Annotated in this window: 55 protein-coding genes (2 of these 55 only partly in view); 42 read left to right on the top strand and 13 right to left on the bottom strand. The window is 51.2% G+C overall.

Features of this window, described 5'->3' with window-relative positions; genetic code table 11:
• The 8 genes from MKX64_RS23565 to MKX64_RS23530 form a co-directional block, all read left to right on the top strand.
• Nucleotides 1–1,192 carry the 3' portion of a hypothetical protein gene (locus MKX64_RS23565; RefSeq protein WP_341037645.1) on the top strand. 884 nt of this gene lie to the left of the window's left edge, so 1,192 of the gene's 2,076 nt are visible here — the last part of the coding sequence; its start codon lies beyond the left edge, outside the window; the stop codon is at nucleotides 1,190–1,192.
• A gap of 52 nt (nucleotides 1,193–1,244) precedes the next feature.
• Nucleotides 1,245–1,703, top strand: coding sequence for an ABC transporter permease (locus MKX64_RS23560; RefSeq protein ID WP_095263676.1), 459 nt, complete (start codon nucleotides 1,245–1,247; stop codon nucleotides 1,701–1,703).
• Between the two features lie 27 nt (nucleotides 1,704–1,730).
• Entirely contained in the window at nucleotides 1,731–2,126 is a 396-nt protein-coding gene (locus MKX64_RS23555) for a hypothetical protein (protein ID WP_155617813.1), read from the top strand.
• 4 nt (nucleotides 2,127–2,130) lie between these two features.
• Entirely contained in the window at nucleotides 2,131–2,685 is a 555-nt protein-coding gene (locus MKX64_RS23550) for a hypothetical protein (protein WP_341037642.1), read from the top strand.
• On the top strand, nucleotides 2,672–3,664 hold the full coding sequence (locus MKX64_RS23545) for a hypothetical protein (protein WP_341037641.1): 993 nt from the start codon (nucleotides 2,672–2,674) through the stop codon (nucleotides 3,662–3,664). The genes MKX64_RS23550 and MKX64_RS23545 overlap by 14 nt, the downstream gene beginning before the upstream one ends.
• 133 nt (nucleotides 3,665–3,797) lie before the next feature.
• Nucleotides 3,798–5,363: an ABC-F family ATP-binding cassette domain-containing protein gene (locus MKX64_RS23540; RefSeq protein ID WP_155617810.1), complete on the top strand. Its 1,566-nt coding sequence runs from the start codon at nucleotides 3,798–3,800 to the stop codon at nucleotides 5,361–5,363.
• 277 nt (nucleotides 5,364–5,640) lie between these two features.
• Complete coding sequence (locus MKX64_RS23535) at nucleotides 5,641–6,705, top strand: ThiF family adenylyltransferase (RefSeq protein WP_341037838.1); 1,065 nt, start codon at nucleotides 5,641–5,643, stop codon at nucleotides 6,703–6,705.
• 186 nt (nucleotides 6,706–6,891) lie between these two features.
• Nucleotides 6,892–7,602, top strand: a complete 711-nt coding sequence (locus MKX64_RS23530) for a response regulator transcription factor (protein ID WP_244908075.1) — start codon at nucleotides 6,892–6,894, stop codon at nucleotides 7,600–7,602.
• Between the two features lie 61 nt (nucleotides 7,603–7,663).
• Here the strand turns inward: MKX64_RS23530 and MKX64_RS23525 are convergent, their stop codons facing one another.
• Together MKX64_RS23525 and MKX64_RS23520 are read right to left on the bottom strand one after the other, a co-directional pair.
• Complete coding sequence (locus tag MKX64_RS23525; protein WP_095263682.1) at nucleotides 7,664–8,161, bottom strand: C40 family peptidase; 498 nt, start codon at nucleotides 8,159–8,161, stop codon at nucleotides 7,664–7,666.
• 269 nt (nucleotides 8,162–8,430) lie between these two features.
• Nucleotides 8,431–9,075 carry a thiamine diphosphokinase gene (locus tag MKX64_RS23520; protein WP_095263683.1) on the bottom strand — a complete coding sequence of 215 codons (645 nt, stop codon included), beginning with the start codon at nucleotides 9,073–9,075 and terminating at the stop codon, nucleotides 8,431–8,433.
• A 141-nt stretch (nucleotides 9,076–9,216) separates the two neighbouring features.
• On the opposite strand from MKX64_RS23520, the gene MKX64_RS23515 reads away from it, so the two are divergent.
• Nucleotides 9,217–9,864: a trimeric intracellular cation channel family protein gene (locus tag MKX64_RS23515; protein WP_095263766.1), complete on the top strand. Its 648-nt coding sequence runs from the start codon at nucleotides 9,217–9,219 to the stop codon at nucleotides 9,862–9,864.
• Nucleotides 9,865–9,884: 20 nt separating this feature from the next.
• Nucleotides 9,885–10,349: a low molecular weight protein-tyrosine-phosphatase gene (locus MKX64_RS23510; protein WP_095263684.1), complete on the top strand. Its 465-nt coding sequence runs from the start codon at nucleotides 9,885–9,887 to the stop codon at nucleotides 10,347–10,349.
• Between the two features lie 474 nt (nucleotides 10,350–10,823).
• Here the strand turns inward: MKX64_RS23510 and MKX64_RS23505 are convergent, their stop codons facing one another.
• Nucleotides 10,824–11,558 (bottom strand): alpha/beta hydrolase, encoded by a 735-nt coding sequence (locus MKX64_RS23505; protein ID WP_095398495.1) that lies wholly within the window; start codon nucleotides 11,556–11,558, stop codon nucleotides 10,824–10,826.
• Nucleotides 11,559–11,830: 272 nt separating this feature from the next.
• Here MKX64_RS23505 and pdhA point away from each other — a divergent pair, with 272 nt between their 5' ends.
• The 8 genes from pdhA to MKX64_RS23465 all read left to right on the top strand — a co-directional run bounded on the left by pdhA (nucleotide 11,831) and on the right by MKX64_RS23465 (nucleotide 22,717).
• Nucleotides 11,831–12,898: a pyruvate dehydrogenase (acetyl-transferring) E1 component subunit alpha gene (gene pdhA, locus MKX64_RS23500; protein WP_095263686.1), complete on the top strand. Its 1,068-nt coding sequence runs from the start codon at nucleotides 11,831–11,833 to the stop codon at nucleotides 12,896–12,898.
• A 140-nt stretch (nucleotides 12,899–13,038) separates the two neighbouring features.
• Complete coding sequence (locus MKX64_RS23495; protein ID WP_095263687.1) at nucleotides 13,039–14,016, top strand: alpha-ketoacid dehydrogenase subunit beta; 978 nt, start codon at nucleotides 13,039–13,041, stop codon at nucleotides 14,014–14,016.
• 29 nt (nucleotides 14,017–14,045) lie between these two features.
• Nucleotides 14,046–15,359 (top strand): dihydrolipoamide acetyltransferase family protein, encoded by a 1,314-nt coding sequence (locus MKX64_RS23490; protein WP_095263688.1) that lies wholly within the window; start codon nucleotides 14,046–14,048, stop codon nucleotides 15,357–15,359.
• 3 nt (nucleotides 15,360–15,362) lie between these two features.
• Nucleotides 15,363–16,784 carry a dihydrolipoyl dehydrogenase gene (lpdA, locus tag MKX64_RS23485; RefSeq protein ID WP_095263689.1) on the top strand — a complete coding sequence of 474 codons (1,422 nt, stop codon included), beginning with the start codon at nucleotides 15,363–15,365 and terminating at the stop codon, nucleotides 16,782–16,784.
• Nucleotides 16,785–16,950: 166 nt separating this feature from the next.
• Nucleotides 16,951–17,745 (top strand): thymidylate synthase, encoded by a 795-nt coding sequence (gene thyA, locus MKX64_RS23480; protein WP_155617808.1) that lies wholly within the window; start codon nucleotides 16,951–16,953, stop codon nucleotides 17,743–17,745.
• Nucleotides 17,746–17,833: 88 nt separating this feature from the next.
• A complete protein-coding gene (locus MKX64_RS23475; protein ID WP_155617807.1) occupies nucleotides 17,834–18,334 on the top strand; it encodes a dihydrofolate reductase in 501 nt (166 codons plus the stop codon).
• A 329-nt stretch (nucleotides 18,335–18,663) separates the two neighbouring features.
• Nucleotides 18,664–20,151, top strand: coding sequence for a glutamate synthase subunit beta (locus MKX64_RS23470; RefSeq protein WP_341037635.1), 1,488 nt, complete (start codon nucleotides 18,664–18,666; stop codon nucleotides 20,149–20,151).
• A 154-nt stretch (nucleotides 20,152–20,305) separates the two neighbouring features.
• Nucleotides 20,306–22,717 (top strand): type IA DNA topoisomerase, encoded by a 2,412-nt coding sequence (locus MKX64_RS23465; protein WP_095398492.1) that lies wholly within the window; start codon nucleotides 20,306–20,308, stop codon nucleotides 22,715–22,717.
• Between the two features lie 269 nt (nucleotides 22,718–22,986).
• On the opposite strand, the gene MKX64_RS23460 is transcribed toward MKX64_RS23465, so the two are convergent.
• Both MKX64_RS23460 and MKX64_RS23455 read right to left on the bottom strand, forming a co-directional pair.
• Entirely contained in the window at nucleotides 22,987–23,724 is a 738-nt protein-coding gene (locus MKX64_RS23460; protein WP_341037633.1) for an HAD family hydrolase, read from the bottom strand.
• A gap of 78 nt (nucleotides 23,725–23,802) precedes the next feature.
• A complete protein-coding gene (locus tag MKX64_RS23455) occupies nucleotides 23,803–24,720 on the bottom strand; it encodes an ArsR/SmtB family transcription factor (RefSeq protein ID WP_095263695.1) in 918 nt (305 codons plus the stop codon).
• A gap of 126 nt (nucleotides 24,721–24,846) precedes the next feature.
• Between MKX64_RS23455 and MKX64_RS23450 the strand changes: the two genes are divergently transcribed.
• The 5 genes from MKX64_RS23450 (at nucleotide 24,847) to MKX64_RS23430 (ending at nucleotide 30,419) form a co-directional block, all read left to right on the top strand.
• The gene (locus tag MKX64_RS23450; RefSeq protein WP_341037630.1) at nucleotides 24,847–26,037 is read left to right on the top strand and encodes an MFS transporter; all 1,191 of its coding nucleotides are present in this window, start codon (nucleotides 24,847–24,849) and stop codon (nucleotides 26,035–26,037) included.
• Nucleotides 26,038–26,173: 136 nt separating this feature from the next.
• Complete coding sequence (locus tag MKX64_RS23445; protein ID WP_095263697.1) at nucleotides 26,174–26,893, top strand: phosphonate ABC transporter ATP-binding protein; 720 nt, start codon at nucleotides 26,174–26,176, stop codon at nucleotides 26,891–26,893.
• Nucleotides 26,894–26,943: 50 nt separating this feature from the next.
• Nucleotides 26,944–28,260 (top strand): hypothetical protein, encoded by a 1,317-nt coding sequence (locus MKX64_RS23440; protein ID WP_341037627.1) that lies wholly within the window; start codon nucleotides 26,944–26,946, stop codon nucleotides 28,258–28,260.
• Nucleotides 28,261–28,263: 3 nt separating this feature from the next.
• The gene (locus MKX64_RS23435) at nucleotides 28,264–28,962 is read left to right on the top strand and encodes a response regulator transcription factor (protein ID WP_095263699.1); all 699 of its coding nucleotides are present in this window, start codon (nucleotides 28,264–28,266) and stop codon (nucleotides 28,960–28,962) included.
• The gene (locus tag MKX64_RS23430; RefSeq protein WP_095263700.1) at nucleotides 28,959–30,419 is read left to right on the top strand and encodes a sensor histidine kinase; all 1,461 of its coding nucleotides are present in this window, start codon (nucleotides 28,959–28,961) and stop codon (nucleotides 30,417–30,419) included. Before MKX64_RS23435 ends, MKX64_RS23430 begins: the two co-directional genes overlap by 4 nt.
• Before the next feature lie 91 nt (nucleotides 30,420–30,510).
• Here the strand turns inward: MKX64_RS23430 and MKX64_RS23425 are convergent, their stop codons facing one another.
• Nucleotides 30,511–31,725 (bottom strand): glucose-1-phosphate adenylyltransferase, encoded by a 1,215-nt coding sequence (locus MKX64_RS23425; protein ID WP_095263701.1) that lies wholly within the window; start codon nucleotides 31,723–31,725, stop codon nucleotides 30,511–30,513.
• A 217-nt stretch (nucleotides 31,726–31,942) separates the two neighbouring features.
• Between MKX64_RS23425 and glgB the strand changes: the two genes are divergently transcribed.
• Both glgB and glgA read left to right on the top strand, forming a co-directional pair.
• Entirely contained in the window at nucleotides 31,943–33,919 is a 1,977-nt protein-coding gene (gene glgB / locus MKX64_RS23420) for a 1,4-alpha-glucan branching protein GlgB (RefSeq protein WP_341037622.1), read from the top strand.
• A 52-nt stretch (nucleotides 33,920–33,971) separates the two neighbouring features.
• Nucleotides 33,972–35,408 (top strand): glycogen synthase GlgA, encoded by a 1,437-nt coding sequence (gene glgA / locus MKX64_RS23415; RefSeq protein WP_095263767.1) that lies wholly within the window; start codon nucleotides 33,972–33,974, stop codon nucleotides 35,406–35,408.
• A gap of 187 nt (nucleotides 35,409–35,595) precedes the next feature.
• Here glgA and MKX64_RS23410 read toward each other — a convergent pair whose 3' ends face one another.
• Nucleotides 35,596–37,347: an alpha-glycosidase gene (locus MKX64_RS23410; protein WP_095263703.1), complete on the bottom strand. Its 1,752-nt coding sequence runs from the start codon at nucleotides 37,345–37,347 to the stop codon at nucleotides 35,596–35,598.
• A 354-nt stretch (nucleotides 37,348–37,701) separates the two neighbouring features.
• Here MKX64_RS23410 and MKX64_RS23405 point away from each other — a divergent pair, with 354 nt between their 5' ends.
• From MKX64_RS23405 to MKX64_RS23395, 3 genes are all read left to right on the top strand, one after another.
• A complete protein-coding gene (locus tag MKX64_RS23405) occupies nucleotides 37,702–39,144 on the top strand; it encodes an ABC transporter substrate-binding protein/permease (RefSeq protein WP_155617802.1) in 1,443 nt (480 codons plus the stop codon).
• The gene (locus MKX64_RS23400) at nucleotides 39,131–39,853 is read left to right on the top strand and encodes an amino acid ABC transporter ATP-binding protein (RefSeq protein WP_095263705.1); all 723 of its coding nucleotides are present in this window, start codon (nucleotides 39,131–39,133) and stop codon (nucleotides 39,851–39,853) included. Before MKX64_RS23405 ends, MKX64_RS23400 begins: the two co-directional genes overlap by 14 nt.
• 255 nt (nucleotides 39,854–40,108) lie before the next feature.
• Nucleotides 40,109–41,038 carry an alcohol dehydrogenase catalytic domain-containing protein gene (locus MKX64_RS23395; RefSeq protein WP_095263707.1) on the top strand — a complete coding sequence of 310 codons (930 nt, stop codon included), beginning with the start codon at nucleotides 40,109–40,111 and terminating at the stop codon, nucleotides 41,036–41,038.
• A 21-nt stretch (nucleotides 41,039–41,059) separates the two neighbouring features.
• On the opposite strand, the gene MKX64_RS23390 is transcribed toward MKX64_RS23395, so the two are convergent.
• A complete protein-coding gene (locus tag MKX64_RS23390; protein WP_095263708.1) occupies nucleotides 41,060–41,560 on the bottom strand; it encodes a MarR family transcriptional regulator in 501 nt (166 codons plus the stop codon).
• Nucleotides 41,561–41,983: 423 nt separating this feature from the next.
• Between MKX64_RS23390 and MKX64_RS23385 the strand changes: the two genes are divergently transcribed.
• Complete coding sequence (locus tag MKX64_RS23385; RefSeq protein WP_095263709.1) at nucleotides 41,984–43,012, top strand: nitroreductase family protein; 1,029 nt, start codon at nucleotides 41,984–41,986, stop codon at nucleotides 43,010–43,012.
• A gap of 152 nt (nucleotides 43,013–43,164) precedes the next feature.
• The gene (locus tag MKX64_RS23380; RefSeq protein WP_141235845.1) at nucleotides 43,165–43,461 is read left to right on the top strand and encodes a nitroreductase family protein; all 297 of its coding nucleotides are present in this window, start codon (nucleotides 43,165–43,167) and stop codon (nucleotides 43,459–43,461) included.
• Between the two features lie 74 nt (nucleotides 43,462–43,535).
• Here the strand turns inward: MKX64_RS23380 and MKX64_RS23375 are convergent, their stop codons facing one another.
• The 3 genes from MKX64_RS23375 to MKX64_RS23365 all read right to left on the bottom strand — a co-directional run bounded on the left by MKX64_RS23375 (nucleotide 43,536) and on the right by MKX64_RS23365 (nucleotide 45,056).
• Nucleotides 43,536–43,979 (bottom strand): hypothetical protein, encoded by a 444-nt coding sequence (locus MKX64_RS23375; RefSeq protein ID WP_095263710.1) that lies wholly within the window; start codon nucleotides 43,977–43,979, stop codon nucleotides 43,536–43,538.
• 71 nt (nucleotides 43,980–44,050) lie between these two features.
• Nucleotides 44,051–44,728 (bottom strand): DUF1129 family protein, encoded by a 678-nt coding sequence (locus MKX64_RS23370; RefSeq protein ID WP_095263711.1) that lies wholly within the window; start codon nucleotides 44,726–44,728, stop codon nucleotides 44,051–44,053.
• Nucleotides 44,694–45,056 carry a PadR family transcriptional regulator gene (locus MKX64_RS23365; RefSeq protein WP_095263712.1) on the bottom strand — a complete coding sequence of 121 codons (363 nt, stop codon included), beginning with the start codon at nucleotides 45,054–45,056 and terminating at the stop codon, nucleotides 44,694–44,696. Before MKX64_RS23365 ends, MKX64_RS23370 begins: the two co-directional genes overlap by 35 nt.
• Before the next feature lie 369 nt (nucleotides 45,057–45,425).
• Here MKX64_RS23365 and MKX64_RS23360 point away from each other — a divergent pair, with 369 nt between their 5' ends.
• The 3 genes from MKX64_RS23360 to MKX64_RS23350 all read left to right on the top strand — a co-directional run bounded on the left by MKX64_RS23360 (nucleotide 45,426) and on the right by MKX64_RS23350 (nucleotide 48,227).
• Entirely contained in the window at nucleotides 45,426–46,757 is a 1,332-nt protein-coding gene (locus tag MKX64_RS23360; protein WP_095263768.1) for a UDP-glucose dehydrogenase family protein, read from the top strand.
• Nucleotides 46,758–46,801: 44 nt separating this feature from the next.
• Complete coding sequence (locus MKX64_RS23355) at nucleotides 46,802–47,944, top strand: glycosyltransferase family 4 protein (protein WP_095263713.1); 1,143 nt, start codon at nucleotides 46,802–46,804, stop codon at nucleotides 47,942–47,944.
• A 91-nt stretch (nucleotides 47,945–48,035) separates the two neighbouring features.
• Nucleotides 48,036–48,227, top strand: a complete 192-nt coding sequence (locus tag MKX64_RS23350; RefSeq protein ID WP_095263714.1) for a hypothetical protein — start codon at nucleotides 48,036–48,038, stop codon at nucleotides 48,225–48,227.
• Between the two features lie 56 nt (nucleotides 48,228–48,283).
• On the opposite strand, the gene MKX64_RS23345 is transcribed toward MKX64_RS23350, so the two are convergent.
• On the bottom strand, nucleotides 48,284–49,576 hold the full coding sequence (locus MKX64_RS23345; RefSeq protein WP_330163957.1) for an MFS transporter: 1,293 nt from the start codon (nucleotides 49,574–49,576) through the stop codon (nucleotides 48,284–48,286).
• A gap of 358 nt (nucleotides 49,577–49,934) precedes the next feature.
• On the opposite strand from MKX64_RS23345, the gene MKX64_RS23340 reads away from it, so the two are divergent.
• The 3 genes from MKX64_RS23340 (at nucleotide 49,935) to MKX64_RS23330 (ending at nucleotide 51,607) form a co-directional block, all read left to right on the top strand.
• Nucleotides 49,935–50,531 (top strand): YdeI/OmpD-associated family protein, encoded by a 597-nt coding sequence (locus tag MKX64_RS23340; protein WP_341037614.1) that lies wholly within the window; start codon nucleotides 49,935–49,937, stop codon nucleotides 50,529–50,531.
• A gap of 101 nt (nucleotides 50,532–50,632) precedes the next feature.
• Complete coding sequence (locus tag MKX64_RS23335; RefSeq protein WP_095263770.1) at nucleotides 50,633–51,202, top strand: TetR/AcrR family transcriptional regulator; 570 nt, start codon at nucleotides 50,633–50,635, stop codon at nucleotides 51,200–51,202.
• 105 nt (nucleotides 51,203–51,307) lie between these two features.
• On the top strand, nucleotides 51,308–51,607 hold the full coding sequence (locus tag MKX64_RS23330; protein ID WP_095263716.1) for an SDR family NAD(P)-dependent oxidoreductase: 300 nt from the start codon (nucleotides 51,308–51,310) through the stop codon (nucleotides 51,605–51,607).
• A gap of 128 nt (nucleotides 51,608–51,735) precedes the next feature.
• On the opposite strand, the gene MKX64_RS23325 is transcribed toward MKX64_RS23330, so the two are convergent.
• A complete protein-coding gene (locus tag MKX64_RS23325; protein ID WP_095263717.1) occupies nucleotides 51,736–52,221 on the bottom strand; it encodes a carboxymuconolactone decarboxylase family protein in 486 nt (161 codons plus the stop codon).
• Between the two features lie 211 nt (nucleotides 52,222–52,432).
• Here MKX64_RS23325 and MKX64_RS23320 point away from each other — a divergent pair, with 211 nt between their 5' ends.
• The 6 genes from MKX64_RS23320 to MKX64_RS23295 all read left to right on the top strand — a co-directional run.
• Nucleotides 52,433–53,329 (top strand): sigma-70 family RNA polymerase sigma factor, encoded by an 897-nt coding sequence (locus MKX64_RS23320; RefSeq protein WP_155617797.1) that lies wholly within the window; start codon nucleotides 52,433–52,435, stop codon nucleotides 53,327–53,329.
• Nucleotides 53,330–53,452: 123 nt separating this feature from the next.
• Nucleotides 53,453–54,154 carry a hypothetical protein gene (locus tag MKX64_RS23315; RefSeq protein ID WP_341037610.1) on the top strand — a complete coding sequence of 234 codons (702 nt, stop codon included), beginning with the start codon at nucleotides 53,453–53,455 and terminating at the stop codon, nucleotides 54,152–54,154.
• Between the two features lie 396 nt (nucleotides 54,155–54,550).
• Nucleotides 54,551–54,949 (top strand): RidA family protein, encoded by a 399-nt coding sequence (locus MKX64_RS23310; protein ID WP_095263719.1) that lies wholly within the window; start codon nucleotides 54,551–54,553, stop codon nucleotides 54,947–54,949.
• Between the two features lie 637 nt (nucleotides 54,950–55,586).
• On the top strand, nucleotides 55,587–56,153 hold the full coding sequence (locus MKX64_RS23305) for an RNA polymerase sigma factor (RefSeq protein ID WP_341037609.1): 567 nt from the start codon (nucleotides 55,587–55,589) through the stop codon (nucleotides 56,151–56,153).
• Nucleotides 56,154–56,308: 155 nt separating this feature from the next.
• Nucleotides 56,309–56,602, top strand: coding sequence for a hypothetical protein (locus MKX64_RS23300; protein WP_341037608.1), 294 nt, complete (start codon nucleotides 56,309–56,311; stop codon nucleotides 56,600–56,602).
• Nucleotides 56,603–57,557: 955 nt separating this feature from the next.
• Nucleotides 57,558–57,671: the 5' portion of a hypothetical protein gene (locus tag MKX64_RS23295; protein ID WP_341037607.1), read on the top strand. It continues 1,050 nt past the right edge of the window; only the first 114 of its 1,164 coding nucleotides appear in the window; its start codon is at nucleotides 57,558–57,560; its stop codon lies beyond the right edge, outside the window.

The raw sequence follows: 57,671 nt of genomic DNA, 5'->3' as shown, positions 1-57,671 counted from the left end.
GATGGATCAGTTTTATACGAGCAAGCTCGGCTTCATTACGAAAATATCCATCTATGTCATCATTGTCGTGGCTTACGTCCTGCTTCAAAAATTGCAGCAGCATCGGGAGACCGATTATCGTGCGGGCCTCGACAAACCGTCATGGGAGGAGCGGTTGTGCCGGATTCCGATGGTGCGCAATTTGGCGCTGATTATGGCTCCCCGGCAGGGTACGCCGGCATTTGCCAGACTGCTCCGCTTGCTGAGGGAGAGCAATACGCGTTTGAAACTGGAATGGTTTGTCGTCCGGCGATTGACGCTGTTTACGCTGGCATTTGCCCTTTCGCTATCGACCGCGGTGTTCCTCCATGTCCAGGCCAGACATCAGCTGCTCTACGCGCCGGTACCTGAGCAGCAGTCCCTCTTCGGTCAGATGAATGAAGTCCAGCTTCAAGCTGCCAAGCGGCGGGCGGAACAGGATCGGCAGTGGATGGAGCAGCTGGGGATGTCGCCTGCTGTGGATCAAGGACAAGCGGAGAAGCTGATTGAAGAGAACGGTGCTCAGGGGATGACACAAGAGCAGATTAAGGCTGCTGCCGACCGCGTCCTTGAGAAGCTGCGGCAGTTTGACGGGGAGTATCTGAAATGGTGGGAGCTCGTGCTGGCGATCGCTGCCGGTCTCATCGCCTATGCATTCCCGTTGTGGATGCTGTATTTTCACCGAAAGGTACGGAACATGGAGATGCGGCATGAAGTGTATCAGTTCATGACGGTGATCTCTATCCTAAGGGGCATGGAACGTATATCGGTGGAGGGGATTCTCGAATGGTTGAACCGTTTCGCCGTCATCTTCAAGGTGCCGATCCAGAAGTGCCTGCTGCATTATGAACACGGTGCGCAGCTGGCCTTGACGGAGCTTAAGGAGGATGTCTGGTTCCCGGACTTCCAGAGGCTGGTGGACAAGCTGCTGCTGGCGGTGGACAAAGTGCCGATCCGGGAAGTGTTCGATGAGGATCTGGATGGCGAGATGGCGTTCAGCTTTGAGCAGCGAAGGCAGGAATATGAAGCGTTGATCGACACGAAGGCCGGGTGGGGTCGGATGATCGGGTTCGCCCCGATGTATGCATTGATTTTTCTGTACCTCGTGATCCCGCTCATCGGCATGAGTTTTACGCAAATGAGCATTTATTACGAGCAGATTCAGCGATTATAAATAAGATCATTTCCCCATATAACCAAATGAATTGTATAGGAGGCATTTATCCATGAATAACGCATCTTCCGCATTAAAGGTGGCAGCAGGTATTTTTCTGACGATTGCATTGATTACGATTGTTGTTATTTTGTTTATTTCGGCACAGGAAGCGACCAAGACGGCACAAAACAATTTCTCGGACATTCAAACCGAGCTTTCCCAGGCTGCATTCACGGTGTATGACGGAACAACCATCAGCGGTTCCCAGGTAACCAATGCGCTTAGGAAGTACAAAGACAAGGACCAGTTTGGCATCTACATCCGCACAGGCAAAAACCCGAACGGACAATGGTATGGCAACGTGCTGAATGACCGCGGCGGCGTCAACAATCCGGATTCCAGACAGGGTGATATTACGATGACGATGAACGAGAAGAGTCCGGAATATGTCAATCCGAGCGGGAAATTCAAGGCGACGATTGTGAAGGATGATTCGAACGTGATCCGCGGCATCATCTTTGTTCAGTAGAACCGTTGATCGTAAAGGAGTATGTCCATGCGTGAACAAACGATAAGCATGATCGGGTTCGCGGTTTCGGCGATGCTGTTCCTGTCGGCTTGCTGGTTCTCGCTCGAAATTCAGTCGGGTATCCGCTCGGGTGTAGAGAAAGGTCTGGCCTTGACCGAGGATCAGCATTCGGGAGTCATCACCGTGCCCGGAGCGGAGCGCGGCAGAGCGATGATCTACGGAGGCAGCGAAGTATTGTTCACGCTTCGGGATGTGGAGAAAGGGCACTTCGATATTGAGGTTGGGAGCGTCCGGTTTCCAGCCGGAAGCAACCCGGAAACTGCAGACGTCTCGATCATCGATACGGCTGCCGAGTACAGTGCGGCCTACAGGCTGGGAGCAGATGGTCTTATCGAGAGTATTCGTTTCGAAAAAGTGAGGTAAAGGCATGTCCAATAGCGTATCGAAACTGTTCGCCGCTTTTTTGGCGCTGCTTCTGATGTATGTGGTGCCCTCGGCAGAGCTGGCCAGGCGACAGGATGATTTGTCCCGAATGGTGGTGTATCAGTCGGCAACCAAATTTGTGGACAGCGTCCGCACGAAAGGGTATATTACGCCGACGATGTACAATGACTTTCTAAGGGAGCTTGAAGCCACGGGGAATGTATATGACATCGAGATGGAGCATCAGCACAAGAAGTATCATCCAGTGTATGATGATCCAGCCAATCCGAGCTCGTTCCGGAACAGCTATATGGTGGTGTATGATCATTACTATCATGCTGACCTGATCCGCTATCTGTTTCCCGAATCCACCGCGCCGCTGGATGACAGCAGCAGGGTGTACCATCTGACGGCGGGCGATATGTTTCAAATCCAGGTCCGCAGCATCAACCGCACGCCGGGCAAAATTTTTATGGACGCTCTGACAGGCTCCTATTCCGGTGACAAGGCAGCGATCGTTTTTCCATATGGGGGGCTGGTGCTCAATGAAGATTACTGATCTGGCCATTGCGTTTACAGCGATTTTTTTCCCTGTGTTTCTCATTCTTGGCATGCGATCAGACAGTCTGGAGCAGGTTCGGTACGTGGAGATGACGTATACCTCGGCACTCAGAACCGCTGTCCAGGATGGGGCGGCGGTGCTGAATGCGAACGAGGCGCAGCAGTATGAGGCTGCCTATGCTTCGCTTAAATACACGAGAGTTGATAAAGAGCAGGCGCTGGAGGCATTCTCTCGAACGCTGTATCACAATATGGGCATCGGGGAGGATCCCGTGGCCCAGGAAGCATTGTGGTGGTACATTCCGGCAGTAGCGGTTATCGATTATGACGGGTATTATGTCTATGCGCTTCAGGATTACGAGGGCCCCGGCGGGGAATCGCTGCTTCAGCATCAATGGACACCGAAAATCCCGTTTGCCTGGACGGATGGCGAGGGAAGCAGCGTTCATTTTTCGCTGGACGAATATGTAGAGGTGTACGAGTCCGGCTCGGGAAGATGGCTTTCGGGTTTCAGGTCAGAGCTTGCACACGATACATCTGTTACGCTGCTCGGTGATAAGGATAGGTTTGATCAGGTGCGGAGAAGGGCGATTGTAAATGCCGTGCAGGAAGACCTTGCGTACTATATTAGCCGCCATAATGAGCTGGCGCTGCGAAACGGCGTTTCGTACCGGTTTGCGCTGCCTGTCATACCGCAGGAAGAGTGGATGAATACGGTGGATGATGTGGGGATGATGGCTTTCATCCAAGGGCTGCCGATAGGAGAACAGCACTACAATAACTATGCATTGGGTGGCGGAAGGCTGGTGAAGTCGCCTGTCTATGTCGGCGGCGTTGATCCGGTCAGCGGGCTGAAATATTACTATCGCAGCTCTTGTCCATATACGTTCGAAGCGATGGAAGTGTTCCCGGGACCGAAAGCGGCAGCTGCCGCAGGCTACATGGAAAGAAGCTGTTCGAATCCCGGGGTGATATAACTCGAAAAATGGTAGTTTCGGCGACGGTTCTTTCTATGCTACAATAAACTCTTGAGTGTGAATGTGTATGTGTCAAGCAGAAACATCATGAATACATCATGAGTTTATTTTATATAAGGAGCTATCATACGCCATGAGTTTATTGACAGTAGAGAACGTATCCCATAACTTCGGGGATCGCGTTCTATTTAAGAATGTTTCCTTCCGCCTTCTGGCTGGCGAGCATGTCGGGCTGGTCGGAGCAAACGGTGTCGGCAAGTCGACATTGATGAATATTCTGACCGGACAGCAGCTGAAGGACAGCGGTAAGGTGGAGTGGACGCCCAAGGTCCGCTACGGCTATCTGGACCAGCACACCAAGCTGACGCCTGGTAAAACGGTGCGCGACGTCTTGAAAGATGCGTTCCTGCCGTTGCTGGAGCTGGAGAAGGAAATGATGGAGATTACCGAGAAAATGGCCGATGCTTCTCCGGAAGAGCTGGAGCTGCTGCTGGAGCAGATGGGTGAAATTCAGGAGCAGCTGGAGATCGGTGACTTCTATCTCATTGACGTGAAGGTTGAAGAGATGGCCAACGGTCTCGGATTGTCTGTCATCGGTCTTGACCGGGATGTTGCAACCTTGAGCGGGGGACAGCGGACCAAGGTGCTGCTGGCCAAGCTGCTGCTGGAGAAGCCGAACGTGCTGCTGCTTGACGAGCCTACGAACTACTTGGACGTGGAGCATATCGAGTGGCTGACGCAATATTTGAAGTCTTATCCGTATGCGTTCATTCTGATCTCCCATGATACGGAGTTTATGAATCAGGTGGTCGATATTATCTATCACCTCGAGTTTGCCAAGCTGACCCGGTATACGGCCAACTATGAGAAGTTTCTGGAGATGGCCGATATCAACAAGAACCAGCATATCGAAGCTTACGAGAAGCAGCAGGAGTTCATCAAGAAGCAGGAGGATTTCATCCAGCGAAACAAAGCGCGCTATTCCACCTCCGGCCGGGCGAAAAGCCGCGAGAAGCAGCTTGAGCGTCTGGAGCGGATCGATCGTCCGGAAGAAGCAGCCAAGCCGGTGTTTAATTTCAAGGAGTCCCGTGCCAGCGGCAAGACGGTGTTTGAAGGGATTGACTTTGAGATTGGTTACGATCGGCCGCTTCTGCCGAAGATGAGCATGACGATTGAGCGCGGCGAGAAGATTGCCATTGTCGGCTGCAACGGTGTGGGTAAATCGACGCTGCTGAAGACGATTCTCGGCAAAATCCCGCCGGTAAGCGGCAAGGTGTATCAAGGGGATTTCCTGTTCCCTGCTTATTTCGAGCAGGAGGTCAGACCTGGAAATATTACGCCGATTGACGATGTGTGGAATGAGTTCCCGCATCTGAACCAGCATGAGGTGCGTGCTCATCTGGCCCGCTGCGGCTTGAAGAACGAACATATTACCCGTCCGCTTAAAGCGCTGAGCGGTGGTGAGCAGGCGAAGGTGCGCCTGTGCAAGCTGCTGATGCGTGAAAGCAACTGGATTCTGTTTGACGAGCCTACCAACCACCTTGATGTTGTGGCCAAGGAAGAGCTGAAACGGGCACTTAAGGAATACAAAGGCACCATTTTGCTCGTATCCCATGAACCTGATTTTTATGAGGATTGGGTGACAAAAACCTGGAATGTGGAAGACTGGTCTACGAGCAAACAGGTGAAAACAGAGTAACGGGTTAACCGGTGCAAGGTCAGGGGGGAATCGTCCGGACACGCACCTTACATCCCATAAGCAATAACTGAAGATTGCCCTCTCCGTTAGCGATGTGCTGACTGAGAGGGCAATTCATGTCTATGCGCAAGCACGGTGTGACCGCTGTTGCAACTGTGGTATCCTAATAGGATATAAGGAAGCCTGGGAGAAGGGAACGAAACGAATGCAAATCGAAAGCCATGACGAAAACCGTGACGAAAGCAAACCTTTTGCAAATGGTGATGAACAGCAGCAAATGCTATATTCGGGAGCCTATGGTCCCAGCGATGAAGAGCGCTTGAACCGTTATTCCAGACAAGAGCGCTTCGCTCCGTTTGGCAAGGAGGGGCAGCAGCGGTTAAAGCAGAGCCATGCGCTCATTGTCGGCGCCGGAGCGCTCGGAAGCGCGATCGCAGAGACGCTGGTCCGGGCCGGGGTAGGCAAGGTGACGCTGGCGGATCGGGATTATGTGGAGTGGAGCAATCTGCAGCGGCAGCAGCTGTTCACCGAACAGGATGCCGGGGAGCGGTTACCGAAGGCGGTTGCCGCGAAGCGCAGACTTTGCATGATTAACTCCGAGGTTACAGTTGAAGCCAGGGTGCTGGATGTGCGGGCAGGAGAGCTGACAGAGCTGGCTCGTGGTGTGGACGTCATTCTGGATGCGACTGATAATTTTGACACTCGGCTGATCATCAATGATTATTGCTATCAGCAGAGCATCCCCTGGATCTACGGCGGCTGTGTCGGCAGCACCGGCATGAGTTTCACCTTTCGCCCTGGAGCAACCCCGTGCCTGAACTGTCTGCTGGGGGCTGTCCCATTCGGGGGGGACACATGCGATACGGCTGGCATTTTGCCGCAAGCGGTACAGATGGTAGCCGCCCACCAGACGATGGAGGCGATGAAGCTGCTGTCTGGTCATCCGGAAACGTTACGAGGCAAGATGGTATCATTCGATCTGTGGCGGAATGAAACCCTGGTGTTCGGGGTGGAGCAAGCGCGGAAGGAGGACTGCCCGACTTGCGGTGACAAGCCGAGCCATCCATACCTGATGGCGGTCAATACAGAGAAGAGCGAAGTGCTCTGCGGACGCGATACGGTGCAGATCCGCCCGGCACGCCGGGTAGCGCTGAACCTGAGCCAGCTGGCCGAACGTTTGAACGCGCTGGGGGAAGGGAAGGCGGCCGCCAATCCGTTCATGGTCATGTATTCACTGGGAGACAAGCGGATCGTTGTTTTTGCTGATGGCCGGGCGCTGATACACGGCACTTCCGATCTCGCAGAGGCGCGCACGATCTACCACCGGTATATTGGAGGATAGCTGACAAAAGGGTGGGCCTGTACACATCCGTATAACACATCCATTTCTCATTTATGAGGAATGGATGTTTTCGTATTGCGGCAATCTAAGGGTTGGAATCAAGAAAAGTGCAACCTTAGATCAATGAAACAGTCCAGAGCTGTATTATAGCGGTACTACATCAGGGTGAAAGCGGGGCGAAGACCTGTGGAAAGACGAATTATGGTAGCTGCAGGTCAAGGTGAAAAAACGGACAGGTATGTCAAGGAATTGGCAGAAGCGGGATACAGCGTTGTGACGGCTTACGACCAGACGGAGGTGCTGACGCTGCTCGAAAGCGGCGGGGCCGAGCTGCTGCTGATTGACAGCGGCCTGCCGGGGATGAACGATTTTGACCTTGTTCGCAGACTGGAGGCCCGGGCGGAGCAGCTTCCGGTCGTCGTCATCGGTCATGACGGCGCAGACGAAGCGGTCCATGCCTTGGAGGCGGGAGCCAATGATTATATTCCCGATCATGGGGATAAACGCGAATTTCTGGCCCGGGTTGCCAATGTGTTCAAGCTTTTTTACGCGCGGCAGAAGGAACAGGAGCGGACGATCCAGATCGGTGATTTAAGGATTGATCCGTCAAGCCGCGAGGTTGTGCGGAGCGGTGAGCTTATTCATCTGACCCAGAGGGAATATAAGCTGCTGCTCTATTTGGCCAAGCGGGCGAATCAAGTCTGCACCCGGGAGGAAATACTGAAGCATGTGTGGGATTTTGATTTTCATACCGGAACGAATGTGGTGGATGTGTACATCTTGCATTTGCGGGAGAAGCTGGATAAAGGTCATAAAACGAAGCTGCTCAGCACGGTTCGCGGAGCGGGTTATATGTTGAAAACACCGCTGCCATCCGATGCGCAGGCCGGAACATAATCGAAAGAAACATGAAAAAGGCCGCCCTCCTAACAGGAAGACGGTCTTTGCTGACTTTGACTTACAGTACGCGGCGTGCTTTCACGTACGTTTTGTTCCAGGTGCCCGAGTTCAGGTTGGAAATCGTTACGCCCGGTTTGCCATAGGTATGCAGAATTTTGCCATTGCCCATGTATACGGCCACGTGTGTGACGTTCGATCCGTTTGAACGGCTGCCGCTGGAGAAGAACACCAGGTCGCCCGTTCTAAGATTGCTTCTGGATACGGCTTTGCCGACTTTGGATTGTGCCGCAGATGTACGGGGTAGATCCACACCGTATTTTTTAAAGATATGCTTCATGAATGAAGAGCAGTCAAACACTTTGGTTGTGCTGGTGGACGCACCGAATTTGTACGGCGTTCCCATATATTTTTTGCCAAAGTTAACAACTTGGCTTCCTTTGCTAGTTGATGCGGCTTCTACCGGGGTTGCCGGAGCCACGGTCAGCAGGGCTCCGAATCCCATTGCTGCGCTCAGGCTGATGACTACAGCTTTCTTCGCCCAATTGTGTCGAGTCATGATGTAATACCTCCATATTGGTTGTTTTCTTTTGCGCTGAACCGAGTATATCAGATTTGAAATCATCTATAATTTGGATAAAACGCGCAAACCCTTGGGCGGCAAGGAATGAAAGCGGAATATTAAAATCTCATTAAAAGTTACAAAATATTAAGAATTCGTTCATTTTCAGATTTGATGAAAATAGAAAAACCCTTGGGAGCCAAGGGTTTTGGTCATGAATAGAGCTGTGGATACGAGCGGATTTTTTGATGACAAAAAAGTAATGATTACTTGTCTTTACTCTGAATAATGAGCAGCAATCCGCCTTCGATCTGAACCGTTCCTTCATCGCCGAGCAGCCGGTTGCTGACGCCAAGGGACTGTCCCATTCGCAGCGTAGCGTTGTGCAGCGGGTATTCAAAGCCGGTCAGTTCGATGCCGGTCACTTCGGGTGTGAGCGGCAGCAGCGACACATAAGTATAGCCTCTCTCTTTCACGATACAGCTGGAGCCGGTCAGGGTAATATAATTGGAGCTGTCCAATATGGAACATTTCACATGATGCTGAAGCCCTCGGATCAGCATATGAATGTTGACAAGGGTATGATCGAGCCTTGAGCCTGTCCCGCCCAGAATCAGAATCGATTCGGGAGATTGGTCGAGCGCATGGTCGAAGGCCATCTCCGTATCGGACGAGTTTTTATCCACCGGATCGCATTCGATCACCTGTCCGCTCTGCTTGCGGACCAGCTCAAGCTGCTCGGGGGTAATGGAATCAAAGTCGCCGACGGCCAGATGCGGCGTCACCCCGTGTTCAATAAGAAACAGGGCGCCTCGGTCGGCACCGATGATGTAATCATCGGGTTTAATCTCATCAATAAACGTTGGTGACAATTCTCCACCGGTAAATATAAGAACACGTGTGCAGTCCATGATTAGAATTCCTCCTTTGTTGTAGGAATTGCCATTGTACTATAGTATAGTAGAGATTCTACGCTTGCACAATTTCAGCAGGCGCGGCTAAAATGGTAGAAGTATATCTTTATGCAGTGAAAGGAACTATCAATTTTGGACTTGCATGTGTTTGACCTTTTCAGCATCATCGGCACGATTGCGTTTGCCATGTCCGGGGCATTCGTTGCCATGGAAGAAGAGTATGACATTCTGGGCGTTATCGTGCTCGGGATGGTGACCGCTTTTGGCGGAGGAATTATCCGCAATGTGCTGATCGGCGTTCCGGTTACAACTTTATGGAGTCAGGGGAATCTGATCCTGCTGGCGCTAGTTTCTGTTATGGTTGCTTTTATCCTTCCGCTGGCCTGGATTCAGCACTGGAAGAAAACCGAGGTGCTGTTTGACGCGATCGGCTTGTCGGCGTTTGCGATCCAGGGGGCGCTGTATGCGGCCCAGATGAATCATCCGCTCAGCGCTGTCCTTGTGGCGGCTGTCCTGACGGGAAGCGGCGGGGGAATCGTCCGTGATCTGCTGGCTGGGCGTAAACCGCTGGTGCTTCGGGATGAAATCTATGCGGTATGGGCGATGCTCGGCGGCGCTGTTATCGGACTTGGAATCGCGAGCTCCACATGGCAGCTGCTGACGCTTTTTATCGTGGTCATTATGTTTCGGATGCTGTCGGTTCATTATAAATGGAGGCTTCCGCGGCGGTCCCTTCAGGCTCAGGGAAGCGTGACGGATAGCGCCAACAGTAAATTGAATCTGTAATGCTGAAAGGAGAGAGGGAATTGGTGTCGGTATTGTTTGTATGTCTGGGGAATATATGTCGGTCGCCGATGGCTGAAGCGGTGTTGAGGCACAAAATTGAACAGCGGGGACTGTCGGGGGCGGTGAAGGTGGATTCGGCCGGGACCGGCGATTGGCATATCGGCAATGTGCCTCATGAGGGTACGCGAAAGCTGCTCGATCGCTGGGGAATCAGCTATGAAGGCATGGTCGCCAGAAAAGTGAAGGAGTCGGACTTGGTCGATTTCGACTATATTATCGGGATGGATGATTCCAACATCAGTAACCTGCGCAAGCTGACTGGCGGAGCGGAGGCGGAAATTATGAAATTCATGGATTTGCTTCCGGAAGAACGGCTGCGCGAGGTGCCCGATCCGTATTTCACCGGCAATTTTGATGAGGTGTATCGACTGATTGATGCCGGATGTGACATCCTGCTGGACAAAATCGTTGCGGAAAAGCTATAATCGTTTCGAATATAAGATGTATGCTTAAAGGGACTCGTTCCCCGAATCGGGTATGAAGAAAGCTGGGCTGCTCTATGCAGGAGCAGAGGACAAGCTTTTTTCATCACAGCAAATTGTAAGCGCTTATCCTATGTAGCTGGCGGTTCTTCCGAAGGGGGCAAGCTTATATCCATAGGGGCGAACCATTGGAGCGGACAAGTCTTGTGATCATATGGGAGGCTTCTCGGTCAGGTATGAGACAGGGGGTCAAAAAAAGATGAACAATGCACATTCCATAAAGAAAAGTTGCGGCTGGCTACCCGAAAGGGCGAACACTTGGGCACCAGGCTTTTCTTGGGATTATAGAGTGAGGTCACCCGGCTGAAGCCGGTCCAGGTTCTCTATCCCGTTAATGCGCGTTTGTTCATCTTTTTTTATCCATGCTATGAAAAGAAATGCGGCCCCTAAAGGGCCGCTGGCCGAAGCCGAGGTATGTTACTCGGCCTTCAGGAAGTAACGAAGGGCGTCCGGCAGCTCCTTCTGCCAGAATCCCCAGATGTGGCGGCCGTCCTTCTCGGAGTAGGATACTGTGGCACCCCGCTCTTCAAACAGATCCCTGGTCGTGCGGTTTAACTCGACAAAGTTATACACGCCCGTGTCCGTTGCATAGCTGTCCTCCTGCAAGCCAACGATCATGTAGACATCGAGCCAGGACAGGTCGCTGTGGATGGAGATCATGCTTTGGGATTTCTCGTAAAAAGCGCCGGAGAGGCTGATCACACGTGTAAACAGCTCCGGATATTGCAGTGCGAGATGGACCGATACGCTTCCGCCGAGCGAGTCGCCGGCCAGCACACGTTCAGATGCATCGCGGCGAACCGGATACTTTTCTTCTATAAAGGGAATAATCTCTTCGGCGAAGCATGACAGATACGCATCGAAGCGGCTGCCAAACGGCGCGTATTCCTCTGTGCGGACTTTGGTGTTCACTTCCACGCCCACGATGATGAAGGGCTCATAGCCTTCTTCGAGAATCAATTGATTGGCCCAGGTGGCAATGCGGCCAAAGTTGAAAAATTCCTCGCCGTCCTGGCAATAGACGACCGGATAGCTGAGCACCTCGTTGTAGCCGGGCGGGAGGTAGATGCGGAGGGTCCGATCTTCCTGGAGATGGCGACTGTGGATGACCTCCTTTACAATGGTTCGTTTCAATAATCGTTCATTCGTCATGAGTGATCACCTTTTGGGTTAGTTTTTGAAAAGCTGTATACAATAAGCTAAAATGTACCTGGTTCGCAAGCTGCGCCTGTTGCAGGATCACCCTGCTGTGTTACCCGTAGTTTTTACAACTGTTATAGTATTAACAACGCCCTGTTATACATACAAAAGTCAAGAAATATTAAATTTAACGCCGTATTTCTTTGACGAAAGCAATAAAACAGGTGTATAATAATTCTATAACAGCGGAACTTGATATTCAAATATTTATTGAGGTGAAAAAAATGACCAAGGTTCCTTATGAAGTATACACCGAGGAAGTGGAAACTCTATCCGTACTTTCCCCGGACGGCGAAATCGTAAACAAAGATCTTCTGCCAGAACTATCCGATGATCAATTGAAAGAGATTATGTACCGTATGGTATTTACCCGTACTTGGGACGATCGTGCCGTTAACCTCGGCCGTCAAGGTCGTCTCGGTTTTTATGCGCCTGTATCCGGTCAAGAAGCTACGATGATCGGAAGTGAATTCGCACTAGAGAAAGACGATTTCGTATGCCCGGGCTACCGCGACATGCCGCAAATCGTATGGCACGGCCTCCCGCTTTATCAGGCATTCCTGTATTCCCGCGGCCATCAGCATGGCGGACAAATTCCTGAGGGCGTGAACGTGCTTATGCCTCAAATCATCATCGGTGCGCAAATTTTGCACGCGATGGGGATTGCAATGGGCTACAAATTGAAGAAGCAAAAGCAAGTTGTTATCACATACACCGGTGATGGCGGTTCCTCCGAAGGCGACTTCTACGAGGGTCTGAACTTTGCAGGAGTTTACAAGCTGCCGGTTATTTTCTTTGTACAAAACAACGGCTATGCCATTACAACTCCTTTCTCCAAGCAGACAGCAGCGCTTTCGATCGCTCACAAAGCTGTTGCAGCCGGTATTACTGGCGTGAAGGTTGACGGTATGGACGTGTTTGCTGTTATCAAAGCGGTTCGCGATGCTGCTGAGCGCGCTCGTAATGGCGAAGGCGCCACGCTGATCGAAGCTGTAACTTATCGTTTCCGTCCGCATTCCCTGTCTGACGACGCTACGAAATATCGTACGAAGGAAGAAGAAGGCGAGTGGAACGAGAAGGACCCAATCGCGCGTCTTGCGAAGTATCTGGAGAAGAAAGGACTGTGGACCGAAGAGGATACAGCTCGCGTGAAAGAGGAAGCAAAAGCGAAAGTGAACGAACAGATCAAAAAGGCTGAGCAAACCGAGAAAATGACCATCCCTGGTCTGATTGACAGCATGTTCGAACATACACCGCATGATCTTGAAGAGCAAAAAGCTGATTTTAAATAAAATCGGCTGCTGCTTCATGCCGCGGTATGAAGCCTTTGGTAGCATATTGATGCCAGTGCGTTGATCTGGCTGACGAGCGATATAAAGCACACATTCCGAAAGTTTATGTGAACTGTAATGTCTAAGGAGGAAATGAAGCAATGGCACAAATGAACATGAAAGAAGCGATTCGCGATGCGATTCGCGTTGAATTGAGCCGCGACCCTAACGTTGTTGTCTTCGGTGAAGACGTTGGTCATGTCGGCGGTGTCTTCCGGGTAACCGAAGGCCTTCAAAAAGAATTCGGGGAAGAGCGCGTATTCGATACGCCGCTGGCTGAATCCGCAATCGGCGGTTTGGCTGTCGGTCTTGGTATTCAGGGCTTCCGTCCGATTGCCGAGATTCAATTCGTCGGATTTATTTTTGAGGCGCTGGACCAGATGGTCGTACAGGCAGCTCGCATGCGTTACCGTTCCGGCGGCCGTTACAACTCGCCAATCGTATTCCGTACTCCATACGGCGGCGGAGTTAAAGCGGCTGAGCTGCACACCGATGCGCTTGAAGGTTTGCTTGCACAATCTCCGGGTATTAAGGTTGTAGTGCCTTCCAACCCATACGATGCCAAAGGCTTGTTGATCTCGGCAATCCGTGACAACGATCCGGTATTTTTCATGGAGCACTTGAACCTGTACCATGCCTTCCGTGCGGAAGTTCCAGAAGGTGACTACACGGTGGAGATCGGCAAGGCGAATGTTGTTCGCGAAGGTTCCGACGTTACCATTATCGCTTATGGCATGATGGTACACACCGCTGCCAAAGCAGCTGAAGAGCTTGAAAAGAACGGTATTAAAGCCGAGATTATCGACCTGCGTACCGTTTCTCCTATCGATATTGACACGATCGTGGCTTCTGTTAAGAAGACAAACCGCGCTATCGTCGTTCAGGAAGCGCAGAAATCTTCCGGCGTCGCTGCCGAAGTGATTGCACAAATCAACGAAAAGGCGATCCTGCATCTGGAAGCCCCAGTGCTTCGCGTTGCACCGCCGGATACTGTATATCCATTCGCTCAAATTGAGGATGCCTGGCTGCCTACTCCTGCACGCATCGTAGAGGCCGTTAACAAAGTCTTGAATTTCTAATCGCAGCAAATTTCTAGGGAGGTTTTACAGTGGCAAAATTTGAATATCGTTTCCCAGAGCTGGGTGAAGGGCTGCATGAAGGTGAAATCATCAAAATGCACATCAAGCCTGGCGACAAAGTAACAGACGACGACATCATCATGGAAGTACAGAACGACAAGGCAGTCGTGGAAGTTCCTTGTCCCGTAAACGGTACGGTTCAGGAGGTTTTTGCCAAGGACGGTCAAGTGTGCCGTGTCGGTGAAGTTGTTGCTGTTATCGATGCTGAAGGTGACATTCCGGATCAAGGCGGTCATGCTGACGAGCAAGCGGCTCAAGAAGCTGACGCAGCTCAAGGCAGTGCGGATACTACCTCTTCTCCTGCTCAAAACGCTCCGTCGGATGCGAAGCAGGGCGAAGCTGGCGCTGCAGCAGCACCGGCTGCACCTAACCGTGAAGTGTTGGCGACGCCAAGCGTTCGCAAGTTTGCTCGCGAGCAAGGCGTTGACATTGCTCAAGTGCAAGGCACTGGCAACAACGGCAAAGTGACTCGCGAGGATGTGGAAGCATTCAAGAACGGCGGCGGTCAAGCAGCAGCGGCAGCTCCTGCGCAAGAAGCGACTTCCGGTACTGCAGCAGCAGCTCCAGCAGTTGATGCACGTGCTGAAGAAGAACGCGTTCCGTTCAAGGGCATCCGCAAAGCGATCTCCAATGCGATGGTTAAATCGGCATACACCGCTCCGCACGTTACGATTATGGACGAAGTGGATGTAACCGAGCTGGTGGCGTTCCGTACGCGCATGAAGCCAATCGCAGAGAAGAAAGGCACGAAAGTGACCTATCTGCCATTCATCGTTAAAGCGCTCGTTGCGGCTTGCCGTCAATTCCCTGCGCTCAACGCGATGATCGACGAAGAAGCGAACGAGATCGTATACAAAAAGTACTACCACATCGGTATCGCTACTGACACAGACAACGGCCTGATCGTGCCGGTTATCAAGGATGCTGACCGTAAGAGCATCTGGATGATCGCTGACAGCATCCGTGATCTGGCTGCTCGTGGACGCGAAGGAAAACTCGGTCCGAACGAAATGAAAGGCAGCACCATTTCCATCACTAACATCGGTTCCGCTGGCGGTATGTTCTTCACTCCGATCATCAACTTCCCAGAAGTTGCGATTCTCGGAACAGGACGTATCTCGGAGAAAGCCGTTGTGAAGAACGGCGAAGTTGTGGCTGCTCCAGTGATGGCGCTGTCCCTGAGCTTCGACCACCGCATCATCGATGGTGCAACAGCACAAAACTTTATGAACTATATTAAAGAGCTGCTCGCAAACCCTGAGCTGCTTGTTATGGAGGTGTAACTAATGGTAGTAGGAGATGCTTCTCTTGATATCGATACACTAGTCATTGGTGCTGGACCTGGAGGTTACGTGGCGGCGATTCGTGCCGCCCAGCTGGGTCAAAAGGTACTGATCGTGGATAAATCCGAGGTTGGCGGCGTGTGCTTGAACCGCGGCTGTATTCCTTCCAAAGCGCTGATCTCGGCTGCTCATCAATTTGAGCAAGCTAGCCATGCAAGCCAGTTCGGCGTGAACGTTGAAAACGTAAGCGTGGACTTCAGCAAAACACAGGAGTTCAAGAACAGTGTTGTCAAAAAGCTGACCGGCGGCGTTGGTTCCTTGCTGAAAGGCAACAAGGTTGAAATTTTCAAAGGCGAGTGCATGTTCATCAACGAGAACGAAGCGCGTGTGTTTAATGAAAACGAGTCTCCGCGCTATCGCTTCAAAAACTGCATCATCGCTACAGGTTCCCGTCCAATCGAGCTGAAAGCATTCCCGTTTGGCGGACGGATTCTGTCCTCCACCGAAGCGCTTGAGCTTGAAGAACTGCCGAAGAGCCTTATCGTGATCGGCGGTGGATACATCGGTGCTGAGCTGGGTCAAATGTTCTCCAAATTCGGCACGAAAGTAACCATCATTGAAGGTATGGAATCCATCCTGAACGGATTCGATCCGGATATGACCAAACTGGTTGCGAAGAACATGCAAAAAACCGGCGTGGAAATCGTAACTAACGCGAAAGCGGAAAGCGCAGAGCAAACCGACAAGGACGTGACTGTGAAGTACTCCGTTAACGGCGAAACGAAAGAAGTGACCGCAGACTACCTGCTGGTGACTGTCGGCCGTCGTCCTAACACGGACGGAGAGCTTGGCCTTGATCTGATCAACATCGAAATGACCGATCGCGGTCTGATCAAAGTTGACCATCAAGGACGCACCAACCATCCGCATATCTTTGCGATCGGTGACGTTGTTCCTGGACCAGCTCTGGCACACAAAGCTTCCTACGAAGGTAAAGTGGCTGCTGAAGCAATCGCAGGCCTGCCATCCGTGGTGGACTACAAATGCGTACCGGCAGTGGCTTTCACAGATCCAGAATGCTCCAGCGTAGGTCTGACGGAAGCGCAAGCGAAAGAGCAAGGCTACAAAGCGAAATCCGCGAAGTTCCCGTTTGCGGGTAACGGACGCGCATTGTCCTTGAACAGCCCTGACGGCTTCGTGAAAATCGTTGCTGACGAAGAAACAGGTCTTGTTCTGGGTGCTCACATCGCAGGTATCGAAGCTTCCAACCTGATTGCCGAGCTTGGTCTCGCAATCGAAATGGGTGCAACGCTTGAGGATATCGCATTGACTATCCATGCTCACCCAACGCTTGGTGAAATCGTGGCGGAAAGTGCCGAGCTTGTTCTTGGCCATCCAATTCACGTGGTAGCACCGCGCAAGTAAGGACTGATTCATCAAGGACCTCATGTGTTCTATACGGAGGCTGCCTCGGCCGGGTTGTCATGACCTGGCCTGGGCAGTCTTTTTTTATATCAATTTATGTGACCGAAAAGTAGCGTTATGATAAACTATGAGCTAAGACATCAGGACGAAGAAGGTAGGTTGTAGGATGAGAAATTACTTGGAACTGCTGCAGGATATTATGGACAATGGCGTGAAGAAAGAGGACCGCACCGGGACCGGAACATTGTCGGTTTTCGGGCGTCAGCTCCGGTTTGATCTATCCCAAGGCTTCCCCCTTGTGACAACGAAGCGGATTCACATCAAGTCTGTGGTGCATGAGCTGCTCTGGTTCCTCAGAGGGGACACGAACATCCATTATCTGAAGGAGAACGGGGTGCGCATCTGGGACGAGTGGGCGGATGAGAACGGGGATTTGGGCCCGGTGTACGGCTCGCAGTGGCGCGCCTGGGAGGCCCCGGACGGCCGTAAAATCGATCAGATTGCAAACGTGATTGAAGCCATCAAGAACAACCCGGACTCCAGACGCCATATGGTCAGCGCATGGAATGTGGCGGAGATCGACAATATGAAGCTGCCGCCATGCCATTTTGTATTTCAGTTCTATGTAGCCGAAGGCAAACTCTCCTGCATGCTGACGATGCGTTCGGTGGATACGTTCCTCGGGCTTCCGTTCAACATCGCCAGCTATGCGCTCCTGACCCACATGGTCGCCCAGCAATGTGATCTTGAGCCAGGAGAATTCATCTGGTCCGGCGGGGATGTACACATTTATCTCAACCATCTGGAGCAGGTGAAGACCCAGCTTGCGCGTGAGCCGTACGCGCTTCCGCGGCTGATCATCAAGCGCAAGCCAGATAGCATTTTCGATTACCAATATGAAGATTTCGAGTTTGAGGGTTATCAGCATCATCCAACGATCAAAGCAGAGGTAGCCGTCTAAACAGACACGCAACGTGCGGATCAGACTTATCTTGCATCCATGACCCGCGCAGGAGAACCCCGCAGTTGATGATGAAAGGAGGTTGTTTATGACGATATCGATGATATGGGCAATGGGGAAAGACCAGGTGATTGGCCGAAATGGAGGCATGCCGTGGCATTTGCCGAAAGATATGGCGTATTTCAAAAGAATGACGCTGAACAAGCCGATCCTGATGGGTAGGAAAACATGGGAATCGTTCGGCAGCAAGCCGCTCCCGAACCGGACCAACATTGTGCTGACGCGCGATCCGGGCTTTCAGCTGAAGCCGGAGGAAGGCATCGTTATCCATGAGCTGGAAGATGCGCTCGCTTATGAGGGCGAGCAGGAGCTGATGGTCATCGGCGGTGCGCAAATCTATGAGCTCATGCTGCCAAAAGCGGATCGGCTCTATGTCACTTTTATCGACCATGCGTTTGAAGGAGACACCTTCTTCCCGGAAGTGAACTGGGAGGAATGGCAGGTGGTGGAAGAGGTGCGGGGCATCACGGACGAGAACAATCCATACCGCTATCGCTTTGTCACCTATGAGCGCAAGGTTCGCAAATAAGAGGCCATAAATTCCTGCTCCCTGATATTACTATCGCCGATAGAGACTTTTATAGTCGGAAAATACAAATGATCATGCATATAATCCATTTAACATGCAAAAAGTGAAGTGCTACTATATCTCTAATGTTTATACATGAAGTTGTTTATTTAGCCAGGAACCGCAAGCTTTCGACAGACTGATAAAAATTTTACTTGGCATAAATAAAAAAGTTGTATCAGCTTCTTCACGGTTTCTTCGATATAAATCGATCGGTTATTGTTGATTTATGATATGATATTTTGTACATGTATTTCACCAGTGATAGAACGGATGGGGGTAAAAGCAGTATGTCAACACCAACAGGATTTATGGAATATCAGCGTCAGCTACCGGCAGACCGGGATCCGGCAGAGCGCGTTAAAGACTGGGAAGAGTTTCATAAACATTTAGAAGAAGAAGAGCTTCAGACCCAGGGAGCACGTTGTATGGACTGTGGTACGCCATACTGCCACACAGGTATCGACATGATTGGCGGAACGTCCGGGTGTCCGATTCACAATTTGATTCCGGAATGGAACAACCTCGTATACCGCGGGCTGTGGAGAGAAGCGCTGGAGCGTCTGCACAAGACCAACAACTTCCCTGAGTTTACCGGACGCGTGTGTCCTGCGCCTTGCGAAGGCTCCTGTACGGTAGGATTGATCGGCCAGCCCGTGACGATCAAATCGATTGAGCAGGCGATTATTGACAAGGGCTTCGAAGAGGGCTGGGTCGTTCCTGAGCCGCCTGAGAAGCGCACAGGGCGTCGTATCGCCGTCGTTGGCTCCGGACCTGCCGGTCTGGCTGCAGCGGCCCAGCTGAACAAAGCAGGCCACTCTGTGACCGTGTTCGAGCGTTCCGACCGGGTAGGCGGACTGCTTACGTACGGCATTCCGTCGATGAAGCTGGACAAGGGCGTTGTACAGCGCCGTGTGGATCTGCTGGCGGCCGAAGGCGTGGAGTTCGTGGTGAACACCGAGATTGGCAAAGACATCCCGGCACAGCAGCTTGTGGATGAGTATGATGCGGTCGTTCTGTGCGGTGGTGCAACAAAGCCGCGTGAATTCAACATTGAAGGCAGCGATTTGAAAGGCGTTCATTATGCGATGGACTACCTGAATGGCACGATCAAGAGCTACCTTGACTCCGGTCTTCAGGATGGAAATTATATTTCCGCTAAAGACAAGGACGTTATCGTCATCGGGGGCGGGGACACCGGCTCTGACTGTGTGGCAACCGCACTTCGTCACGGCTGCCGGAGTGTCACCCAGTTCGGTACGCACAAGCGTCCACCGCTGGAGCGCGATCCGATTGCCAACCCGTGGCCGCAATTCCCGAATGTGTATACCCTCGATTATGCACATGAGGAAGCGAAGGCGCTGTTCGGCGAAGATCCGCGTGAGTTCTCGATCATGACGACCAAATTTGTCGGCGACGAGAACGGCAACCTGAAAGAGCTTCATACGGTTCAAATCGAGCGGATCGTGGATGAAACCGGCCGCAAAATCTATCAGCCGATTCCGGGCACGGAAAAAGTATTCCCGGCTCAGATGGCGCTGATCGCAATCGGCTTCGACGGACCAGAGCAAACGCTGGTTCAGCAGCTGGGGCTGGAGACAGACCGCCGCACGAACGTGAAGGCGCCTTACGGCAAATATACCACCAATGTTGACAAGGTGTTTGCTGCCGGGGATATGCGCCGGGGCCAAAGCCTGGTTGTATGGGCGATCAACGAAGGCCGCGAGGTGGCTCGCGAGGTTGACAAGTATTTGATGGGCTCTACGGTTTTGGTTTAATCCAATCCGAAAATATGATATATTAATAGATACAGATAAGGACTTCGCGCTGGCGAAGTCCTTTTTTAGAGGCAAGGATATGTTTAATCTTGCCAATATCGACAATGAAACGGCTTAAGATAAGTTTCTGTGTGGTAGTAGGAGGAGAGTCGAATTGAAGACGCTGGTCATTGCCGAAAAGCCGGATATGGGGCGCAATATTGCCGCCGTGATTGAACCCCGGGCCAAGAACAATCGGACGTATCTGGAAGGGGAGCAGTACATCATCACATGGGCGATCGGTCATCTGGTCGGTTTGGCCGAACCGGAGGCGTATGACTCGAAGTATAAAAGATGGAATTTTAACGATCTGCCGATCATTCCCGAGCGCTTCAAGATCGTGCCAAACCCGAAAACGAAGGATCAGCTGAAAGTGATCGGCGAGCTGGCCAAACGCTGCAGCAGCATTGTCAACGCCTGTGATGCAGGGCGCGAGGGGCAGTATATTTTTGCCTTAATCCAGCAGCAGTTAAAGCTCAGCCAGCCGGTCAAAAGACTGTGGATTTCCGACCTGACAGCCGAAAGCATCGCCAAAGGCTTTGCCGAGCTGAGAGATGGCGCGGAATTTGAATATCTGACCCAAGCGGCAAGAGCGCGCAGCGAAGCGGATTGGCTGATCGGCATGAATGCATCCCGCGCGTTTACTACCAAGCATCATACGCTCCTGTCCGTGGGCCGGGTGCAGACTCCGGTTCTGGCGCTGATCTATGACCGTGAGAAAGAGATTGAGGCGTTTGAGTCGCAGACCTTTTACGATGTGAAGGCGTTGTTCCAGCAGGATGAACTGGAGTATGCAGGAACCTGGCAGGGAGAGCGGCTGACTTCGAAGGAGAAGGCCGATGAGATTGCAGGCAAGGTGAAGGGGAAAACCGGAAGAGTTGCAAAGTATGAAGTCAAGGAGACGAAGGAATATCCGTTCAAGCTGTATGATCTAACCTTGCTTCAGCGTGAAGCGAACGCGAAGTTCGGCTATTCCGCGAAAAAAACGCTGGACATTGCCCAAGCGCTGTATGAGCGGCATAAAGTGATCTCTTATCCCCGTACGAACTCCAACTATGTAAACGAACAGAATATCGACGGGATGCATAAAGCGCTGCACATGCTGAAATCGACACCGTATAAGGAGATGGCGGAAGCGGCAGAGCCGGGCCGGGTACATAAAAACAACAGGGCGGTCTGCAATCCGCAGCGGGTCGAGGATCACCATGCAATTCTGCCGACGCTGAAGCGTCCGGGCACGTTGAGCAAGGAAGAGCAGCAGATTTATGATCTGATCATCATCCGTTTTCTGTCCCATTTCTACCCGCCGGCGATGTATAAGCAGCATACGGTTATGACAGAGGTGGAAGAGGAGACCTTCAAGACCAACATCAAGGAGCTGCTGTCTCTCGGCTGGAAGGTGCTGTTGGAGAAGGAGCAGGGGGAGAAGGAGAAGAAGCGGTCCAAATCATCCAAGAAAGGCAAAGAGGATGAGGAGGAAGAAACGCTGGAATGGAATGATCGCCCGTTTGTGATCCAGCCGGAGCTTCCGGTTCAGTGCAAGCGCTCCGAAGTAAAGGAGAAGGCCACCCAGCCGCCCAAAAGTTATACGGAGGGGACGCTGCTGAAAGCGATGGAAAGCGCGGGCAAATCGATTGAAAACGAAGAGCTTCGCGATGCGATGAAGGAGAGCGGGCTCGGCACGCCGGCAACCCGTGCAGCCACGATTGAGCGGCTGAAGAAGGTTGGCTATATTACGATGCAGGGCAAACGGATCACCGTGACCCAAAAAGGGAGATCCGCGGTGGAGCTGATCCGGCATGCAGGCGTCGAGCTGTTGGCGTCACCGGAGATGACCGGGCAATGGGAGCGGAGGCTGAACCAGATTTCCAAAGGGGAAGCGTCTGCGGAACATTTCATGCACAATGTGCAGAAGTTTACACTTTCGATCATCAGCAAGGTGTCGACGCAAAGACCTGCCCCGCCGTCGATGTTTGAATCGGAGAAGGATCGCGCGAAAGGCAAGGGGCGTGCCGGAGGCAGAGGCGGTAAAGCCGCATCGACTGCGGGCTCGGGTACGGCCAAGGGCCGCACGACGCGAACGAACGATGCTGGTCCTGGTCAGGATACCGGACAGGTACGGGAACAAGCTCGTATTCAAGGATCTGCACAAGGGCAATTACGTGGTCAAGCAGAACGTATGCAGGATACCAGATTGTCTGCTGCAAGCAAGCCGGTGCCTCCTGCGGCAAGAGAGACCTTCGGCATCTGCCCGAAGCCGGGCTGCGGCGGTCAGATTATCGAGGGCCGCAAGGGCTATGGCTGCACGCACTTCAAGCAGGGCTGCGGATTTGTCATCTGGAAGGAGTTTGCCGGCAAAAAAATTTCGCATCCGATGCTGAAATCGCTGCTGTCCCAAGGGAAAACACAGCTGCTGTCGTTCAAGCGGGAGGACGGATCTTCATATAAGGCGCGGATTGTACTAAGCGCTACCGGGGATGGCAAGCTGGCACTGCAGCCAGAGGCAGCAAATGAAGCTGCGCGGTAAATCGTGCGCACGTACGGGTTCATCCTGTGCTCCATTCATTCATCCGCTCGCTTGTCGAGTGTGATCAACACTGAACAGCACGCATACAACAGGGCTGCCGATCGGTCAATGTGCAATGACCTTTCAGGCAGCCCTGTTTGTGCTGACAGTTGGTATAGCTATATAGGTGCTGCTTGCTTCTCACGCCAGCGTTACGTCTTCCATTCCAAACCCCTGGAGTAGATGTTCGCTTGAGGCAGCGTTAGGCGATGCCTCAATGACGACAGGTACTACGTGAGGTGGTTGTGGATGACCTCCGGCACTTCGGTCAGGGCGGATACGGTGTACAGCACATGATGCGGCTTGACGTTGATTTCAACGAGGTTGTACTCCCATTCCAGCTTTTGCTCGATATAGATGCAGTTGATGCCGGCCGACAGGGCAGGCAAAACATCGGTACGCAACGAATTGCCGATCATCCAGGTGCAATGGCGATCGAAATGCTTCAGCGTGAGAATGTTCTCAAGCGCTTCTACGTTTTTGTGCTGGCGAATATAGATACGATCGTCAAAATAATCGGCAAGCTTCATCTGCTCAATCTTGCGCTGCTGGATCCGAGCTTCCCCGCCGGTATACAGATACAGGTGATGGCCTTCGCCGCGAAGCCGCTCCAGCGTTTCGACCATCCCGGGATAAGCCTCAACTTCCTGTTCATACACGCTCATTCCGAGCGAGAACAGCTGCTTCTCTTCTTCCTCGTTCAACTCGCGTCCGTATTGTTCGCTGAAGAAGCGGTAGGTGGCAATGAGCGACTCAGGAAAGTTCACGCTGGCGAAGCCCACCTTGTTCACGCCGGCCACATCGATTTCGATCTGCTTGGCACGAACGAGTTCGGTGGTAAGCCCGTACGGCTCAAACCAAGTGGTCATCTGCTCGAAATATTCTCCCAGAACAAGCTCGAAATATTTATTGCAATGAATCAATGTATCATCCAAATCAAAGATAAGATGCTGCGATTGTTGGTTCATAAGTGATCTCCTTCTCGGTGCAGGAAAATATAAAATTGCTTCATCCTCTTATCGGTGACAGGCCCAGCACACCGCCTTTTAGGACAGACGAATATAATTCTCCAGGAACATCTGCAGCTCTGACGCGCCGTCCGGCCGCAGGCTGAATCGTTCGTTATTCTCGGATTTCAGATGGGATCGAAGCAGTCCTGCCGCTCTTAGAATCATCAGATGGTGCATCAGCGTTTCGTAGGGCTGTCCAAGCTCGACCGCCATCTCCGATACGGCCTTCGGCTCATCGGCGATATAGCGCAGCAGCTTCAGCCGCTCCGGATCCGCCAGCGCTTCGGTCATGCGCAGCAGCACGACAGGCGGCTCATCCTCGTCTTCTTCGGGAATATCAATCGGATACTGGAGCAGAATCAGATTGTCATAGAAGCAGTATGTGTTGATCGGCCGAAAGTGAGTGCCTGGAAACAGCGTAACGTTTGTCTGCGGCACGTGATCGAGAATGACACCGCTGGAGGCATATTCGATCAAGTTTTCCGGATCCATCTTCGTCAAGAGCAGCTGCTTCTCTTCGGCATCCTCTTGCAGCAGGGGGCGAAGATCGCTCTCTACTTCGGCAAAATAATGCTCGTGCCACAGCTTTAATAGCGGTGTATAGCTTGTGCGAATTCGGTTCGTTTCATCCGCCGTCAGCCAGGAAATATGCTCGGCGAGCAGGCGATGCAGCTCATCGGAGGATGAGGTTTCCAGCCAGTGCAGAAAGTCCGGAATCTCATCATGCTCTCCTCTCAGCATAACGATGGCGTACAGCACATCATAATCGGCCAGCGGCCAGAAGCGCGCTTCGCCCATTTGCACGCGCACCGGCTGGGGCAGACAGGCATCCATTCGCGTAATGAGCTGTTTGCCAATGTCCAGATTGTCCGTCCACTTCCTTGTTGCATATACCATAAAGCTGCTGACCAGCTCGTATACTGTGGATACATCGATATGAACTTTATATGTCATGAATAAGTACCCTCCCAAGTGATGGCATTGTAATTATTATGGCTTGTATCGAATGGGGTTGTCCACTATAATGTTCATTTGGCTGTTTGATTATTTGCTTTTATGACAGAGGGGGAAGCGTGGTTCGTGACACAAGCTGGACATACCCGGCAGGGGAACATTCATTATTTTATACTTATAGGGGTTGTGATTGCTGCAGGTCTGAGTCAAGGCCTGCTGCTTCCGGTCCTGGCCATATTTCTGGAGCGGATGGGCATATCGTCCACGATGAACGGACTGAACGCGGCGGCGCTGTATGTCGGCTCCTTCGCCATGACGCTGGTGGCCGAGCGGGTGCTCGGCTGGGTAGGTTTCAAGAAACTGATTGCCGCCGGTCTTGTGCTGGTGATGCTCTCGCTGCTTGCTTTTCCGTTAATCCCAAGCGTTGCGCTGTGGTTCGTGCTGCGCTTGCTGGTTGGTATCGGGGACAGCGCGCTGCATTATGCGTCACAGCTGTGGATTCTGATGATGTCAACGCCGGAGAACCGCGGGCGAAGCATATCGTTCTACGGCATGTCCTACGGGATTGGATTCAGCATCGGTCCGCTTGGCATCTCCCTGCTGAAATACGGGGAGGCCGTACCGTTTATTATTTTGGCAGTTCTGTTCTTGCTGCTGCTGGTTGTGGTGCTGTTTAAGCTGCCGGATCTGAAGCCGGAGCGGAGCCAGGGCACGGAGACGGCCGGAGGAGGAAGATACCGCACCAGCTATCGGCTGGCCTGGTATGCGTTAATTCCGGCGTTTCTGTATGGATATATGGAGTCGGGCATCAACAGCAGTTTCCCGGTATATGGCCTGCGCACCGGGTTTACGGTAGAGCAGATCGCGGCGCTGCTGCCTTTTGTCGGCATTGGCGGGTTGTTGCTGCAGCTTCCGCTCGGCATGTTGAGCGACCGGTTCGGCCGCAAACGGGTGCTGACGTTCGCCGGCATTACCGGAGGACTCTGCTTCCTGCTTATACCGCTGGCGGGCACGAGTTTTTGGATGACGCTGGTTCTGCTGACGATCGCCGGCGGATTCGTCGGTTCCTTCTTCTCGCTCGGACTTGCCTATGCGGCAGATATTTTGCCGCGCACGCTGCTGCCTGCAGCCAATGTGGTGGCTTCGTTTCACTTCAATGCCGGCAGTATCGCCGGACCGAACGCAGGCGGGGCGATCCTCGGGACCGGCTGGAATGGCGGCATGTTTGTACTTCTTGGCGGACTATACATTTTATTCGCATGTACCGGCATATTATTTAAGGTAAAGAAATCGACCGCGGATCAAGAATCGCTATAGAGTCTCTTGTCAGCTGCATCTACTGGTATATCAAGAGGGCACGGCACCAAAGGGAACATGTGTTCTCATGGAATTTGCCGCCGCTTTCTTCTAAACTAGAGAGTAGGAATATGCACTTGACGGGAGAGACGAATAGATGATCAAAGTGGAACGGCTTAAGAAGACAGTTGGACCTGATAGAACCCCTGTGCTCAAAGATATCAGCTTCCAGATGGAAACCGGGGAAATGATCGGATTGATCGGTGCCAGCGGAAGCGGGAAAAGTCTGATGATGGGCTGCCTCGCGATGAAGGAACGATGGGACGGCGGCAAATTGCTCATTGACGGAGAAGATATGATGAATCCCTCGGGGAAACGGACAATCAAGAGGGAGTGGGCTTATCTTGAGCAGAATCCGACGCTCAATGTGAACCGGACCGCGCTGAAGAACGTACTGATCGGACAAGCGAGCCAGACCCCATGGTGGCGGATGGTGACCGGCATGGTCCGTTCCGATGATTATATGGGAGCGATGGATACGATTGAGCATCTGGGGCTGCTTGACAAAGCGCATCGCAAGGCCGGAGAGCTGAGCGGGGGAGAGAAGCAGCGCATCGCGATTGCCCGTGCCCTTGTGCATGGCGCGAAGGTCATTCTGGCTGATGAGCCGGTGATGGGACTTGATCCGGGCTCTGCCGAGCATGTTCTGAAGACGTTGAAATCGCTATGCGAGGAGGAACGTTTGACGGTCATCACGGTCATTCCGATCGAGCTGGCCGAGAAATTCTGCACCCGCATCATCGGGCTGGCCGATGGTCAAATTGTGGTGGATGTCACCGGCAGAAGGCTGACACATGGCGAGAAAGCCAGGCTGTAAAACCATAGTCGCCCACAATGGCGCTTATAATAGAAATGAGTTGATAAGGATTGAGACACAAAATAGTGCAGGCTCTGTCGTCTTTGCTGCTCGTCATCATGCTGAGCGGCTGCTCCTTCATTGAGGACCCGATATCCTTGATTAAAACGCCGGATTTGCCTGCGGACAAAGCTTCGCTTAACGGGGTGATCCAGTCTCAGCTTCCAACAGGGGCATCGATTCTGAGGCCGCGCAGCGATACGGACAGCAGTCAGATCCGGATCGAGGATCTGAACAATGACGGCATTCTTGAGGCGGTAGTCTTCTACCAGACGCCGGATGAAGAGATTCAGGTGCACGGTATGATTTTGCAGCAGCAGGGCGACACCTGGGTAAAGAAGCTGAATTTTGACGGGGAAGGGACCGTACTGGAATCATTCGATTTCGTGGACCTGACCAACGACGGCAATTATGAGATTGTGGCCGGTTTCTCGCGCGGGGACAGGGAACTGCAAAATGGGCTGATCGTCTATCAGTTTACAGGCGATGCGCTGGAGAAGCTGGTTCCTCTTCCTTATACGCACTTTGAGATCGGAGATATGAACGGAGACGGCGCCAACGATCTTACGGTTGTATCCCTCCAGAAGAACGAACTGTCCTATATTGTGACGTATCAATATAACATCTTCGATAAGACGTTTAGTGAAATCGACCGGCTGGACCTTGGGTCTAACGTGGAGAGTTATTACAATATTGTCGCAGGAGAAGTGGCGGAGGATAAAGAAGGGATTATACTGGATACGCTCGTATCCTCGAATGATTCCTTTACCAAGCTGATCATTATGGAGGACAACAAGTTTATCGATGTCATTAAGGATGACTCGATGACCTATAAGCCGTTTCCGATCGATAGCGAGGATATTAACGGCGATAGCATTCTGGAGATCGGGGTGCCGGAGACGCCGGTCGGATGGGAAAGCAGGCTGTATGAGGAAATTCCGTATTTCACTACGTATTATCAGTGGGACGGGGAGCTGTCCGAGGAAGGCAAAAAAGGCACATTGAACTTCGTGCTGCAGCGTTATCATGATATCAACAACCGTTTCTATTTGAATTTTCCGGAGGAGCTCTACAACCAGATTACGATCACGCCGGAATCCAACAAGGAAAGTTATTTGAACTTTGTTAAGACGGAGACGGGGGAGTCGGTCGCGGAAATTCAATTCTTCAACATGACCCAGTGGGCTGAAGCAGATCCGGGCTGGAACGTGCTGATCAGAGATAAGAACCGGGTCATTGCCTACCGCAGCCACGGGGATTTGAAGTTTACCAAAAAAGAGAATAAGCCAAGCAACAATGTGGCTCCTATCGAAAGAAAGGGGAACTAAATCTTGAGTAAAGTGCTCATCCTTGAAGACGAAGAATCGATTCGCAGTTTTATAGTCATCAATCTGAAGCGCAACGGCTTTGATGTGCTGGAGACCGGCAACGGCAACGAAGCGCTGTCGATGCTGCAGTCAACGCCGGATATCGACATTGCACTCCTGGACGTTATGGTGCCGGGCATTGACGGATTTGAAGTGTGCCGCAGAATTCGGGAAACGAACGAACGGCTCGGCATCATCTTCTTGACCGCCAAGGTGCAGGAGCAGGATAAAGTCTATGCGCTGTCCGTTGGCGCTGACGACCATGTCAGCAAGCCGTTCAGCCCGACCGAGCTGATCGCGCGCATCCAGTCGCTGCTGCGCCGGGTCAATGTGCAGCGGGCCGGAGCCGCGAAAGTATCCTTCCAGTCCGGACCGTTCTCGCTGGATCTGATCACCAAGCAGTTCAAGAAGAACGGAAAGCTGATCGAGCTGACGCCAACCGAGTTTTCGCTCGTTCAGTTCTTTTTCGAGAAAGAAAATACGCCGCTTAGCCGGGATGTGCTGCTCGACCATGTGTGGGGCAAGGAATATATGGGCGATCCCAAAATTGTGGATGTGAACATCCGACGGTTGCGTCAAAAAATCGAAGAAAATCCTTCCGAGCCGGAATTTCTCCAGACGGTATGGGGACACGGCTATAAATGGAAGGGTCAGGGACAATGATCAAAAAAGGCATAAAGCGGCAGATTGTGCTGCACTATTTTCTGGTAGTGTTTATGGCGCTGCTGCTGGTTGAGATTATCTTTCTCATCGCGATACGAACATACTATTATGATACGGTATACAATCATATCCAAAACCATATTCGGCTGGCCAACGACTTCTATCAGCCGTTCCGGCTGCCGAATTCGGATAACGTGAATCAGCTGGGAGAAATGCTGAGACATTTCGATCTGGATAATACCGAGCTTCAAATCGTGAATACATCCGGCCGGGTGCTGACCACTTCGACCGGCTTTGACACTCAGCAGACGATTGCGTCCAGTGATTTCACCCAAGCGCTGGCAGGGGACACCAGCCGGTGGGTGGGGCGAGATCCGGGTACGGGGCAGATCGTGATGGCGGTGTCCCAGCTCGTTCAGGGCGGGGAGGATCAATATGTGCTTCGCTATGTCACCTCGCTGGAGAAAATGAACAACAAGCTGATGAACATCACGCTATTTGCGATCAGCATCGGTGCGGCAGTACTGGCCACGGTGCTGGCTTTCAGCATCGGTCTGGCGAATTCGATTGTGAAGCCGATCAACAATATAACGACCGTCTCCGCCCAGATGGCGAAGGGGAAATTCGATGTTCGCATCAAGGGCGATTATCGCTATGAACTGGGAGAACTCTCCTCGACGCTGAACTATATGGCACAGGAAATCGTGCGAAGCAATCAGGTGAAGGATGACTTTATCTCATCGATCTCCCACGAGCTTAGAACCCCGCTCACAAGTATTAAAGGGTGGAGCGAGACGTTGAATGTGGGCGGCTACGACCCAGAGGAAACGAAGCTGGGGATGCAGATCATCACGAAGGAAACGGACCGGCTGATCGGTCTTGTGGAGGAGCTGCTGGACTTCGCGAAGCTGCAGCAGAACGAGATGAAGCTTGTCATGAGCAGCGTCAATCTCAAGGAGCTGCTGCAGGAGATTATACTGAACCTGTGGGCCAAGGCCGAGCAGAAAGGGGTCAAAATATTGCTCGAATCGGAGGAAAAGCCGGTCATACACGGCGACGCCAACCGGTTGAAGCAGATTTTCCTCAATATCGTCGACAATGCGGTCAAATTCTCCCACGAGAACGGCGTCATCACGCTATCCTTCACGATGGAGGAGAAGTTTGTGACCGTGACGGTGCGCGACCAAGGCATTGGCATCTCCGAGGAGCATCTCCGGCGCGTGAAGGATCGCTTCTTCCAGGTCAATCCGCTTAATGGCGGTACAGGGCTGGGACTGGCGATTACACAGCAGCTGGTGGAGCTCCACCACGGCTCGATGGAGATGGAGAGCGTCCTCGGCGAAGGAACCTCGGTGATGGTTCGCCTGCCGCTGCCGGAGGGTGAACCTCCCGGGGCGCAGAGCGAAGATGCTGAATTCGGGGCAGAGGCCATGAATCCGCATCATCCGCTCGCGTGAACAACAATAGCATAAGCTCTCCCATCATGAGAAAAAGGGGCATCCCAGGCTGACACAACACCTTGGGATGCCCCTTTCGTATTCATTTGAATCAAGAAGAAGATACGTTGGCGCGAAGCCGTCCTTTCTCGTAAACATCCTGCAGCAGACGCGCAGGCTGTGTGCGCACGGTCGGTTTCGGCAGCACGGTCTCGTATGGACCAACCACGACAACATGGCCGGGTGATCCCTGCACAACCGCGCCATCCTTGATCACAGCGCCTTCGCCGATAATGGCATGCTCGATGTGAGCAGCCTTGCCGATTTTGGCGTTTGGCATAACGACGCTGTCCTTCACCAAGGAATATTTGCCGATCTCGGCACCGCAGAAGATGACCGAGCTTTTGGCTTTGCCTTCAAAGGTGCATTGATCGTGGATGAGGCAGTCGGCATAATCCGTCATTCTGGCGCGGGCCGCCGTCGCTCTGGTCAGCCATGGACGTGTGAACATCGGCCAATCCTGACGTTCCAGCACAAGCTCACGTCCTCTCAGGACGTCCATGTGGGCCTCCCACAAGCTCTGAACGGTACCGACATCACGCCAGTAGCCCTGGAAGCGGTAGGCGAGAAGAGGCTCGTTGCCCGCCAGCATTTTCGGAATGACATCCTTCCCGAAATCATGGCTGGACTGCGGATCTTGCGCATCCTCCATCAAATATCGCTTCAAGTAATCCCACCGGAACAAGTATATGCCCATCGAGGCAAGGTTGCTCTTCGGCTCTGCCGGCTTCTCGGCGAATTCGGTAATCGTCAGGGAATCATCCACACTCATGACACCGAATCGGCTCGCATCCTCCCATGGCACTTCCATCACCGAAATGGTGGCCGATGCCCCGCTGTTCTTATGATTATCAAGCATCTGCCTGTAATCCATATGGTAAATGTGATCTCCGGACAACACGAGCACATGCTCCGGATTCTGTTCATCGATATATTTCATATTTTTATAAATAGCATCTGCCGTACCAAGATATTCCTTCTGGTCTGTGTCATACGAAGGCAGCAGTGAAATCCCGTCTCTGCCGCTGCGTGTCAGACCCCAAGGATCGCCTTCCCCGATATGTCTGTGCAGTGAATCTGCCTCATATTGCGTTAATACTCCCACCGTGTCAATGCCGGAATTCACGCAATTGCTGAGAGGAAAATCGATAATCCGGTAATGCCCGCCGAAAGGTACAGCAGGTTTTGCCAGCTTAGAGGTCAGAGGTGCCAATCTCTTGCCTTCACCTCCGGCCAGAAGCATAGCGATGCAGTCTTTTCTCTTCATCACGTTTCCCTCCCAATTTTTTTCAACGTTGATACTTACATAACCGACATGCTCGGGGTTTGAAACGATTATATTGAAATATTGAAATGAAAATTTACACTGCTGTATTGGTGTTTCGTGAGATGGGAAGCAAAAGATGTTTTGTTATTTTCAAGCTGGTTAAAATGGGTTAATAGCATTAATAACTGTAATTTTATGCCGAAGCAGGTGATAAATATTGAATGCTCAAGAAGTCAGGGAAGGAAGCATAACTCCTGAACAAGTGTACTTATTCCATGAAGGAACTTCATTTCACAGCTATCGCTGGATGGGCGCACACCCTGCAAGGGAAAACGGAGAAGAGGGAGTACGCTTTACCGTCTGGGCCCCCTGCGCAAGGCAGGTCGGGGTCGCAGGGGACTGGAACGGTTGGGACGGCTCGCAAGACACGTTATATAGGATGCCCCAATCCGGGATCTGGAGTCGTTTTTTTCCGGGGCTTCAGGCTGGGAATTTGTACAAATATCACATCACCGACCAGCATGGGGCGTCCTTCCTGAAGGCAGATCCGTATGCTTTTCACGCCGAAGTGAGACCGAATACCGCGTCTGTCGTGACAGATCTAAGCGGGTACAACTGGAACGATGCCGCGTGGCGGCGCAAGCGAAGAGCTCCTTATGCCAAACCGATGAACATCTACGAGCTGCATGTCGGCACATGGCGTCAGAAGGCGGACGGCTCCTTTTATACATATCGTGAGCTGGCTGATTTGCTGGTGCCTTATGTGCTGGAGATGAATTACACCCATGTAGAATTGATGCCGCTTGCCGAGCATCCTTACGATCTGTCCTGGGGCTATCAGGAAACCGGTCTGTATGCCGTGACAAGCCGCTATGGCAGCCCGCATGACTTCATGTATCTGGTCGACCGTCTCCATCAAGTCGGCATCGGGGTGATTCTGGACTGGGTGCCTGCCCACTTTGCCAAGGATGCGCACGGACTCCGCTTGTTTGATGGTTCGCCGCTGTATGAATACGCAGATCCGTTAAAGGCAGAAAAGCCGGGCTGGGGAACGCTTTCTTTTGATTATTCCAAGCCTGAAGTGGTCTCATTCCTCGTCTCAAACGCCATATTCTGGATGGAAATGTATCATATTGACGGTCTGCGGGTGGATGCGGTAACGAGCATGATCCGGCTTGATTTTGAGAAAAGAGAAGAACAGTACAGCCGAAACGCGCAGGGAGGTCTTGACAATACGGAAGCGGTCGCCTTTCTGCAAACGTTGAACAAAACGGTGTTTCATTATTACCCGAACGCCTTGATGATGGCCGAGGAATCGAGCGCCTGGCCCGGCGTGACGGCTCCGTCGCATGAGGGCGGTCTGGGCTTCAACTACAAATGGAACATGGGCTGGATGAACGATACGCTGAAGTATATGGAGCTTGATTTCGGGGCCCGGCATGAGAAGCATCACCTGCTGACGTTCCCGATGTGTTACGCCTACTCGGAAAATTTCGCGCTTCCGCTGTCCCATGATGAGGTCGTTCACGGCAAACGCTCGCTCTTGAACAAGATGCCCGGCACCTATGAGCAGAAATTTGCCGGATTACGTCTGCTGCTTGGGTACCAGATTACGCAGCCAGGCAAAAAGCTGACCTTCATGGGCGCTGAATTCGGTCAGTTCATCGAGTGGAAGGACCAGGATCAGCTGGATTGGTTTCTGCTCGATTATGACAGCCATCGCCGGCAGCTTGCCTATACCGCGGCGCTGAATAAGCTGTATCAGCAGGAGCGCGCCTTATGGGAGCTGGATCACAGCTGGGAAGGCTTCCAGTGGATCAACGCAGATAATGCGGAGCAGGGCGTGATTATATATATGAGGAAAGGGAAACGAGCCGGTGACACGCTGATTGTGGTCATCAATTTCCAGCCGCATGCTTATGAGCGGTACCGGATTGGCATGCCGCGCACAGGGGAATATGTCGAGGTGCTGAATTCCGATCACCACGATTATGGCGGGGAAGGGATGCTGAACCCGAAACCGCTGCATACAGAGAAGCTGTCATGGCACGATCAGCCATGCAGCGTGGAAATTGCACTTCCGCCGCTTAGCATTGTCATGCTGAAGAAGAAGAGCCCGCAGCGGCGCAGCAGCGCTAAACGGTCTGCGGCACGTCAAGCTTCATCACAGACAGAGAAAATTAAACGACTGTAATCCAATGAAATGGACGGAGGGAGAAGAGAGCATGTCTGAATCCAAAGATAATATGAAGGTGTTGTTTGCCGCTTCGGAGTGTGTGCCGTTTATTAAAACGGGCGGTCTGGCCGATGTGATCGGCGCACTGCCCAAAGCGCTCCAGGAAGCTGGGGTGGACGTCAGCGTTATCGTGCCGAAGTACCGGGGAATTCCGGAGGAATATCGAAGCCAAATGGAGTTTATTGGCGAGACCAAGGTGCAGGTCGGCTGGAGACAGCAGTACTGCGGAGTCAGCCGGATCATTTGGGAAGGGGTGCCGGTCTATTTTGTAGACAATGAATATTACTTCGGGCGAGATGGTATCTATGGCTACATGGATGACGGCGAACGATTCTCCTTCCTGAACCGGGCGATTCTGGACCTGCTGCCGGTTATCGGCCTGAAGCCGGATGTGCTGCATTGTCATGATTGGCATACGGCTATGATTCCGCTGCTGCTGCATGATGGATACCGCCATGATCCTTATTATGCTGAGATTAAAACCGTATTTACGATACATAACCTTCTGTATCAGGGGGTTTATCCGTACGAGGTGCTTGTGGACCTGCTCGGGATTCACAGCCGCCATTTCCATGCGGAAGGCGTGGAGTATTACGGTAATCTGAACTTTATGAAAGCGGGCATCGTCTACGCCGATCATGTGACAACCGTCAGTCCGACTTATGCACGGGAAATCCAAACCGCCTATTACGGCTACGGCCTCGACGGCCTGCTGTCCGCGCAGGGCGAAAGGCTGAGCGGGATTGTGAACGGTATTGATACGAAGAGCTATAATCCGAACCGTGATCCGCATATTGCCGTGAAGTACCGGAGCAGTCTGGATAAAAAAATGCAGAACAAAATCGAGCTTCAGCAGGAGCTGAATCTGCCGGTCGCTCCCCATGTGCCGATGATGGCGATGGTCTCCCGCCTTGTCGATTCGAAAGGGCTGGAACTGGTCATCCGCGTCCTTGACGAGCTGCTGTATTATGATGACATTCAGTTCGTGGTGCTTGGCACGGGCGATCCTTCGTATGAGCACTGGTTCAGGGAAGCAGCCAATCGGTATCCGAACAAAATGTCCGCCCAAATTCGGTTCAGCGAAGGATTATCCCGTCGCTTCTATGCCGGCAGCGATCTGTTCCTGATGCCTTCCAAATTCGAGCCATGCGGCATCAGTCAATTGATTGCGATGCGTTATGGCAGCGTCCCGATCGTAAGAGAGACGGGCGGCCTGAACGATACGGTGCAGCCGTATAACGAATTTACCGGCGAAGGGAACGGCTTCACGTTTGCCGCGTACAACGCGCATGACATGATGTATACGATCCGCCGTGCCGCCTCGTTCTACCGCCAGCCGGAGCATTGGCGGAAAGTAAGCAAAAACGCGATGAACGGCGATTACAGCTGGCTCGTATCGGCGGGGCAGTATGTGGATATTTACCGCCGTGTACACAGCATATCGTGACAGAAGGGACAATGGGACTTAAGCGATAATACAGCGATTGTCCTCTAAACGATAAGAATAACGCCCCGGTGACTCCTGCTCAGGCAGAAATCATCGGGGCGTGCTTCGTCAAGAAAGGTCTGAAGATTACTTTTGGGAAGTCTCAGTTCATTTAATTTTTGTACCTATACACAGCTGTGAAGGGGAATCAGCTGGACTTCAGCTTGCGGCAAAGGATGCGATATCCGTATGGCTCCAGTTCAATGTGCATCGTGCCGTCCACAGGCTTGACCGGCTCATCCAGGAGAGCATCATACCAATCGGTCGTTACAATGGGATGGGACAAGGTGCGCTTCTCTTCGCTGTTGTTCATCCAGATAATGAAGTGATACTGGTCATCCGCCCGCTCATAGACGATGGATGGATCGTTCCGGTTCGCCTGGAGGAAGCGGAAGCGGCCTTGACGCAGCGCCGGGAAGTTCTTGCGCAGGCTGATCATCATCCGGTAAAAATCGTACAGATCCAGATCCTGCTTCTCCGGGTCCCACTCCATGCACTGTCTGCAGTCCGGATCGCCATCGCCCGACAGCCCGACTTCATCGCCGTAGAATATACACGGCGTGCCCATAAAGGTGAACAGGAACACCACCGACAGCTTCATCCGCCGCTTGTCCTCGCCAAGCCGGGTGAGCAGCCTTGGGGTGTCATGGCTGCACAGCAGGTTAAATACGACTTCATTCGTCTGCTGCGGATAACGCATCAGCAGCCCGCCGATCTGATTGGCGAAGGCCAGTCCGTCCATATTGCCATTGAAGAATTCGAGCACCTTGTCGGCGAACGGATAGTTCATGACCGAATCGAATTGGTCGCCGAGCAGCCAGTTCAGGGAGTCGGACCACACTTCGCCCACGATGTAGGCGTCGGGGTTGGCGCTCTTGACAATTTGCCGAAACTCCCGCCAGAAATGATGATCAATCTCGTTGGCAACATCGAGCCGCCAGCCGTCCAGCTTGATCTCCTTGATCCAATATTCCGCTACGTCCAGCAGGTACTCCTTCACTTCCGGATTGGCCGTATTAAATTTGGGCATATTGCCAAAGAAGCCGAACGTATCATAGGTAGGGATGCCATCCTTCACTTCACAAGGGAATTTGTTCACATGAAACCAGTCCGCATATTTGGATTGTTCCCCATGCTTCAGCACATCCTGGAACGGAGGGAACTGTTCGCTGCAGTGATTGAACACCGCATCAAGCATGACCCGTATGCCTCTTTCATGGCAAGCGTCGACCACCTGCTTCAGCAGCTCATTGTCGCCGAAATGTGGGTCAACCTGTTTGTAATCAACGGTGTCGTATTTATGGTTGGACGGAGAGCGGAAGAGAGGCGTGAAGTATATCGCGTTGATGCCAAGCTCCACCAGATCGTCAAGATGATCAAGCACCCCTTGCAGATCGCCTCCGAAATAGTTGTCGACTGCAGGCTGCCCGCCCCATTCCTCCGTGCCTGGCGGATCGTTGTCAGGATCGCCATTGGCGAAACGCTCGGTCATAATCTGGTAGAATACCGCTTCCTTGGCCCACTCCGGCACCTTGAATACATCAATTTCATGTATGTAGGGGAACTCGAAGTAACCGGCCGGAGGATGCGGATAATCCCATGTGATGCCGCTGTCGACCATATATACGGTATCCTTGCCATCATGGATGCGGAAGCCGTAGGATAACCGTTTGTATTTGGGGCGAACGGCGCACTCCCAATAATCAAACATTTCATCAGAGGCGGCTTTCTCCATCGTAATCTCGAAGTAGGTTCGCTCCCAATCATACTTGTCACCGGTCATGGCAACCACGGAGTCCACGTCGTTCTTCCTGGTACGGACCCGCAGATGAATGGTAGCGGGATCATAGGCATAGGCCCATTTATCTCTAGGAACATGATATAGCGCTTCAAGCAGCATGGCTTGCACCTCCTGATGTGTTGCAGGACTTTGCAAAATCCTGATTTGACTATTAAATAACCGAGCGACCGGATTAAGAATCAGAGGAACGAATAACTTGACTAGCTCAGCTATTTCGTAAGGCGTGCTGCAACTCTTCTAGACGAGACGCGCTGCTGCTCTCCATAAGATGAAACGGACCGGAGCGGAATATGCACTCCCCAAAAAATGTACTTTTTATGAAAGATTATGAAAAGTGAGCGACTTACATTGCATAATCATGCATCCTGTTTTATAATAGCCCAGTTGTGATTTTTAGGTAAGGATCATGTTAAGTCCTGATGCAATATATTTTAAGAGGAGAAGGTAGCACATATGAGAAACAAACTGACAATAGGGCTGACCTTGTTCATGGCCGTGCTGCTGATGATGGGCAGTATCGTCCAAGCGGAGGGTGAGAAGAAAACGATCATCCTTGGAACAAGCGCAGACTATGCACCCTACGAATTTCATAAAGAGATTGACGGTGTCGATACGATTGTAGGCTTTGACATCGAAATTGCGAAGGAAATTGCCAAGGACCTTGGTGCAGAGCTGATTATCAAGGACACGTCCTTTGACGCGCTGCTTCCGGAGCTGACAAGCGGCCGGGTGGATTTTGTCATCTCGGGGATGAACCCGACCGAAGAGCGAAGAAGAAGCATCGACTTCTCCGACCCGTATTATGCCGCTGAGCAATCGGTCATCGTCCGCAAAGGCGAGGAGCATCTGTACAACACGATGGAAGGACTGGAAGGGGCGCGCATCGGTGTGCAGAAGTCCTCGATCCAGGAGAACATCGCCAAGGGGATTCCCGGGGCGAACGTCGTGGCGCTGGATAAAATTCCGGATCTGCTGCTGCAGCTGGAATCGGGCCGGGTGGATGCGGTTCTAGCCGAGTATCCGATTGCCAGAACGAATATGAACGAAGAAACGATGGTCATCACGGACGCCAAGCCGACGGCCGAGAATGATGAATATGCGATCGGTGTCCGCAAAGGCAACCATGAGCTGCTCAGCAGCATCAATCAGACACTGGAACGGCTGAAGAAAGACAACCTCATTGAGAAATTTGTCGATGAGGCCAGTGACCTCGCGGCCGGACGGACCAAGGACAGTCTGAATATGTTCGAGTTCTTCTGGAAATACCGCGACTATTATATGAAGGGTATTCAGTTCACATTGCTGATCTCTGCACTCGGCGTTGTGTTCGGTTTCATCCTCGGGCTGTTCATCGCCCTGATGCGCATGTCGAAGGTGAAAGTCGTGAAGCTGCTTGCGACTACCTATATAGAAGTTGTGCGCGGCACACCGATGCTGGTGCAGCTGTTCATTATCCATTACAGCCTATCGGCATTCAACATTACCTTTACGCCAATCCAGTCCGGTATCCTTACCCTGTCCTTGAACAGTGCCGCCTATCTCGCGGAAATCTTCCGGGCAGGTATTCAGGGCGTAGACCGCGGTCAGCTGGAAGCGGCCCGCTCGCTCGGCATGACGAAACGGCAGGCGATGCGCCATATTGTACTGCCGCAGGCGATCAAGGGCATACTGCCGGCAATCGGCAACGAATTTGTTGTCATCATTAAGGAATCTTCGATTGTATCCTTTATCGGGGTATATGACATTATGTATCAGGCCCAGATCCTGCGCGGTTCGACCTTTGCGCCTCTAAATCCGCTGCTGGTGGCCGCTATGATCTACTTTATTCTGACATTCGTGCTTTCGAAGCTGCTCGGTGTCTGGGAAAGGAAGTTGAGCGCAAGTGATAACCGTTAAAAATCTCCATAAATCGTTTGGCAAGCTGGATATTTTGAAAGGGATCGATGTTGAAATCGCCCAGGGGGAAGTTGTCGTTGTGATCGGTCCGAGCGGTTCGGGAAAAAGTACGTTTCTGCGCTGCCTGAACCTGCTTGAGCAGCCGACGAGCGGGGAGATTATGTTCGAAGGCGAGCTGATTACCGCCAAAAATCACAACATCAATGCGACGCGCGAGAAAATGGGCATGGTGTTTCAGCAGTTCAATCTGTTCCCGCATAAAAGCGTGCTGGACAACATTACGCTGGCGCCGATGCAGGTGAAGGGCACGAGCCGCCAGGACGCGGTCGTGATTGCCGAGGATCTGCTGAAACGGGTAGGCCTTCTGGACAAGAAGGACGCCTATCCATCGCAGCTGTCCGGTGGACAGAAGCAGCGGATTGCGATTGCGCGTGCGCTGGCGATGCAGCCGCATGTCATGCTGTTCGATGAGCCTACATCAGCACTGGATCCGGAAATGGTGGGCGAGGTGCTTGAGGTTATGAAGAAGCTGGCTGAGGGCGGGATGACGATGGTGATCGTCACGCATGAAATGGGCTTTGCGCGCGAGGTTGGCGATCGCATCCTGTTTATGGATGGTGGCAAAATCGTCGAAGAAGGCGAGCCGGAGGCATTGTTCGGCCAGCCGCAACATCCGCGGACGCAGGAGTTTTTGAGCAAGGTGCTGTAAGGAAACAGTAATTCGTGAAGCATGCTCGGATGGCGGTATATGAGCTGGAAAGTCAGCTGATATACCGCTTTTATGTTATTGGCTTCATTCCTGTCATTGGCAGGAGGTTGTTGGTTTATGTCGAATTAGAGTGGTGTAAGTATCTGTGCGTGCAAGTTGTAGGTAAGCGCGAGGTGGGGATTGAAACGGCTAGGAGCGGGCAAGTACGAAGGGGCCACGCTACGACGAATACATAACCGAAGGGCGGCTGGAAACATGGAGCAACAAAGGCTTGTACTGCTTGAAGCGGGAAAACTGCAGTGGATGCGTAAGCCATTGCCTGAGCTTTCGAAGGACGAGGTGCTCGTTAAAACGATGGCCGGGTCCATCAGCATCGGAGCGGAAATCGCACAATATCGGGGGCATCATGCCGTGGATTCGCAATCCAGCTATCCGAAAGAGACGGGATATGAAAGCTACGGTGAAGTGATCGCGGTTGGCGAAGCGGTCCGTTCGCTAAACGTTGGCGACCGCGTCGTCGCCTTCTACGGCCATAAAGATTATGAAAGGGTGAAGGAGCACAAAGCCATCCGCGTGCCGCCAGGCATTGAGGCTGCCGATGCATTGCTCGTCATATTGTCGTGCGACGCCGCCAAGGGCGTGCTGAAACTTCAGCCTAAAGAGAATGATCGCGTGCTGATTACCGGCATGGGAACGATGGGGCTATTAACCCTTCATTTCCTGAAGGCATATCAGAATGTCCGGCATGTCGATGTCCTGGAGCCGAATCGTTCCAGAGGAAGGATGGCGGCTCGATTGGGGGCGTCCAATGTGTTCCATGATCCGGAGGAATGTCTTGCGGATCGGTATGATTATGGCTTCGAATGTTCGGCCTACAACCGCGCTTTTGCCACGCTGCAGCGAGCGTTGGTGAAGGAGGGGCATATTTGTATTCTGTCCGACGGAAATCGAGATGAATTTGTGTTGCAGCCGGCGTTTTATGAGAAGGAGCTGCGAATTGTCGGTTCAAGTGATGGCTGGGATTATCAAAAGCATGCCGAGTGGTATTTTGCCAATTTCAAGTTGCATGATTCCACGCTGCGTGACCTGTATGAAATGAAAATCAGCAGCCAGCAGCTTATTCCGTGTTTTGAAGCGCTGGGCAATGGAACCCAGCATCCGTTAAAGGTGCTGGTAGAGTATTGATCGGCCGTTCCGCAGCTACGCTTATTGGCTTCCTTTCATGAAGCCGTCTTTATGATGGTCGATCATGAACTGGAGAAATTTGATCACTGCTTGAAGCTCTGATTCCGAAAAAGAGTCCATGGATTCGATAAACCGTTGTTCCATCATCTGGTGCAGGATCGCATGGACTTCATAAATGTGCCTTCCCTTCGGGGTCAGGCTGTAGTACACCTCTTTCTTGTTGTCCTTCAATTGACTTCGCTTAATAAATCCTTCCTTAAGCAGATGGGTGCAGATCTTCGTAATGCTGGCCTTGGATAAATTCATCTTCTCTGCAATATTCGTATTGTTGATCGGCTCATGGTTGCCGATGCAGTCCAGGACGTGGACGCTTGTGACGTTGCTTGGATATGAGCTGATCCCATGCTGCCTTGCAAGATCAGCAAACTCCTCAATTTCGACAGCGGAAATGGGATCGGTGATATGTGTGAAATGGAGAAAACGTTCATACAGCAAACGCTTGATTCCTTCAGGTGCGCTCATGGGGCTGGGCTCCTTTTATTAGAAGTAAAGAGCGGAGGGCTCGTCCACTCCGTCTGCTCTTGTATTGTTTGGATGTAAACTAATATATCACAATCAAGTTGAACACTCAATTTCGCTTGCTAAACCTCCTGTGATCATCAAACGGTCCTTTTTTTATAAGACTTTTGAATTACTGGTGCTGTATTCCCACAGATATGACCAACCCGGAAAATGATTTGACACGTGATCATTGACAGTATTATAGTTTACTTATAAACAAAAACAGAGAAGGGACCTAGGACTGGAAAGGGGAAGCCTCGATTATAGGTTGATTCAACGCTGTTTTCATCGACGCTTTTATATAGGGGATCATCCGTTTTATGCCGTCATGATGATTATCTATTTTGTTTACTACGTAACAATGTGATGAAGGAGGGGTCAGGAATGGTTGCAGCCATAACGATAAAGGAACGAAGATCCATTCGGAAATACAATGAGACGCCGGTCGCGCAAGAGCTCGTCATCTCGTTACTGAAGGAGGCGGCGAGCTTATACGAAGCCGAGGGGGCGGCACCTTGCTGGCGCTGCATCTATTACGGGACAGAAGCATCCCGCCTCAGGCTTGCTGAGAGCATGGTCGCTAAAGTGAGGGAAAGCGGTCTTGGCAAACTTATTCCGGCGAAAATGGTCGATATGATCACCAAACAAGCGATGGATGTTCCTGTTCAGCTGATCTTTATTGCGGAGCCGGGGGAGAATGAACGGGCGCGAGATGAACATTATGCCGCGGTATGCAGCATCATGCAGAACCTTCAATTGCTCGGCTGGGAGCAGGGGCTCGGCATGTTCTGGTACACGGATCCAATGGTATATGGCGCGTCTTTTTACAAGGAGATCGGTTTGCAGGACGGGGAAAGGTTGGCTGGCATCTTGAACATGGGTTACTTTGACAAAATACCGAGAGCCCGGAGAAGAACACCCGCGGAGAAGAAATGGACCGAAATCGGCGGGGGAATGAGAGGGTCGGCCGTTCGAGCGAATCAAGCCCGGATCTCCTCGGCAGCGGTACTGGAGGTGTTGAATGAGGCGGTATGGGCGCCGAACGATGGGATGCGAGAGCCGTGGCGCTTTATCTATGTGAGCGAAGGCGATACAGCCGCCGAATGGCGAGCATCTTCCGCAAGCAACGCGGAGGCGTTCCTGGTCGTGGTGGCGAAAGAGGAAGCGGATCTGCACAAACAGGAAGAGGACTACGCAGCCGTGTGCTGCTTGATTCAGAACTTTCAATTGCTGGCCAAGTACAGGCAATGGCCGGTACGGCGCAGCATCCCGGCATGGACATATGATGAGCTGTGGTGCAAGCGGCTGGGAGTATTGCCGCAGGAGCGAATTGTTGCGGTGCTGGAGCTTGGGGGAGAAGGTGAGACGATATCCGGAGCCGAGGCTACTGACTTACGCATCTCCTATCGCTGATCGGTTGACCTTCCCGGGCAACTGCTGCCCATCAAGCGTTGTGCTTCTCAAGCTGCCCCGCTCCTCCATCCGTGTGAAGGACGGAGCGGGTAGTTTCTTTCTGGCAAGCCTAGGAGTGATCGCACGGGATGTGATGATCGGGCTCCAGCCCTTTGACCCGATATCTCATCATTGACGACCCGAAACTTCGAGCGGCGTTTCTGCCGGGCGCTTACCATCAACAACAGGTGGTGGAGGCTTCGGCGTTAATTGTTATGCTGGCCAAGGAAGCGGGGGTAGACACAATCACGATGTCCGGCTTCGATTCGGGGAAATTGAAAGAGGTGTTAAATATTTCGGACCGCTATTTGGATGTCATGCTGATCGCTATTGGTAAAGGCATAAAGGACGGCCATCCGACGGTACGGCACCCTGTAGAGCGGATCATGCATCGGAATGCGATCATGTAATTACAGCAGGGCAAGTGAAAGGAATAACGGTGCGCACAGCCCCTGCATTTCGATGCAGGGGCTTGCCGCCCGGCTCAGTGACGAGGGTTAGTCTTGCTCGTTATCTTGGCTGCTCCTGCCTGCAGCAGGCTCTGCACCGCCAAAAACAGCAGCGCGCCTGGAATCCCGTAATACATGAAACCGAACTGCGAGATTGAAAGGGAAACGGCCAGGCCCCCAATCAAGCCGATCACTGCATACGAGAAAATCATCACAATCGCCTTCTTCACACCGGTCCACCTGGCATATCCTTTCATGCGCTGATCGAGCCATAAGGATACAATGGCGCCAAAGATAAAGAACAGGAAGAAGGCAGGGGGGAACAGAATCGCAAACATACCTCCAAAGGAATAATATGCAACCTCGGCCGCCCTTTCATCCGGCGGCGTGTAACTGTACCATGCCAGCCCGGCACTGGTTAGCACAGATGAAATGGCAGCGGCGCTGATCTTGATCATCGGACGGACGTATAAGCTCATCTCTGCGGCTCCTTTCCATTATGGATCATGATGAGTGGCTGTTTCATTGGGTAGAAGGCGGCTAAGGCCGCTCATTTCTTCTTCGTTAGCCACTGGCCAGCCCCATAGAGTACAGCACCAATTCCTATTAACCAGTATACAGGAATCACGACACGCGGAGTTCCGAATGAAGGCATGAAGTAAAGGCCGGCAACGAACAGACCGAATGCACCCCCGCCAACGAGGAAGGCGATGGCGATTTCCTTCCATTTATGGATCTTGCGAAACGCGGACCAGCGAATGTATGCGAACAGCCCGTAAATAAATAGACAGCCCAGAAGAAGCGAAGCAATGACGCCTACCGCCAAGCTTCCCGTGTGGAACTCATACACCGATTTCCCCAGATTGAAGCCGTAGCCAAGAATGGTCGATAGCAGCCCGGTGGTAAAGAAAAAGATACCGAGAAAGGTAAAGCCGCCGATGGCCACCAGCTTCAACATTTCCTTGGGCAGGGCTGTCGGGAGTTCGCCGACAATTTCCTGGGCATACGCCTTCGGGTCATTGCCGAACACTTCCTCTGCCGTACGGCCATTCTGCTGCGCTTCGAGCAGATGGTCCAGCACCTCCATCAGAATTTCTTCGGTCTCTTGCTCAGACCTATTAAATGAAGTCCGAATGTAGATCAGCAGGCCGGTATAATACTTTTCGTTCTCCTCGTTCAGCAGCTCGCGCTTTCTATTGTTTTCCTCGATCAGATCTTTGGTGTGCATGTGCTCCTCCTCCTTTTTGCATCAGTTCATCGACAGGGCCTTTGAGCGCATCCCAATGCATCCTAAATTGTTGCAGCGCTTCTTCGCCTTTATCTGTCAAAGTGTAATACTTCCGGTTGGGCCCGCTGGGCGATTCTCGCATCTCGCCAACAATCAGCTGTTCCTTCTGCAGACGTAGCAATATCGGATAAATCGAGCCTTCGCTAACCTCGATCCGCATATCCCGGAGTTTCATCGTCAGTTCATAGCCATATATCGTTTCCTTGGATATGACAGCGAGAATGCACCCTTCCAGAATGCCCTTTAATAACTGGCTTCGCACCGACAACTTATTCACCTACCTTGTATAACCATATAGTGGCGAAAATAAAAAGGCACTCTGGCCTTCATCGGGGGCATGAGCCCTCCCAAGTAACTTGCATAACCAGGTAGCTGGTTCGTGAACAGCTACCTTGCATCGCAAAGTAGCTTGTGTCTACTTTAACAAAATGCGGATTGTATTTCAAGTAGGAATATGGATCTCATGTTTATATCAAATAAATTTCCAACATTCGTAAAATTTTAGTTAAAGCCGGGATTTATAAATTTTATGAAAGCCGTACAGTCCCTTAATATTCGCTTGATACACTAAACGCAAAGGGCGACCAGGAGGATGGATGGCATCCATCAAGTCCTGAATGAAATGGAGGAGGGCCGCATGCAAATAACCGTGGTTGGAACTGGCTATGTTGGTTTAGTGACCGGCGTGACCTTCGCAGAGATCGGTCATGAAGTTATTTGTACAGATGTCGACAGCGCGAAAATCATGAAGCTTAGCAGGGGAGAAGTGCCGTTCTACGAGCCTGGACTCCAGCAGCTGATGGTTCGCAACTTACAGAATGGGCGTCTTCGCTTTACCACCGACACGACAGACGCATATCGCTTTCGGGATGTCATCTGTATAGCGGTCGGAACGCCATCCAGGCCGGACGGAGCTGTGGATGTGAGCTACATCGAGCAGGCGGTGCTCGAAGTCGCCAAAGCGATTGAGCAGTACACCGTCATTGTGGTCAAAAGCACCGTGCCGGTCGGAACGAATGAACAGGTGCGAGCGATGGTTCAGCAGCACACAAACTGCCCGTTTGACATCGTATCCAACCCTGAATTTCTGCGGGAAGGCTCGGCGATTCACGATATCTATCACGGGGACCGGATCGTCATTGGTGCGGACAGCGACCGCGCCGCAGACATCGTTACCGAGCTGCACAAGCCGTTTGGAACGCCGGTCTTTCGCACCGATCCTCGAAGCGCGGAGCTGATTAAATACGCCTCGAATGCTTTTCTGGCAACGAAGATCAGCTACATTAACGAGATGGCGAATTTATGCGAGAAGCTGGGGGCCAATGTGGATGCAGTCGCCCATGGAATGGGGCTTGATCGGCGGATCGGTTCACCATTTTTACAGGCGGGCCTTGGTTATGGCGGCTCTTGTTTTCCGAAGGATATCAGAGCGCTGCTGCATATGGCAGAGTCTGCGCAGTCCGAGCTGCAGCTGCTGCGGGCTGTAAGTATAGTGAATGAGCAGCGCCCATATGTGGTGCTGGATAAATTGAAACAGCGATTCTCCTCCCTGCGCAATCTTCGGGTGGCTATCCTTGGCCTCAGCTTCAAACCGAATACCGATGACATCCGGGAGGCTGTATCGCTAGTCATGATGAAGGAGCTGCTTAAGGCTGGCGCCTCGCTCATCGTGTATGATCCGATCGTGAATCAGGCCAAAGGAAATCCGGTTCTCGAAAGCGCACGGTTTGCAGGCAGCATGAAGGAGGCGCTGGACTGGGCGGAAGCGAGCATTATCGTTACGGAATGGGATGAAATCCGTAGTTTTCCACTACTTCAATATAACCAGGAGACGTTGAAGGAAACGATTATCTTTGATGGGCGCAATTGCTACGCTTTAGCGGAAGCTGAACGGGCAGGGGTGGAGTATTACTCCATTGGCCGCCCTGCCGTCAATGAGCGGCAGCCGAGTCACCTGTTGCATTCATGAGGACAGCAGGCAATGATGCGATCACGGATAAAAGGAGTGAAAAGATGCGAATCGCGATTTTTTCAGACACATATGCCCCGGAGGTGAATGGGGTAGCCCGCACGCTGAAGCGCTACACCAATTATCTGGATACGAAAGGCATTGCGTATCGCTTATTCGTCCCGGAAGGTCGAACTCCAGTACCGAAGGTGCCTCATATTGAACGGTTTATGAGCATCCCGTTTCTGCTGTATCCGGATTGCCGCTTGGCGATTCCGAACCCGATTCACATTCGGCAGACGCTCGATGAGTTCAAGCCGACCTTGATACATGTTGCAACGCCTTTTAACTTGGGCCTGTTCGGTCTCCATTATGGGAAGAAACATCAAATTCCGATGGTTGCGTCCTATCACACGCACTTTGATGATTATTTGGCCTATTATCACGCTACGTTTCTGACCAAGTGGATCTGGAAGTATCTACAGTGGTTTCACCAGCCCTTCGATCGGGTTTATGTGCCTTCGGAGAGCACACGCGAGAAGCTGCTAAGCCGGAATTTCCATCCTTCCATCGACATCTGGGGCAGGGGAGTGAACCACCACTTTTATTCACCGGCCAAACAATCGCGGAGCGTCAGGGAGATATACAATATCAAGGAGAAAAACATCCTGCTCTACGTAGGGCGGGTAGCGCCCGAGAAAGATGTGCATATTGTGCTGGAGACGTTCCATGCTTTGCCAGAGCATGTTAAGCAGGAGACGCATCTCTTGATCGTGGGCAACGGTCCGTTGTTCCAGACGCTGTCGGCCAAGGAGCACCCGCAAATTACTTGGACCGGTTTTCTGGAAGGGGAAGCCTTGTCCAAGGTATATGCCTCGGCTGATCTGTTCCTGTTTCCTTCCCCGACTGAGACCTTCGGGAACGTTGTGCTGGAGGCCCAGTCGTCGGGCTTGCCGGTGATCGGGGCCAAGGCGGGAGGCGTGCAGCATTTGGTCACACATGGCGTGAACGGTTTCTTATGTGAAGCGAAGCATACGGAATCTTTCGCCAACTATACGAGCCTGCTGCTGGAGCAGGAAAGCCTCCGCCGCACCTTTGCGGAGAAATCCCGGGCATTTGCCTTGACATTGTCATGGAATGAAATTTTCGACAAACTCATCAACAGCTTCTTGCAAATTGCCAACCGGAAGCAGGAAATTTCGGCTTAGGACGCTGCACAGGGAGAGGAACAGGGAGGGCAGGCTTGATCCTTGCTCTCCCCTTGTTACCTAATGAACAGAGCCATCCCAGGACGGGATCATGGAGGATAACCTTCATGATCCGAACGTCTCGCGGATGGCTCTGTTCCTGTTGTCATTCGTGGACCGCCGGCGCAGTCCGTTTCAGCGTTGCAGCCGAGCGGAGCCTGATCAGGAGATCGGCGGTTCTTCCACAGGCACCTTGCCGATTATGCAGGGAGGGGAGAGGCTGTCCGCCGCTTCAGGGGCATGAAAAAAGCCGGCACCGATAGAGCATCGACGCCAGCTTTGTATAATAGCGAGTATGAATCAGAGGCTTTTTTCCAGCGTGTTGTCGAGATCCGCAGTCGCACTACGCGCTGCTGTCCAAGGGACAAACATCAGCACGACAAGCCCGATCGCGAACAGTACAATCAAGCTCGCTACGCCAAAGGCGGAGCTTCCGGTCAGCTGTGTGATCACACCGACAAGGAATGGGCCGGATACAGCGGCAAATCTGCCGAAGATGGTGTAGAAGCCGAAGAATTCATTGGATTTTTCCTTAGGTACAATGTGGGCGAAGTAAGAGCGGCTGAGTGCTTGAATACCGCCTTGGGATGTCGCCACAAGCATCGCCAATATCCAGAAGTCTGCAATCGTCTTCAAGAACATGGCATACACGCATACGATCATGTAAATGACAATGCCGGTATACAGCATCTTTTTGACGCCGAATCGGTTGGCCAGCTTCCCGTATACGATTGAGAATGGGGCTGCCACAATCTGTACGGCCAGTAGCGCAATGATCAGGTCTGTCGCACTTAACCCCAAATCGGTACCGTAGGCGGTGGACATGGAGATAATGGTTCCCACGCCGTCAATGTAAAAGAAATAGGCGATCAAAAACAGGAAGATAGTCCGGTATTGCCGGATCTCCTTAAAGGTCTGCGCAAGGCGCTTGAAGCTGTTGACAACAACTCTCGGTTCACGCTGAACCCCGTATTGCTGCTTGACGTTTCTTAGCATCGGGATCGTGAAGGCGAGCCACCAGATGGCAGTAATCAGGAAGGTCGTCCGGCTTGCTGCCGACGTGGACAGCGGAATGATCCCCATCTGGGCTGTGAGGATAATGGCAATACATACGATGAACGGAATCGTACTGCCGATATAGCCGAGCGCATAACCTCTGGCAGACAGCTCATCCAGTCGGTCCCTCGAGGTGACGTCCACGATGTAGGCATCGTAGAATACGTTGGCTCCGCGTGCGCCCAGGGTTGTGAGCGTATAAATGATCAATAAGAGAAGCCAGTTGTCATCCGGGACAAAAAACAGAGCTAGCGTTGAAATGACACCGATGACAAAAAAGAAGGTGAAAAACTTGTCCTTCATGCCTTTGTAATCGGCAATGGTGCCAAGGATCGGTCCGAGCAGCGCCAGGATAAAGGTGGCGATTGAAATGGTGTAGCCCAGATAGGCGGTCGAGTTGGCGCCCAGGACGCCAGCGTTGTCAGCCACTTCCTTGTAATAGATCGGGAAGATAGCGGTCACGATAATGAGAAAATAAGCTGAATCGGCCCAGTCATACATCATCCAGCTTTTTTCCGCTTTGGTGAATTTGCTCACGGTATACTCCTCCTTTTGATCCGGATGATGCAACATTCGGTTGGGCGCCTCCCGGTATGATAAACCAACCCGTGAATCTTGTTTATTCTATGTATTACTTCTTGCGAATAGGAGACGTCTTCACCGATTATGCAAAATCCTTACTAGTAGTCTACGTTAGACTATAGAAGAAGTATAGATAGGCTGGATAAATTTTACTCCGACTTTACATATATTTACACGTGGTTTACATGAACGCCGGCAGAGGGCGGCACAGGGATTCTTTGGCTTTCCAGGGTACGATTCTTTACTTTTCACTGATCCGTGATTAATAATGAGAGCATATCGCAAGATTAATGGAGAAGCGGGGGGTTACGGGATGACTTATCATGAAGCGAATCCGAAGGTAGATGAATTTCTGGGGAAAGCTGACAAGTGGATATTTGAAATGGAGAAACTGAGAATGATCCTGCTTGATTGTCCATTGGACGAGGAATTGAAGTGGGGGAAGCCTTGCTACACATCTCAGGGCAAAAATATATGCATTATCCAGCCGTTTAAAGCGTATGTTGCGCTGATGTTTTTTAAAGGCGCGTTGCTGCCTGACCCGCACGGAGTCCTGATTCAGATGACAGAGAACGTGCAGGCGGCGCGTCAGATTCGGTTTACGGGGGTTCCGGAAATTACCGAGGCTGAAGAGATGCTGAAAGCGTTCGTTCATGCCGCTCTCGAGGTCGAGAAAGCTGGGACAGCCGTGCCTGCGGCCAAGGACAAGCCGCTGGTCATCCCGGAAGAATTACAGCAGAAATTCGCCGACATGCCAGCTTTGCAGACGGCTTTTGAAGCCTTGACGCCGGGCCGTCAAAGAGCGTATGTGCTTTATTTTAACGGGGCGAAGCAAGCCAAAACTAGGGTGTCGCGCATCGAGAAATATGTGCCGCATATTCTGGATGGCAAAGGAATGAATGACAACTGAACATCATAAGACGTGCTCTTGAGGCTGGGGCCGACAGCACTCCATCAGGAATGGAGTTGCTTGCATTGACATTAAATGAATGATCATTTACTGTTGTGGATATGAGACATAGAGATGATAATAAAGTAGAGGCAATATTTGATGCTACGATCCAATTGGTGAGTGAGATCGGGTTCGCTGACATTTCAATTTCGAAAATCGCCAAGCAGGCCAATGTGTCGGCTGCAACCATTTATATTTATCATGAGAACAAGGAGGATTTGCTGCTTAACACGTACCTGAAGGTAAAAGGCAAGTTAAGCGAGAAGATGTTCGAAGGGCTGCATGAGAAGAAGGCCGTCCGGGAGCGCTTTGAGTCGATTATTCATAACTACGTTGATTTTATACAAAGCAACACAGCGTACTTTTTGTTCCTGGAGCAAATGATTCATTCCCCGTTTCCGCAGAAATGGTGTTTGGACACGACAGGGATGTTCGAGCCGATCTATAACATGCTTGAAGAAGGCAAGCAGCAAGGGCTGTTCAAGCAAGCGGATGTTCGGATGCTGATCGTATATTCGATCATGCCGGTGGTGGAACTTGCGAAGGAGCATGTCAAGAACGGAACGCAGTTCGACCAGCAGCAATTGCAAGCAGCGATTGATATGAGCTGGGATGCGATAAAGGTATAATCCAAATGGAAATGACGAGAAAGGGGAGATGTGATGGCCGTTATCGAGCCCATTTTTTTGATGTACAATAAATGAACATTCATTAATCGAAAGAGAGTTCATCCCATGACGAATCCAAAAATATGGTTTATTACAGACAGTTCCCGGGGATTTGGCCGCGCCTTGACTGAAGCAGCCTTGCGCAAAGGAGATGTTGTCATTGCCACGGCCCGCAACCCGAAGTCACTCGCCGGTCTGGTCGAGACGTACAGAGATCGCATTTACCCCCTTGCTCTGGATGTCAGCGATGAGTCGGCCGTATCTCAAGCGGTTGAAGAGGCGAAGAGCCGGTACGGATGTCTTGATGTGGTCGTGAACAATGCCGGGTATGGCGATATCGCTGTCCGCACGGGCATGCTTCTGTAATGCGAAAGAAGCCTGCAGGCATTGCTCTATGGGAGCGTATGCTGCAGGCTTTTTGGGGTTTGGTGGGTTCGTACATCGAATGATGAACAGCAGGAGAGAAATCGAACGCTGCTCCCTGCTTGAATTGCTTATTGACCGGGCTTGCTTGTATCCGCACTCACGGCCAGCTGTCCGGTCGCCACATTGAGCCGGTTATACAGGTTGACGGTGGCAAGCCCGGCGATCAGCGTGGCCAGCGCTTGCTGCCCGAAATGTGCTGCCGCCTCGTCATAGATATCGTCCGGCACCGGATGTGCCCGGTCTTCAATCCGGGTAATGGCTTCGCATAGCGCGAGAGCCGCTCGCTCGGCTTCATTGAATAGCTGCGTATCGCGCCACGCGGCGGCTGCGAGCACGCGCTCTGTCGTTTCCCCCGCTGACAGTGCGTTGCGGGCATGAAGCTGTACGCATACGCTGTCCCCATTAATCTGGCTGGCGCGCAAGTAGCACAGGAACAGGAGTCCCTTCGGAACACCGGTCTGTGCCGCAGACGAAAACAGCGCATTTCCTAACATTTGCAAGGCTTGGCCCATATCGGGCACAATGGCAGCAGGATTGTCCATTCTGGATGACATCAACATACACTCCTTCTCGTGATTTAGGTGTAAACCCGTTATTCGGTCCTACAATACGATGACGGATCACGGTCTGGAAGTGTGACAAACACTCGGGCCTAGTGCCGATGAATAGATCATGCAGGGAGGATGTCACATAAATTGAGTGGCGGTCGTCAATAAAGATAGAGGGATTGCTGTACTGTCCGAAAGAGAAGAAGGGGGAAGCAAGATGAATGATCAGGCAGGGTTGGCAGCGGTATTCGAAGCACACCGGGCGCATCTTCATGGCGTGGCGTACCGTATGCTTGGTTCTCTGAGCGAAGCGGAGGATGCGGTTCAGGAAGCATGGCTGCGTCTGAGCCGCAGCGATGTGAATCATATTCACAATATCGGGGGATGGCTCACTACCGTCGTATCGCGGATCTGCTTGGATATGCTGCGGGCTCGCAAGACGAGGAAAGAGGAGTCGCTTGAGGAGCATCCGCCGGAGGCGCTTGCAGCCGTTTCGTATGCCGATCCGGAACAGGAAGCTGTCCTCGCCGATTCCGTAGGCGTTGCCATGTTGGTCGTGCTGGACCGTTTGAAGCCGGCGGAACGAATCAGTTTGATTCTCCATGACGTGTTTGGAATGCCATTTCACGAGATCGCTTCGATTATTGGTAAATCAGACGACGCAGCAAGGCAGTTAACGAGCCGGGCACGACGCCGGATCCGCGGAGCGGAGGAGGTTCTGGATACCAGCGTGGCAGCTCAGCGTGATGTGGTGCGGGCTTTTCTGGCAGCAGCGCATGCAGGAGATCTCCATCAGCTGATTGCTGCTCTGGATCCGGATGTGGTTCTGCGGGACGACCGGGAAGACGGAACGCCGAGAGTGTTCCGCGGTGCATCGGCGCTGGCCAAGAAGGTAGCCGGACGTGCGCAGAAATCAGCTCAGCTTGCCTGGGTGGACGGCAGCGTGGGCATCGTGGCGGCCCCTGGCGGCAACTTGCTCTACGTGTTGAAGTTCACAGTGAAGTGCGGGATCATTACCGAAGTGGAATTGATCTCGAACCCAGAGCGGCTTCATACGATCGATTTGGGTGTATTGAATTATGATGGTCATTCCCCATGCGCTGATGATCACTAAACCGTGACGAGCAAGCGGAAATAGTGAATGAAATAACCGATTGATATAACTAATTATATTAGTTATATTACTAATTAGATTAGTTTAAATACTAATTATATTAGTTTTCGGGGAGAGGGATTTATGGAAAAGCGCATTCGGTTAGCCTCTGTCAGTTTAGTCATTGCCGGGATTCTGTTTGTTCTCTATCCTGCAATCCGTCCGTTTTCTGATGAGACATCGTTGGTGGGCGCGGCAGCTTTTGCTTCTCCGGCCTGGATCGTATCCCATGTGCTCGCGATTGTGGCCTTCACGTTACTGGGTGCAGGGCTGCTGGGACTTTGTCTACTTCTACAGAACGGGTCTTGCGGGCGTCTTGCCCTTCGCAGTATCGTGGTCACCTGGCTCGGAATCGGGTTGACGCTGCCCTTTTATGGTGCTGAGGTATTCGGTTTACATGCGCTTGGAAAGCGTGCTCTCGCAGAGCAAAGTGCCGAATGGATCGCCCTGGCGGATGACATTCGTTATGGCTCCGGGTTTCTCATGATTCTTGCGGGGCTGCTGCTGATCGGCATCGGTTCCATTCTGGTGGTTATGGTCATATGGAAATCCGGTGCTTTACCGAAATGGGCTGGTGCTCTTCACGATGGGATTCCTGCTGTATCTTCCTCAATTTCTGGGAACCCAGCCGCTGCGAGTGGCTCACGGGGTGCTGGTAGCCGCCGGGTGTATGGGCATTGCGGCCGGATTATGGAGGCTAAGGGGAAGAGGAAAAGTTCAGGAGCCATCGGAGGAGCTTTCTATGCACTAAATCTCATCCGAACGTACCTTTTGGAACGTACCTGAAGTGAACTTGCGTACTTATACTAGGATAGATGTTTTCTATACTGAAAGGCCACTCGGATTGAAATGCATAACTGCCTTGAACCCAAGCGCGCAAGCGTACGTACACTTTCTTGAGGCCTGTAAGACACGAAAAGGCTGCAAACAAGATCTCATAGGACATAGGTGAAATGGCTTGAGCAGGTGTGGTAGACTGGGGTTATGATGTTATCAAATCCGTCCGTGAACAAGAAAGGAGTATCCATCTGATGAAGAAAAGATCGCTCATGGCTTTATCTGCGGGTTATGGATACTCTACTGCTGTTTTCTTCTAGACAAATCGCTCCAAGGGTGAAGTGTGTCCAAAAAGCGGTTTACTGGAGAACACAGCAGAATTTTCTGTAGACGGGGGAACTAACAATGAATAATGATAAAATTACAAGAACCAATCCAGTCAGCATGCCGAAACCGGTAGGGAAATACACCCATATTACAAAAATTCCAAGAAATGCGGAATGGTTTGTGACATCCGGCCAGATCGGCATCGATCCCAACGGGCAGTTCCCTGAGAACATGAATGAACAGATCGGGCTGACCTTTGCCAACATCCACAACGTATTGGCAGCAGAAGGATTATGTTCAGATCATATTATTAAAGTGAACATTTGGGCAATTGAGCCGATTGATTGGAATTACCTCTATTCCGAGTGGGAACGATTCTTCAATGATGAGTACCCTGCGATGACGGTAGCCTATGTTACGGCTTTGGGGCTGCCGGAAATCAAGATAGAAATCGAAATATGGGCTGCTAAAGTTTAATTTCATACACACTTCATCCGAACATGGAACCTTTATGATTGAGGTTCCATGTTTTCTTGTCCCCATCCACACCATGTTTACGTTCGGATACCGCCGTTATGTTCTCTGCTACGCTGATATTAGACAGCTGTGGGAGCGAGCGAATGCAAGCGCTGCTTGACGCTAACCTACCCAGTCTCTTGTCCTGTCCTCACATCCTTAATGTATAAGATGGAGCATGAGGATGAGTTTAAAGAATGGGGAAAATCATATATCCCGGGGAAATGGTGGAACAGTTCATCTCGTTGCCCCATGAAGCTTAGCGCGAGGTGGATAAGGAAATGATGGATATTCTCGCAGAATTAAAAAGGCTAGCAACTTTCATTACATAATTGGCAATTGATCTGGAAATATGAAACTTAAGTTACAAAGAAAGCGTTTCATAAATTAAGGGAAGAAGTATACAGACCAACTCTTATGAGATTTCGGAGTAGTATGTACTGCATTAATGAAGTCAATAGTAAGTCGGTTGGAAGTATTTGTTATTTACATTCACTTTTAATATGCATAAAGTTGGAAAAAACATCATTTGGATTTTTTATGTAGGGATTGTTATTACGTAAGGTTAAAAAAATGAAAAGAAAGAAAGGATGCCGAAGTGAAGGAATGTTTCTATCTACTTTATCGCTTTGAGGATTTGGAAACGGAAGTACAGCATAATATATATCGTTCTTTTTATAATTTCGCTTACAGAGACATCTACTATTTGGTGAAGGATCACTCGATTACGGAGGATTTGATTCAAGAAGCTTTTTTCAAGGTGATATTTGCTGTACGGAAACATGAGATTTCTAATATTTTTTCTTGGATTAGGCAAGTTGTTCGAAACCTAACTTTTGATTATTTGAAAAGAGTTTATAAAGAGCGTAATGTGACAAGTATAAGTGACGTCAATCTCATTGAGAGTAAAATGAAATTAGGTATAGGCTCGTCAGGTGTTGATAAGGAAATTGAGAATAAAGTTCGAGATGAGTTATTACATGAGACAATAGCCGAACTAAAGCCGGATTATCGATTAATAATTACATTGTTTTATATAAATGAATTGTCCGGTAAAGAAGTGGCCGCTATTCTTCAGTTATCCGAACAGGCAGTAAGTCAAAAACTGCTGCGCGCCAGAAAGAAATTGCTTCAACAGTTTCAAAGAAAATGGGATCGATTATGAATGATGAGGATAGACTAGAAGAGGAATTCAGGGAATCATTGCAGAGGATTTATAGCAAAATTGAAATTCCAGACAGCACTGGCTCTTGGTTGAAAGTGAAGACCTGTCTAAGAAAAAGAAGGAACTGGAGACAGTGAAATCTAAGATTACGATATATGGCTGCTGTTTTTATCGGTGCTCTAGTCTTAAGTTATGCTATGAATATGAACGTACCAGGCGCATATTCATTTTCTACTTTGTTCAATAATATTCAGGAAACGATGTCGGAATTTTTCCATGAGTGGACGGATCGCGATGATACGAATGCTAAAACTCTTCCTCCCCTTCCAACTGAAGGAGAGAAAGGAAATAACGCCGGATTTCAAAATGATCGAATTAACGTTGGAAGAAGCACAGCTGAGTGTTTCTTTTTCGATAAAACTTCCAGATTTGTTACCAACTGGCTATGAATTGCACAATGAGTGGTTCACTACAGAACTGGTATGAATATGGATATCTGGAAATATATCAGAAGAAGAAATTTTGTTACTAGCAAAATCTTCAAATATTAAAAAAGAGGAGCAAACGGTTTCCGTGCGCTCCTCTTTTTTGTAACTAGTCGATAAGTAACGAATTTGAATAACGTGTGCCTTCTACTCTGACATTCCCATAAGTAATCCAATGTGTTGATTTCACTCGATAATAGTATCCACTTACGACGGAAATATAACGGCTAAAGTAAGCATAAGAGCTATTATCGTATGTAGTTGCTCAACATTTACATCCAGCCATTGAGAGCCAGTCCAGTGTTGTAGTGTTATTTGAACCCCAATACTATCCAAAATCTTGTGCCGAAAGTTTGGTGGTGATTCTGTCAAAGGAGTGGTTGAGGCCTAGGCTTGTCCTGGGATGAATAGTAATAGACATACTACCATTGCCATCATGCATATAGTGCTTTCTTCATATGTGAACACACTTCTCTATTTTTTGAAGTCAATGATATAGACGACAAAACCCCTTATAGCAGCAATTATAAACTTCTTCGAATATCTATAAATCGGCTATGATAAAGAAGTTATAATTCTTTTACAAGAGAGGTATTCATCTATTGGTAATAAAAACTATTAATATATGTATTGGATTTTTTTTATTTTTTTTCCTTTTAAAGTTTATTAATTAGCGTCATGTTTTGATAAGATAAGCCGTCTTAAGTATGTAGATAGTCTTTTATGTAACAGTCATCCTAAATGCTACGTTATTTTTTATGGCAAGGAACAAACAAGCTGTAGATCAATATTAAAACTCTTGCCATTTAAAGTGAGGTAGCTCCGCGAAATGTAAAAAACAGGAGGTGAACTCTTTTTTACGTTTAGTAAGGACTAATCGAGAATTGAAGTTGTATATTAAGAAGGAGGAAAGATCATCATGCACAAGAAAATTTTGATTTCTTGCCTAGTAATAATGGCAATGCTTTTGATTGCTCTCCCGGTGAGTGCTGACTCTAATGAGCTTGATGTTTTTGAATTCGAAAATGTATAT

The organism is Paenibacillus sp. FSL M8-0334, assembly GCF_038000405.1.
GTDB classification, from domain to species: domain Bacteria; phylum Bacillota; class Bacilli; order Paenibacillales; family Paenibacillaceae; genus Paenibacillus_AQ; species Paenibacillus_AQ campinasensis.
This window is presented reverse-complemented; position numbering and strand designations above follow the sequence as displayed.

What these genes read in the sequence shown, in the direction of transcription:
- MKX64_RS23560 (WP_095263676.1), top strand. Translation starts at nt 1,245, where the DNA reads ATGAATAACGCATCTTCCGCATTAAAGGTGGCAGCAGGTATTTTTCTG.
- MKX64_RS23555 (WP_155617813.1), top strand. Translation starts at nt 1,731, where the DNA reads ATGCGTGAACAAACGATAAGCATGATCGGGTTCGCGGTTTCGGCGATG.
- MKX64_RS23550 (WP_341037642.1), top strand. Translation starts at nt 2,131, where the DNA reads ATGTCCAATAGCGTATCGAAACTGTTCGCCGCTTTTTTGGCGCTGCTT.
- MKX64_RS23545 (WP_341037641.1), top strand. Translation starts at nt 2,672, where the DNA reads ATGAAGATTACTGATCTGGCCATTGCGTTTACAGCGATTTTTTTCCCT.
- MKX64_RS23540 (WP_155617810.1), top strand. Translation starts at nt 3,798, where the DNA reads ATGAGTTTATTGACAGTAGAGAACGTATCCCATAACTTCGGGGATCGC.
- MKX64_RS23535 (WP_341037838.1), top strand. Translation starts at nt 5,641, where the DNA reads ATGCTATATTCGGGAGCCTATGGTCCCAGCGATGAAGAGCGCTTGAAC.
- MKX64_RS23525 (WP_095263682.1), bottom strand. Translation starts at nt 8,161, where the DNA reads ATGACTCGACACAATTGGGCGAAGAAAGCTGTAGTCATCAGCCTGAGC.
- MKX64_RS23520 (WP_095263683.1), bottom strand. Translation starts at nt 9,075, where the DNA reads ATGGACTGCACACGTGTTCTTATATTTACCGGTGGAGAATTGTCACCA.
- MKX64_RS23505 (WP_095398495.1), bottom strand. Translation starts at nt 11,558, where the DNA reads ATGACGAATGAACGATTATTGAAACGAACCATTGTAAAGGAGGTCATC.
- pdhA (WP_095263686.1), top strand. Translation starts at nt 11,831, where the DNA reads ATGACCAAGGTTCCTTATGAAGTATACACCGAGGAAGTGGAAACTCTA.
- MKX64_RS23495 (WP_095263687.1), top strand. Translation starts at nt 13,039, where the DNA reads ATGGCACAAATGAACATGAAAGAAGCGATTCGCGATGCGATTCGCGTT.
- lpdA (WP_095263689.1), top strand. Translation starts at nt 15,363, where the DNA reads ATGGTAGTAGGAGATGCTTCTCTTGATATCGATACACTAGTCATTGGT.
- thyA (WP_155617808.1), top strand. Translation starts at nt 16,951, where the DNA reads ATGAGAAATTACTTGGAACTGCTGCAGGATATTATGGACAATGGCGTG.
- MKX64_RS23475 (WP_155617807.1), top strand. Translation starts at nt 17,834, where the DNA reads ATGACGATATCGATGATATGGGCAATGGGGAAAGACCAGGTGATTGGC.
- MKX64_RS23470 (WP_341037635.1), top strand. Translation starts at nt 18,664, where the DNA reads ATGTCAACACCAACAGGATTTATGGAATATCAGCGTCAGCTACCGGCA.
- MKX64_RS23460 (WP_341037633.1), bottom strand. Translation starts at nt 23,724, where the DNA reads ATGAACCAACAATCGCAGCATCTTATCTTTGATTTGGATGATACATTG.
- MKX64_RS23455 (WP_095263695.1), bottom strand. Translation starts at nt 24,720, where the DNA reads ATGACATATAAAGTTCATATCGATGTATCCACAGTATACGAGCTGGTC.
- MKX64_RS23445 (WP_095263697.1), top strand. Translation starts at nt 26,174, where the DNA reads ATGATCAAAGTGGAACGGCTTAAGAAGACAGTTGGACCTGATAGAACC.
- MKX64_RS23430 (WP_095263700.1), top strand. Translation starts at nt 28,959, where the DNA reads ATGATCAAAAAAGGCATAAAGCGGCAGATTGTGCTGCACTATTTTCTG.
- MKX64_RS23425 (WP_095263701.1), bottom strand. Translation starts at nt 31,725, where the DNA reads ATGAAGAGAAAAGACTGCATCGCTATGCTTCTGGCCGGAGGTGAAGGC.
- glgA (WP_095263767.1), top strand. Translation starts at nt 33,972, where the DNA reads ATGAAGGTGTTGTTTGCCGCTTCGGAGTGTGTGCCGTTTATTAAAACG.
- MKX64_RS23410 (WP_095263703.1), bottom strand. Translation starts at nt 37,347, where the DNA reads ATGCTGCTTGAAGCGCTATATCATGTTCCTAGAGATAAATGGGCCTAT.
- MKX64_RS23405 (WP_155617802.1), top strand. Translation starts at nt 37,702, where the DNA reads ATGAGAAACAAACTGACAATAGGGCTGACCTTGTTCATGGCCGTGCTG.
- MKX64_RS23395 (WP_095263707.1), top strand. Translation starts at nt 40,109, where the DNA reads ATGGAGCAACAAAGGCTTGTACTGCTTGAAGCGGGAAAACTGCAGTGG.
- MKX64_RS23390 (WP_095263708.1), bottom strand. Translation starts at nt 41,560, where the DNA reads ATGAGCGCACCTGAAGGAATCAAGCGTTTGCTGTATGAACGTTTTCTC.
- MKX64_RS23385 (WP_095263709.1), top strand. Translation starts at nt 41,984, where the DNA reads ATGGTTGCAGCCATAACGATAAAGGAACGAAGATCCATTCGGAAATAC.
- MKX64_RS23375 (WP_095263710.1), bottom strand. Translation starts at nt 43,979, where the DNA reads ATGAGCTTATACGTCCGTCCGATGATCAAGATCAGCGCCGCTGCCATT.
- MKX64_RS23370 (WP_095263711.1), bottom strand. Translation starts at nt 44,728, where the DNA reads ATGCACACCAAAGATCTGATCGAGGAAAACAATAGAAAGCGCGAGCTG.
- MKX64_RS23360 (WP_095263768.1), top strand. Translation starts at nt 45,426, where the DNA reads ATGCAAATAACCGTGGTTGGAACTGGCTATGTTGGTTTAGTGACCGGC.
- MKX64_RS23355 (WP_095263713.1), top strand. Translation starts at nt 46,802, where the DNA reads ATGCGAATCGCGATTTTTTCAGACACATATGCCCCGGAGGTGAATGGG.
- MKX64_RS23350 (WP_095263714.1), top strand. Translation starts at nt 48,036, where the DNA reads ATGGAGGATAACCTTCATGATCCGAACGTCTCGCGGATGGCTCTGTTC.
- MKX64_RS23340 (WP_341037614.1), top strand. Translation starts at nt 49,935, where the DNA reads ATGACTTATCATGAAGCGAATCCGAAGGTAGATGAATTTCTGGGGAAA.
- MKX64_RS23335 (WP_095263770.1), top strand. Translation starts at nt 50,633, where the DNA reads ATGAGACATAGAGATGATAATAAAGTAGAGGCAATATTTGATGCTACG.
- MKX64_RS23330 (WP_095263716.1), top strand. Translation starts at nt 51,308, where the DNA reads ATGACGAATCCAAAAATATGGTTTATTACAGACAGTTCCCGGGGATTT.
- MKX64_RS23325 (WP_095263717.1), bottom strand. Translation starts at nt 52,221, where the DNA reads ATGTCATCCAGAATGGACAATCCTGCTGCCATTGTGCCCGATATGGGC.
- MKX64_RS23320 (WP_155617797.1), top strand. Translation starts at nt 52,433, where the DNA reads ATGAATGATCAGGCAGGGTTGGCAGCGGTATTCGAAGCACACCGGGCG.
- MKX64_RS23315 (WP_341037610.1), top strand. Translation starts at nt 53,453, where the DNA reads ATGGAAAAGCGCATTCGGTTAGCCTCTGTCAGTTTAGTCATTGCCGGG.
- MKX64_RS23310 (WP_095263719.1), top strand. Translation starts at nt 54,551, where the DNA reads ATGAATAATGATAAAATTACAAGAACCAATCCAGTCAGCATGCCGAAA.
- MKX64_RS23300 (WP_341037608.1), top strand. Translation starts at nt 56,309, where the DNA reads ATGGCTGCTGTTTTTATCGGTGCTCTAGTCTTAAGTTATGCTATGAAT.